This is a genomic window from Desulfovibrio sp. 3_1_syn3 (assembly GCF_000145315.2).
In the GTDB taxonomy this organism is placed as follows: Bacteria; Desulfobacterota; Desulfovibrionia; order Desulfovibrionales; family Desulfovibrionaceae; genus Desulfovibrio; species Desulfovibrio fairfieldensis.
In genome coordinates this window covers 77,501-134,334 of sequence record NZ_ADDR02000003.1, presented here as the reverse complement: position 1 = coordinate 134,334, position 56,834 = coordinate 77,501, and the positions used below count along the sequence as shown (strand labels likewise).

At 61.9% G+C, this 56,834-nt stretch carries 48 protein-coding genes and 2 rRNA genes (2 of these 50 running past the window's edge); 14 read left to right on the top strand and 36 right to left on the bottom strand.

Going from position 1 to position 56,834, the window contains the following annotated elements; translation table 11 throughout:
* Window positions 1-410 carry the 3' portion of an HpcH/HpaI aldolase/citrate lyase family protein gene (locus HMPREF0326_RS15010; protein WP_008686158.1) on the top strand. 283 nt of this gene lie to the left of the window's left edge, so the window shows 410 of its 693 coding nt (coding positions 284-693); its start codon lies off the left edge, out of view; the stop codon is at window positions 408-410.
* Between the two features lie 97 nt (window positions 411-507).
* Window positions 508-2,067 carry a citrate lyase subunit alpha gene (gene citF, locus HMPREF0326_RS15005; protein ID WP_008686159.1) on the top strand — a complete coding sequence of 520 codons (1,560 nt, stop codon included), beginning with the start codon at window positions 508-510 and terminating at the stop codon, window positions 2,065-2,067.
* Between the two features lie 164 nt (window positions 2,068-2,231).
* Here citF and HMPREF0326_RS15000 read toward each other — a convergent pair whose 3' ends face one another.
* From HMPREF0326_RS15000 to HMPREF0326_RS14925, 15 genes are all read right to left on the bottom strand, one after another.
* Window positions 2,232-2,657, bottom strand: a complete 426-nt coding sequence (locus HMPREF0326_RS15000; protein ID WP_008686160.1) for a cytochrome c3 family protein — start codon at window positions 2,655-2,657, stop codon at window positions 2,232-2,234.
* A gap of 12 nt (window positions 2,658-2,669) precedes the next feature.
* A complete protein-coding gene (locus HMPREF0326_RS14995) occupies window positions 2,670-3,641 on the bottom strand; it encodes a formate dehydrogenase accessory protein FdhE (RefSeq protein ID WP_020990720.1) in 972 nt (323 codons plus the stop codon).
* 89 nt (window positions 3,642-3,730) lie between these two features.
* Entirely contained in the window at window positions 3,731-4,390 is a 660-nt protein-coding gene (locus HMPREF0326_RS14990; protein WP_008686162.1) for a 4Fe-4S dicluster domain-containing protein, read from the bottom strand.
* A 50-nt stretch (window positions 4,391-4,440) separates the two neighbouring features.
* Entirely contained in the window at window positions 4,441-7,482 is a 3,042-nt protein-coding gene (gene fdnG / locus HMPREF0326_RS14985) for a formate dehydrogenase-N subunit alpha (protein ID WP_147568313.1), read from the bottom strand.
* A 221-nt stretch (window positions 7,483-7,703) separates the two neighbouring features.
* Window positions 7,704-9,032 (bottom strand): sensor domain-containing diguanylate cyclase, encoded by a 1,329-nt coding sequence (locus HMPREF0326_RS14975; RefSeq protein WP_009303907.1) that lies wholly within the window; start codon window positions 9,030-9,032, stop codon window positions 7,704-7,706.
* Between the two features lie 118 nt (window positions 9,033-9,150).
* On the bottom strand, window positions 9,151-10,530 hold the full coding sequence (locus tag HMPREF0326_RS14970; protein WP_008686166.1) for a sigma-54-dependent transcriptional regulator: 1,380 nt from the start codon (window positions 10,528-10,530) through the stop codon (window positions 9,151-9,153).
* Window positions 10,523-12,040: a two-component system sensor histidine kinase NtrB gene (locus tag HMPREF0326_RS14965; protein WP_008686167.1), complete on the bottom strand. Its 1,518-nt coding sequence runs from the start codon at window positions 12,038-12,040 to the stop codon at window positions 10,523-10,525. The genes HMPREF0326_RS14970 and HMPREF0326_RS14965 overlap by 8 nt, the downstream gene beginning before the upstream one ends.
* A 147-nt stretch (window positions 12,041-12,187) precedes the next feature.
* Entirely contained in the window at window positions 12,188-13,528 is a 1,341-nt protein-coding gene (locus HMPREF0326_RS14960) for a hypothetical protein (protein WP_008686168.1), read from the bottom strand.
* 64 nt (window positions 13,529-13,592) lie between these two features.
* Window positions 13,593-13,955 (bottom strand): hypothetical protein, encoded by a 363-nt coding sequence (locus HMPREF0326_RS14955; RefSeq protein ID WP_008686169.1) that lies wholly within the window; start codon window positions 13,953-13,955, stop codon window positions 13,593-13,595.
* Window positions 13,956-13,957: 2 nt separating this feature from the next.
* The gene (locus HMPREF0326_RS14950; protein ID WP_008686170.1) at window positions 13,958-14,470 is read right to left on the bottom strand and encodes a YchJ family protein; all 513 of its coding nucleotides are present in this window, start codon (window positions 14,468-14,470) and stop codon (window positions 13,958-13,960) included.
* Between the two features lie 106 nt (window positions 14,471-14,576).
* Entirely contained in the window at window positions 14,577-15,452 is an 876-nt protein-coding gene (locus HMPREF0326_RS14945) for a hypothetical protein (RefSeq protein WP_008686171.1), read from the bottom strand.
* A 268-nt stretch (window positions 15,453-15,720) separates the two neighbouring features.
* The gene (locus HMPREF0326_RS14940; protein ID WP_008686172.1) at window positions 15,721-16,035 is read right to left on the bottom strand and encodes a hypothetical protein; all 315 of its coding nucleotides are present in this window, start codon (window positions 16,033-16,035) and stop codon (window positions 15,721-15,723) included.
* Window positions 16,036-16,103: 68 nt separating this feature from the next.
* Window positions 16,104-16,697: a DUF4881 domain-containing protein gene (locus HMPREF0326_RS14935; RefSeq protein ID WP_008686173.1), complete on the bottom strand. Its 594-nt coding sequence runs from the start codon at window positions 16,695-16,697 to the stop codon at window positions 16,104-16,106.
* Window positions 16,698-16,710: 13 nt separating this feature from the next.
* Window positions 16,711-17,775, bottom strand: a complete 1,065-nt coding sequence (locus HMPREF0326_RS14930) for a sulfite exporter TauE/SafE family protein (protein ID WP_008686174.1) — start codon at window positions 17,773-17,775, stop codon at window positions 16,711-16,713.
* Between the two features lie 18 nt (window positions 17,776-17,793).
* Entirely contained in the window at window positions 17,794-18,096 is a 303-nt protein-coding gene (locus HMPREF0326_RS14925; protein WP_008686175.1) for a DVU0150 family protein, read from the bottom strand.
* A gap of 260 nt (window positions 18,097-18,356) precedes the next feature.
* Here HMPREF0326_RS14925 and HMPREF0326_RS14920 point away from each other — a divergent pair, with 260 nt between their 5' ends.
* The 4 genes from HMPREF0326_RS14920 (at window position 18,357) to HMPREF0326_RS14905 (ending at window position 26,287) form a co-directional block, all read left to right on the top strand.
* The gene (locus HMPREF0326_RS14920; protein ID WP_008686176.1) at window positions 18,357-20,915 is read left to right on the top strand and encodes a sigma 54-interacting transcriptional regulator; all 2,559 of its coding nucleotides are present in this window, start codon (window positions 18,357-18,359) and stop codon (window positions 20,913-20,915) included.
* Window positions 20,915-23,482, top strand: a complete 2,568-nt coding sequence (locus HMPREF0326_RS14915) for a PEP/pyruvate-binding domain-containing protein (protein ID WP_008686177.1) — start codon at window positions 20,915-20,917, stop codon at window positions 23,480-23,482. The genes HMPREF0326_RS14920 and HMPREF0326_RS14915 overlap by 1 nt, the downstream gene beginning before the upstream one ends.
* A gap of 430 nt (window positions 23,483-23,912) precedes the next feature.
* Window positions 23,913-25,175 (top strand): MFS transporter, encoded by a 1,263-nt coding sequence (locus tag HMPREF0326_RS14910; RefSeq protein ID WP_008686178.1) that lies wholly within the window; start codon window positions 23,913-23,915, stop codon window positions 25,173-25,175.
* Between the two features lie 200 nt (window positions 25,176-25,375).
* Window positions 25,376-26,287 (top strand): VIT1/CCC1 transporter family protein, encoded by a 912-nt coding sequence (locus HMPREF0326_RS14905; RefSeq protein ID WP_232221626.1) that lies wholly within the window; start codon window positions 25,376-25,378, stop codon window positions 26,285-26,287.
* 208 nt (window positions 26,288-26,495) lie between these two features.
* Here the strand turns inward: HMPREF0326_RS14905 and HMPREF0326_RS14900 are convergent, their stop codons facing one another.
* From HMPREF0326_RS14900 to HMPREF0326_RS14890, 3 genes are read right to left on the bottom strand one after another with little or no spacing between them, the layout of a single operon-like run.
* A complete protein-coding gene (locus HMPREF0326_RS14900; RefSeq protein WP_009303914.1) occupies window positions 26,496-27,179 on the bottom strand; it encodes a hypothetical protein in 684 nt (227 codons plus the stop codon).
* On the bottom strand, window positions 27,173-27,742 hold the full coding sequence (locus HMPREF0326_RS14895) for a bifunctional adenosylcobinamide kinase/adenosylcobinamide-phosphate guanylyltransferase (RefSeq protein WP_020990717.1): 570 nt from the start codon (window positions 27,740-27,742) through the stop codon (window positions 27,173-27,175). The genes HMPREF0326_RS14900 and HMPREF0326_RS14895 overlap by 7 nt, the downstream gene beginning before the upstream one ends.
* Window positions 27,739-29,136 (bottom strand): hypothetical protein, encoded by a 1,398-nt coding sequence (locus HMPREF0326_RS14890; RefSeq protein WP_009303916.1) that lies wholly within the window; start codon window positions 29,134-29,136, stop codon window positions 27,739-27,741. Before HMPREF0326_RS14890 ends, HMPREF0326_RS14895 begins: the two co-directional genes overlap by 4 nt.
* 522 nt (window positions 29,137-29,658) lie before the next feature.
* On the opposite strand from HMPREF0326_RS14890, the gene HMPREF0326_RS14885 reads away from it, so the two are divergent.
* The 5 genes from HMPREF0326_RS14885 (at window position 29,659) to truA (ending at window position 34,954) form a co-directional block, all read left to right on the top strand.
* Window positions 29,659-31,095: a carbon starvation CstA family protein gene (locus HMPREF0326_RS14885; RefSeq protein WP_008686184.1), complete on the top strand. Its 1,437-nt coding sequence runs from the start codon at window positions 29,659-29,661 to the stop codon at window positions 31,093-31,095.
* 496 nt (window positions 31,096-31,591) lie between these two features.
* Window positions 31,592-32,392 (top strand): bifunctional hydroxymethylpyrimidine kinase/phosphomethylpyrimidine kinase, encoded by an 801-nt coding sequence (gene thiD, locus HMPREF0326_RS14880; RefSeq protein WP_009303917.1) that lies wholly within the window; start codon window positions 31,592-31,594, stop codon window positions 32,390-32,392.
* A 99-nt stretch (window positions 32,393-32,491) separates the two neighbouring features.
* A complete protein-coding gene (fliJ, locus tag HMPREF0326_RS14875) occupies window positions 32,492-32,929 on the top strand; it encodes a flagellar export protein FliJ (protein ID WP_008686187.1) in 438 nt (145 codons plus the stop codon).
* Window positions 32,886-34,181: a hypothetical protein gene (locus tag HMPREF0326_RS14870; protein ID WP_009303918.1), complete on the top strand. Its 1,296-nt coding sequence runs from the start codon at window positions 32,886-32,888 to the stop codon at window positions 34,179-34,181. Before fliJ ends, HMPREF0326_RS14870 begins: the two co-directional genes overlap by 44 nt.
* Window positions 34,181-34,954: a tRNA pseudouridine(38-40) synthase TruA gene (truA, locus tag HMPREF0326_RS14865; RefSeq protein WP_009303919.1), complete on the top strand. Its 774-nt coding sequence runs from the start codon at window positions 34,181-34,183 to the stop codon at window positions 34,952-34,954. Before HMPREF0326_RS14870 ends, truA begins: the two co-directional genes overlap by 1 nt.
* 101 nt (window positions 34,955-35,055) lie before the next feature.
* Here truA and HMPREF0326_RS14860 read toward each other — a convergent pair whose 3' ends face one another.
* The 9 genes from HMPREF0326_RS14860 to HMPREF0326_RS16460 all read right to left on the bottom strand — a co-directional run bounded on the left by HMPREF0326_RS14860 (window position 35,056) and on the right by HMPREF0326_RS16460 (window position 43,235).
* Window positions 35,056-35,475 (bottom strand): hypothetical protein, encoded by a 420-nt coding sequence (locus HMPREF0326_RS14860; protein WP_008686197.1) that lies wholly within the window; start codon window positions 35,473-35,475, stop codon window positions 35,056-35,058.
* A gap of 242 nt (window positions 35,476-35,717) precedes the next feature.
* Window positions 35,718-36,722 (bottom strand): hypothetical protein, encoded by a 1,005-nt coding sequence (locus HMPREF0326_RS14855; protein ID WP_008686198.1) that lies wholly within the window; start codon window positions 36,720-36,722, stop codon window positions 35,718-35,720.
* Between the two features lie 523 nt (window positions 36,723-37,245).
* Window positions 37,246-37,881, bottom strand: coding sequence for an HAD family hydrolase (locus tag HMPREF0326_RS14850; protein WP_008686199.1), 636 nt, complete (start codon window positions 37,879-37,881; stop codon window positions 37,246-37,248).
* Between the two features lie 229 nt (window positions 37,882-38,110).
* Entirely contained in the window at window positions 38,111-38,818 is a 708-nt protein-coding gene (locus HMPREF0326_RS14845; RefSeq protein ID WP_008686200.1) for an acyltransferase, read from the bottom strand.
* The gene (locus tag HMPREF0326_RS14840) at window positions 38,819-39,589 is read right to left on the bottom strand and encodes a 3-deoxy-manno-octulosonate cytidylyltransferase (RefSeq protein WP_008686201.1); all 771 of its coding nucleotides are present in this window, start codon (window positions 39,587-39,589) and stop codon (window positions 38,819-38,821) included.
* Between the two features lie 43 nt (window positions 39,590-39,632).
* Window positions 39,633-40,685, bottom strand: coding sequence for a glycosyltransferase family 8 protein (locus HMPREF0326_RS14835; RefSeq protein WP_009303920.1), 1,053 nt, complete (start codon window positions 40,683-40,685; stop codon window positions 39,633-39,635).
* A complete protein-coding gene (locus tag HMPREF0326_RS14830; protein WP_008686203.1) occupies window positions 40,678-41,592 on the bottom strand; it encodes an NAD-dependent epimerase/dehydratase family protein in 915 nt (304 codons plus the stop codon). The genes HMPREF0326_RS14835 and HMPREF0326_RS14830 overlap by 8 nt, the downstream gene beginning before the upstream one ends.
* 2 nt (window positions 41,593-41,594) lie before the next feature.
* Window positions 41,595-42,386 (bottom strand): HpcH/HpaI aldolase family protein, encoded by a 792-nt coding sequence (locus HMPREF0326_RS14825; RefSeq protein WP_008686204.1) that lies wholly within the window; start codon window positions 42,384-42,386, stop codon window positions 41,595-41,597.
* A 480-nt stretch (window positions 42,387-42,866) separates the two neighbouring features.
* Window positions 42,867-43,235 carry a helix-turn-helix domain-containing protein gene (locus tag HMPREF0326_RS16460; protein ID WP_008686205.1) on the bottom strand — a complete coding sequence of 123 codons (369 nt, stop codon included), beginning with the start codon at window positions 43,233-43,235 and terminating at the stop codon, window positions 42,867-42,869.
* 895 nt (window positions 43,236-44,130) lie between these two features.
* On the opposite strand from HMPREF0326_RS16460, the gene HMPREF0326_RS14820 reads away from it, so the two are divergent.
* Both HMPREF0326_RS14820 and HMPREF0326_RS14815 read left to right on the top strand, forming a co-directional pair.
* The gene (locus HMPREF0326_RS14820; protein ID WP_008686206.1) at window positions 44,131-46,098 is read left to right on the top strand and encodes a molybdopterin biosynthesis protein; all 1,968 of its coding nucleotides are present in this window, start codon (window positions 44,131-44,133) and stop codon (window positions 46,096-46,098) included.
* A 164-nt stretch (window positions 46,099-46,262) separates the two neighbouring features.
* On the top strand, window positions 46,263-46,592 hold the full coding sequence (locus HMPREF0326_RS14815) for a CGGC domain-containing protein (RefSeq protein ID WP_008686207.1): 330 nt from the start codon (window positions 46,263-46,265) through the stop codon (window positions 46,590-46,592).
* A gap of 158 nt (window positions 46,593-46,750) precedes the next feature.
* Here the strand turns inward: HMPREF0326_RS14815 and HMPREF0326_RS14810 are convergent, their stop codons facing one another.
* The 6 genes from HMPREF0326_RS14810 to HMPREF0326_RS14785 form a co-directional block, all read right to left on the bottom strand.
* Window positions 46,751-47,317 carry a nitroreductase family protein gene (locus HMPREF0326_RS14810; protein WP_008686208.1) on the bottom strand — a complete coding sequence of 189 codons (567 nt, stop codon included), beginning with the start codon at window positions 47,315-47,317 and terminating at the stop codon, window positions 46,751-46,753.
* 120 nt (window positions 47,318-47,437) lie between these two features.
* On the bottom strand, window positions 47,438-47,866 hold the full coding sequence (locus HMPREF0326_RS14805; RefSeq protein WP_008686209.1) for a TOBE domain-containing protein: 429 nt from the start codon (window positions 47,864-47,866) through the stop codon (window positions 47,438-47,440).
* A gap of 425 nt (window positions 47,867-48,291) precedes the next feature.
* Window positions 48,292-49,011: a flagellar basal body L-ring protein FlgH gene (locus HMPREF0326_RS14800; RefSeq protein WP_008686210.1), complete on the bottom strand. Its 720-nt coding sequence runs from the start codon at window positions 49,009-49,011 to the stop codon at window positions 48,292-48,294.
* Between the two features lie 33 nt (window positions 49,012-49,044).
* Window positions 49,045-50,280 (bottom strand): flagellar basal body P-ring formation chaperone FlgA, encoded by a 1,236-nt coding sequence (flgA, locus tag HMPREF0326_RS14795; RefSeq protein ID WP_232224964.1) that lies wholly within the window; start codon window positions 50,278-50,280, stop codon window positions 49,045-49,047.
* Between the two features lie 44 nt (window positions 50,281-50,324).
* Window positions 50,325-51,110 (bottom strand): flagellar basal-body rod protein FlgG, encoded by a 786-nt coding sequence (gene flgG / locus HMPREF0326_RS14790; protein WP_008686212.1) that lies wholly within the window; start codon window positions 51,108-51,110, stop codon window positions 50,325-50,327.
* 45 nt (window positions 51,111-51,155) lie between these two features.
* Window positions 51,156-51,950, bottom strand: a complete 795-nt coding sequence (locus HMPREF0326_RS14785; protein ID WP_008686214.1) for a flagellar hook-basal body protein — start codon at window positions 51,948-51,950, stop codon at window positions 51,156-51,158.
* A gap of 383 nt (window positions 51,951-52,333) precedes the next feature.
* On the opposite strand from HMPREF0326_RS14785, the gene HMPREF0326_RS14780 reads away from it, so the two are divergent.
* Window positions 52,334-53,485 carry a KamA family radical SAM protein gene (locus HMPREF0326_RS14780; protein ID WP_009303924.1) on the top strand — a complete coding sequence of 384 codons (1,152 nt, stop codon included), beginning with the start codon at window positions 52,334-52,336 and terminating at the stop codon, window positions 53,483-53,485.
* 193 nt (window positions 53,486-53,678) lie between these two features.
* Here HMPREF0326_RS14780 and HMPREF0326_RS14775 read toward each other — a convergent pair whose 3' ends face one another.
* From HMPREF0326_RS14775 to HMPREF0326_RS14765, 3 genes are all read right to left on the bottom strand, one after another.
* The gene (locus HMPREF0326_RS14775; RefSeq protein WP_008686216.1) at window positions 53,679-54,755 is read right to left on the bottom strand and encodes an NAD(P)H-dependent amine dehydrogenase family protein; all 1,077 of its coding nucleotides are present in this window, start codon (window positions 54,753-54,755) and stop codon (window positions 53,679-53,681) included.
* A 373-nt stretch (window positions 54,756-55,128) separates the two neighbouring features.
* Window positions 55,129-55,243, bottom strand: a 5S ribosomal RNA gene (gene rrf, locus HMPREF0326_RS14770).
* Window positions 55,244-55,288: 45 nt separating this feature from the next.
* A 23S ribosomal RNA gene (locus HMPREF0326_RS14765) occupies window positions 55,289-56,834 on the bottom strand; it runs 1,386 nt beyond the window's last position.

Below are 56,834 nucleotides of genomic sequence, written 5' to 3'. Positions count from 1 at the left end.
GCCTGCTCAAGGCGGATGCCGCCGTTGCCGCGCTGGAAGCTGAAAACGGCTTCGCGCCCGGCTCCGTCAAACTGGTTCCCACTGTGGAATCCGTGGCCGCCGTGGAGAACATCAACGCCCTGCTGGCTTCCTGCCCCAGGATCGCCGCCGTGGTGTTCAATGCCGCGAATTTCCTGAAAGATCTGGGCGTGGCCGACACCGGCGACGCCATGCAGATTCTCCACGCCCGCAGCAAGGTGGCCCTGGCCTGCCGGGCGGCCGAAGTTCCGGCCATTGACCGGCCCTGGTACGACGCCAAGGATCGCGCCGGTTTTGAAGCCGACGCCCGCAATGCCCGAGCCCTGGGCTTTACCGGCAAGCTGGCGGTCAACGGCGGGCAGGTGCCGCTGATCAACGAAATTTTCGCCTGACGTCCCGACCTCTCCGGCGGCCCGTCCGCCCGCAGCGCGAAGCCATACTGACGCGCCCGGGCAGCAAGCATCCAGATAACGGAAAAGGGAAAAGAGCATGAAAAATATCCTCGGCCGTGAAATCCCCGAATTCATCGAGGGCTATGGTCAGGTAAAGCCGTTCAAAGGCGCCTACGCCAGCATCGATTCCAGAACCAGGACCACCATCACCCGCCGTTCGGTCAAGCCCGGCGACAAACTGGAATCCGGCGACGCCAAGCTGCTGGCCTCCATCGAGGAGGCCGTGGAAAAAACCGGCCTCAAGGACGGCATGACCGTGTCCTTTCACCACCATCTGCGCAATGGCGACTATGTGACCAACATGGTCATGAAGGTCATTGCCGACAAGGGCATCAAGGACATCCACGTGGCGGCCACCGGCATTTTCGCCTGCCACGAGCCGCTGGTGGAGTATATCAAATCCGGCGTCATCACCGCCATTTCGGTCAACTACATTTCGCCCGGCCCGGTAGCCAAGGCCATCACCAAGGGCCTGCTGCCCAAACCGGCGGTCTTCCGCAGCCACGGCGGCCGCCCGCGCGCCGTGGAAGCGGGCGACCTGCATGTGGACGTGGCCTTCATCGCCGCGCCCTGCTGCGACGATTACGGCAACATCAACGGCACCCAGGGCAAATCCGCCTGCGGCGTGCTGTCCTACATCTATCCCGACGCCCAGTACGCCGACCAAGTGGTGGCCGTGACCGACAACCTGGTGCCCTACCCGGCCTGCCCCATTGAAATCTCCCAGGATTTCGTGGACTACGTGGTCGTGGTGGATTCCATCGGCGACCCCAACGGCATCGTCTCCGGCACCACCAAGGTCACGTCCGATCCCATTGGCCTGAAGATCGCCGCTGCCGCCGCCGAACTTATTGACGCGACCGGCTACATCAAGGAAGGCATGTCCTGCCAGACCGGCGCGGGCGGCACGTCCCTGGCCGTGGCCGCGGAAATCAAGAAACGCATGCAGGCCAAGGGCGTGGTGGGTTCTTTCGGCGCGGGCGGCATCACCGCCTACTTTGTGGAAATGCTCAATGAGGGCCTGTTCCGCGCGCTCTTCGACGTGCAGGACTTCGATCTGGTTTCCGTGGCCTCGGCGGGCAGCAATCCCAAACATATGGCCATGAGCGGCTCGCTGTACGGCAACCCGCACAACTGCGGTCCGGTGGTCAACAATCTGGACATCATGATCCTGGGCGCCACGGAAATCGACACGGACTTCAACGTCAACGTGGTCACCGGCTCGGACGGCACCATCATGGGCGCTTCCGGCGGGCACAACGACACGGCGGCGGGCAGCAAGATCTCCATTGTGGTCACCAATCTGCTCAAGGGCCGCCTCTGCGTGCTGCGCGATCACGTCACCACCGTGACCAGCCCCGGCGAAACCATCGACGCCCTGGTCACGGACCGGGGCATCGCCATCAACCCCCGTCGGACCGATTTGCTGGAAAAGCTGAAAGATTCCAAGCTGCCGATCATGGACATCCAGAAACTCAAGGAAATCGGCGACAAACTGGCAGGCAAGCCCGATCCCATCGAGTTTACCGACAGGATCGTGGGCGTGGTGGAATACCGCGACGGCACGGTCATCGACGTGGTCAGGCAGCCCAAGTAAGGACAAGCCTCCCGGCATGCCGCCGGGAGCAATACCATTGCATTCCCTCCGGCCGGGCGCTGACACCCCGCCCGGTTTTCGGCACACAGAAGGCGCGCGGAATTTCCGCGCGCCTTCTGTGTTAACGCAGGTCAACTTTGAAAGTTACCTACTCCCTGAAGAACTTACTTTTTCGCGGCAGCCGCCTCGCGGGCCTGCGGGCTCATATGGCAGGGGCGGCAGCCTTTGAAATTGGGGTATTTTCCCGCCAGCTTACGGTGGCAGCCATAGCAGGAGCGGTCCGTATCCGGGGAATGATAAGCCATGAACAGACTCATGGTGTCGCGCTCGTGCGCTCCCTTGATGGAATGGCACTCCTCGTTGGTACAGGAGGCGTAACGGTCTTTCGGCAGCCCTTCATGATGGCAGGTGCGGCATTTGACGCCCTTGTGCGAGGAATGGTTAAACGTCACGAACATGCGCTTGGAGGTGCCGCCGTTGAGCTCGATGGGCTTCTTGATGTTGCTCAGATTCCCGCGGCTTTCCCCTGCCTGAGCCGGACCGGCACACAGCAGGGAAAACGCAAACAGGGCGATAAACAGATACTGCATGGGATGCTCCTGTTAAAAAAGATTCCAAAAGGAAGCCTTAAGCGGGCTCAGGCCTTTGCGCGCCGCCACCATGTCCAGATGCATCATGCCCAGGGCCATGGCGTCCATGTCCGGAACCCCGCCGCATTCGCGCAGATCCACTGTGGGACAATAGCTTTTGCACTTAGTGCACCAGTCAAGCCGCTCGCCCCTGGACTTGCCGCTTTCGCGCAGAATTTCCATAACCCCGTTGCCCTCCTCGCCGCAGGCCGGGCAGGCCCCACGCCGGAACGTCCAGCTTGTGCCGCACAGGGAGCAATACAGATGTTTTTTCCCGCCGCCGCCGGAAAGAAAGGCGTTTTTCTCGTCAAAAGCGGGCTTGTCCAGCCAACCCATAACCGGAAAGGAAGAACAGACCGGGCAATAGCCCTGCCGCCACGCCCCGGCCTCATCCCAGGGAGCGTTTTGTCCGGCCCGCCCGGCTTGGTCGGCCAAAGCCCGCAAGGGCGGAGACAGGACGAATTCCGCCACGAATTCCAACACCTCGGGAGGCAGGCCCGCTTCGGCCGCCAGACGCTGGAAAGTCGAGGCGTCCCCGGCCAGCACGGCTTCGGCCAGGACGTCGCGCCTGTCTCTCCGGGACTGCGCCGGGGCCAGGAAAAAGGCCTCCAGAGCCGCCTTGTGGGCGGCCACATCCCCCTTGGCGCAGAGCAGGGGAAGCAGGGTCTCCGCTGTCCTGCGCACGGCAGCGCGCAGCCCGGTCAGAGGCACGCCCGCCAGAAGGCTCCGACCCTGCTCGGCCCGCTCTCCGCTCCAGTCCGGCAGGCGCGGCCCGCCGTCTTCCGCCATGCCCGCCGCGTCCGCCCGCTCCGCGCTCAATTCCGCGGCCAGGGCCGCGCGGGCGGTCAGCACGTCCTCAAAAGCCCGCAGCACAGGCTCCAGTGCGGGACGGCGCGCGGCCACGGCCGCCAGGGTCTGGGCCACGTTCTGACAGGATGCTGCCATGTCTGCTCCTCAAAACGCGAAGGATCCGGCCTTCGCCGAAGGTAAAGGCGGCGCGCGGATATGTCCGGCGCGCCGCCGTGTACGCCGCCCTACATAAAGGAGGCGTGCTCGTAATAGTGTTCTTTTTCTTCCGCCAGCAGGTAAATGACGCTTACGTCCTCCACATCGACCAGATGCGCCTTGGGGAAGCGTTCCCTGGCTGCGGCCAGCCGCTGTTGCGCCAGGGTCAGCAGGGCGTCGCGCTCGTCAAAGACCATGGCCCCGGTGGGACAGGTTTTGACGCACATGGGCGGCAGCCCCGCCTCCACCCGGTCGATGCACATGTCGCACTTGGTGATGCGCTTGGCCGCGGCGTCATAACGGGGAATGTTGTACGGGCAGGCCTCGGTGATGGCCCGCGCGTCCTCGGCGTTGAGGCCGGCGGATTTGTCCGTGGCCAGAACCGCGCCGGTCTTGGCGTCCTTGACCATTGCGCCGGGCACGGCCATATCCGCCACGTCCACGCACACGGGCGTCAAGCAGTGACGGCACTGATCGGGAAAGAAATTCCAGACCACGTCGCCCGCCGCGTTCAGATGCTCGTGAAAACGCACGATTTTGTAGTTGTAGGGATTGAGATCCGGGGGATTCTGATGCGTGCCGCGCTGTTTTGTGGCATTGGCCGGCAGATCGTGCCATTCCTTGCAGGCCACCTGGCAGCCGCGACATGCCGTGCACCGCGTGGTGTCGACTAAAAAGGCTTTCGGCATTGCAATGCTCCTTGGCGGGCGCGCCCCTGCGGACGCGCCCGACATTCGGGTCAGGCGATTTCCGTCAACGTATCGGCCTTGCGGATGTTCACGCAACAGGCTTTGGTTTCGGGAATGGTCGTGTTCGGATCATAGGCCGTCACGGTCAGACGGTTGGTGGAGTCGCCGCATTTGGGCGTGGTCCAGCCGAAGGCAAAGGGCATGCCCACCAGGTGGACCGTTTTGCCCATGACCGTGAAGGGCCGGATACGGATGGTGACCATGGCGATGGCCTCCACGCGCCCGCGCGCGCTTTCAATGATGACGCCGTCGCCGTTCTTGATGCCTTTCTCCTTGGCCAGATCGTGGCTCATTTCAATATAGAGCTGGGGTTCGGTTTCCAGCAGGTTGGGCACATTGCGCGTTTCGCCGCCGCCGCACCAGTGTTCCGTCAGGCTGTAGGTGGTCAGCACAATGGGATAGCGCGGGTCGGCCGCTTCGGCGAACTTGTCCAGTTCGGACGAATGGAACTTGTAGACCGGGCTGCGCAGCTGGCCGGAGAACGGATGCCGGGCCAGAGGCGTTTCCGCGGGCTCGTAATGTTCGGGGAAGGGGCCGTCCAGGCGGCCCGTGCCGTAGAGCTGGGCATAGCCGTCCGTGGTCATGATAAAGGCCAGTTTGCCCTTTTCGGCGTCGGCCTGCGGCGGCCACGGGCCGTCGGGCACGTCGCCCACCCATTTCTTGCCGTCCCACTTGATCACGGGTTTTGCGGGATTGAGCGGCTGGCCGTTCAGATCCACCGAAGCGCGGTTGTAGAGGATGCGCCGGTTCACCGGCCAGCACCACGACCAGTTGGGGAACAGGCCGATGGCCGCCTGCATGGGCGTCTGGCTGGGGTCGCGGCGTTTGGACTTGTTGCCCTCCTCTTCCGTATAGCTGCCGCAGTACAGCCAGTTCAGGGAGGAGGTGGAGCCGTCCTCTTTCAACTGGCCGAACGCGGGCACCAGCTGGCCGCGCTTGTAGATCTTGTTGCCGACCTTGGCGTCGGCCCAGTACAGGCCGTTGATGCGGCGGGTCCATTCCTCGGCGTCAAATGTTTCAGGCCAGTTCAGCTTGAGCAGCGGTTCGGGTAGCGTGCCGCCCTCGGCCGTGTACAGCGCGCGGATCCGGTTGACCAGCGGCACGAAGATGTCCGCGAAGTTGCGGGCCTCGCCGCCGGGTTCCACGGCCTTGTCGAACCAGAGCAGCCAGCGGCCGCTGTTGCTGATGGTGCCTTCCTTTTCCACGCGGTGAGCCGAAGGCAGCAAAAAGACTTCGGTCTTTTTCTCCTTGGGATCCGCGCCGGGACGCCGCCAGTTGTCCGTGGTTTCCGAATGGTGCAGTTCCGAACAGACCAGCCAGTCCAGGTTGTCCAGGGCCACGCGCATCTTGTTGGTATTGGGGAAGCTGTTCATGGGGTTGACGCCGAAAATGAAGCCGCCCTTGATCTCGCCGTGGAGCATCCTGTCCATGACGTACATGTAGGAATAATCGACGCCCGCTTCCCCCTTGGGCAGCAGCCCGTAGCAGAAGTCGTTTTCCGGCGTGGCTTCGTCGCCGAACCAGCCCTTGAGCAGGCTGGCAAAGTACTTGGGCCGGTTGCCCCACCAGTTGGCGCTGTTTTTCAGCGCCGTGACCGGGGTATTGGCCTTGTTGAACTCCTCCAGGGTCTGCCACTGGGCCAGGGGCAGGGCGATATAGCCCGGCAGGATGTTGTACAGCAGGGCGTGATCCGTGGAGCCCTGCACATTGGGCTCGCCGCGCAGGGCATTGATGCCGCCGCCCGCCACGCCGATGTTGCCCAGCAGCAACTGCACCAGGGTGGAGGTGCGGATATTCTGCACGCCCACCGTGTGCTGGGTCCAGCCTAGGGCGTAGAGGATGGTTCCGGCCTTGTCCGGCTTGCCCGTGGCGCAGAAGGCCTCGTACACCCGCATGAGGTTCTTTTCGGAAACGCCGGTCACGTCCGAGACGTTCTTCAGGGTATAGCGGGCGTAGTGCTTCTTCATCAGATTGAAGACGCAACGCTCGTTCCGCAGGGCGGCGTCGCGCACGGGCGCGCCGTCCGGGCCTTTCTCAAAGGCCCATTTGCTCCGGTCGTAGCTGCGGGTTTTCGGGTCATACCCGCTGAACAGCCCGTCCTCAAAGGCGTAGTCCTTGCCCACCACAAAGGAGGCGTTGGTGTAGTTGAGAACGTAATCCTTGAGATAGCTCTCCGACTGAATGATGTAATTGACCATGCCGCCGAGGAAGGCGATGTCCGTGCCCGAGCGCAGGGGCACATGAAAATCGCAACGGGCCGAAGTACGCGAGAACTTGGGGTCCACGTGCATGAGCACCGCGCCCTTGTCTTTGGCCCGCATGATCCACTTGAAGGCGACAGGATGATGTTCAGCGGCATTGCTGCCGATAATAAGCACCGCATCGGCATTCTTGATGTCGATCCAGTGGTTGGTCATAGCACCGCGTCCGAACGACTCTGCCAGAGCCGCAACTGTGGGGCTGTGTCAGACCCGGGCCTGGTGGTCCATATGGACAACACCCAGGCCGCGCATGGCTTGATGGATCACCGCGCATTCCTCGTTGGAGGCGTGCGAGGTACCCATCATGAAAATGCTTTCCAGACGGTTGACCGTCTGCCCCTGCGCGTTTTTCAGAATCATGTCCTTGTCGCGGGCATCCTTCACGCGCCGGGCGATCTGGTCCAAGGTCCAGTCCCAGTCCTTCTCTTCCCAGGTGTCGCCGTGCGCGGCACGGTACAGAGGCTTTTTCAGCCGATGGTCGTTGGTGTACATGCTGTACAGGGCCGCGCCCTTGGCGCAGAGCGCGCCCTCGTTGACCGGAAAATCCGGATCCCCCTCCGTGGACACGAGCTTGCCGTCCCGCACATAGGCGATGACCTGACAGCAAACGGCGCAGAAGGGACAGATCGTCACCACTTCCTTGGCGCCCTCAATCTTGAGCGACCTGGAGTAGGCCAGCGCCTCATCCAGGTTGACCCCCAGTTGTCCGAGAGTCAGGCACAAGGTGCCCACGCCCGCGAGTTTCAAAAAATTTCGCCGAGAACAGCGCATAAGGCATCTCCTTGTTGGAGCATGAACGGTTCCCTTGAAAGTCATATGCGCCGGAAGCGCCCGGTCTGTTCCGGGCGGTCCGAAGCGCATATTCCTCGCAATATGCCTGAAAAAACATATAGGGGTACGTTATGCCAAAATAAACAACGACGCAAGGAGGGAAGCGGATTTTACGCTCCGCCACGGTCCGCGCGGAGCCCGGCGGGGACGACGCGGCGGCGTCAATAGACGTCAAGGGAATAGGTTTTCTTGCCTTTGTGCTTGGCCTCATACAAGGCGGCATCCGCGCTGCGATACACGTCCAGGAACGACAAACCCGGCCTGGTGACGAGGATCGCGCCGATGCTTACGGACACGCCGGCCTCAATGGAAAGAGTGCCGACTCCTTCCCTGATCCGCTCGATAATGGCTACCAAACGGCGGGCCGCCTCGTCCCTGGTAAAATCGGCGCGAAAGAGCATGACAAACTCATCGCCGCCAAGCCTGCCCGTAATGTCGTCGGAGCGGCACGCATTGCGGAGGATGTCGGCCACATACTTCAGAACTTCGTCTCCGAACACATGGCCGTGCTTGTCATTGATGGATTTAAAATCATCAATGTCTATGATCGAGAACATGTACGCGGTTTGCGAATTGATCTGATCCTCTATGGCCTGCTGCATGGCGGAACGGTTGAGCAGTTGTGTCATGGGGTCGCAACGGGATTGCAGCAGCAACTGGCGCTCTTTGCTTTCGCGCCGCGCCTCAGCGTCTTTCAGGGCCTGAATATTTTTTATCGTGCCGATGATGCGCAGAGAACGTTCATTCGACTTTTCAATGCTGCCGGCTCGTATGGCATGCCATGTCAGAGCGCCGTCAGTGGCGTGCAACTGAAGCTCCATGTCCTCAAAATTTCGCCGTTGCGCGAACTCGGCCAGAAAAATATCCACATTCCGCTGGGTCGGCGGGGCGATTTCCGCCGGATCCTCCCGCTTTCCGCCAAACAAGACCATCTGACCCGTATCAATATCATATTCAAAAAACGACTCGCTCACGAGTTCCGCAAAAGCTTTATACCGGTTGGCCTCGAGCTCAAGCTGCGTATTGGCCCAGGCAAGTTCCTCGTTAAGCGTGACCAGCTCGGTGATATCCGTATAAATCAGGTAAATGACAGGGTAAACGCCCTGATAAAATTCCTTTGCGAAAACGCCTGTCACCTTTACCCAGACATCCCTGCCGGACAAATGTCTGAGTCGGTAACGCATGTTGAAGGTCTGGCCTGAGGCGACGCTCTTGGCCATGTTTTCCCGCACATACGCCAAGTCATCCGGATGCACATAGAGGCTGCTGTTGAAGCCTTCCTTCTCAATTTTGCCGCGCGTGGTGCCGACGAGCGTCGCGAGCCCCTCATTGTAGTACAGAATGGTGAGGGTGGGATCACAGGCGAATTTGCCGATCCCGTCCGCCGCATAGCTGAGAACGGTCTCCAGCTCCTTGTCCTTCTGTTTGGACATTTCTATGAGCCATCTCAGATCCTGTTCGTCATGCATGCTTTTTTTATCGTTATCCACGGAGTCGCTCGCTCTCGTCAGTAACAATGGCCGGACGGATGAACCCAGTGCGCGCACCACGCGACACGCTTAATGAGGAAAAAGCATTCCCTCGCAAGGCGGCAATGGCGAAAAATGCCTAATGCCCGGTAATGCCGTATTTTTTCAGTTTGTACTGGAGAAGGCTTTTGGAAATGCCCAGATACTCCGCCGCTTTGACCTGCACCAGATCGGCACGCACCAGGGCCCGGCGTATCAGCGCGGCCTCGATTTTTTCCAGGGTGTCGGCCAAATCCAGCTGTACGGGCAGCAGGTCCACGGCGCTCTTGAACTGGGATTCCTCGTCGCGGATTTCCGCAGGCAGGTTGTCCACCTCAATGATCGCGCCCGGCACCAGCACCAGGCAGCTCTCCACCACGTTTTCCAGCTGGCGGATGTTGCCCGGCCATTCGTAGCCGGTCAGGTAATTGAGGGCCTCGGTGCTGAAGGTCTTGGAGGGCATGTTGTTGTCCGCCACGACCTTTTCCACGAAATGGGCCACCAGCAGGGGGATGTCCTCCCGCCGCTCGCGCAGGGGCGGCAGGGGAACCTGGACCACGTTCAGCCGGTAATAGAGATCGTCGCGGAAGGTGCCCTTCTCCACCATGGCCGCCAGATCCTTGTTGGTGGCCGCCACCACGCGGATGTCCACCTCGATCTCCTCGCCGCCGCCCACACGCTCGAACTTCCGTTCCTGCAGAACGCGCAGCAACTTGACCTGCAGGTCAGGCGTCAGCTCGGCGATTTCGTCCAGAAAAAGCGTGCCGCCGTCGGCCTGCTCAAAACGGCCCCGGCGCATGGCCACCGCGCCGGTGAAAGACCCCTTTTCATGGCCGAAAAGCTCGCTCTCGAGCACGCCGGGGTTCAGGGCCATGCAGTTCACGGACACAAAGGGCTTGTCCTTGCGCGGGCTGGTATAATGGATGGCCCGGGCCACCAGTTCCTTGCCCGTGCCTGATTCGCCGGTGATCAGCACCGTGGAGCGGCTGGGCGCTGCGCGGTCCACCATGACCAGCACATCGCGGATGGCCCGGCTGCGGCCCACGATCTTATGCACGCCGTAGCGCTCTTCCATGACTTCCTGCAGAAGGCGATACCGGCGGTGGGCGCGCGCGAGCTCCGCGGCATTGTGGATGGAGAGCAGCAGCTCGTCATTGGAAAAAGGCTTGGTTATGTAGTCAAAGGCCCCGTATTTCATGACCTCCACCGCGCTTTCGATGGAGCCGAAGGCCGTCATGATCAGCACCGGAATATACGGCCAGGACTTCTTGACCCGTTGCAGCACCTCCCTGCCGGTGACCTTGGGCATTTTCATGTCCGTCACCACCACGTCCACCTCGCTTTCGCTCAGAAACGCCAGCGCGGTTTCCGGGTCGCTGATGGCCGTGACCGTGTATCCCTCGTCCTCCAGCAGGGTCTGAAGAACCAGAAGGTAATTTTTTTCGTCGTCCAGGACCAGAATATGCGATTTTTCACTCATCTTGAACCTCAGGCGCTTCAATATCGGCGGCGGGCAGCAGCACCCGTACCAGCGCCCCGCCCTCGGGGCCGTTCTCAAGCTCGATCTGGCCGCCGTGACTGGTTATGATCGACTGGACGATGGGCAGGCCGAGGCCCGTGCCGCCGTCCTTGGTGGTAAAGAAAGGATCCAGCAGACTGGACAGAACAGCGGGATCAAAACCCGGCCCGGAATCCAAAAATTCCAGGCGCACGCGGCCAGGCCCGCTTTCCTGCGCCGGATGTTCCAACGCGCCGCGAATGCGCACGATGCCCGGCCCGTCCATGGCCTGCTGGCCGTTGATCAGGATATTGTAAAAGGCCCGGTACAGCAAATCCTTGTCCCCGTGCACAAACAGACCGGCTTCGGTTTCACGCTCCACGGCCACGCCGTGGCGGCCCAATTCCCCTTCCAGAAAAGCCATCACCTGGTCCAGCACCAGATTCACATCCACCAGATCCTGGCGGGGCTGGCGCGGCCGGGCGTAGTCCAGAAAATCATTGACCGTCTGGGAAAGGCGTACGGATTCGTCATAAATGGCTCCCAGAATGCGCGCCGTGCCCGAATCGGCCTTGTCCGTGCGGCGCTGAAGCAGTTCGGCGCTGGAACGGATGATGCCCAGGGGATTGCGGATCTCGTGCGCGATGCTGGCGATGACCCGCCCCATGCCCGCGAGCTTTTCATTGCTGTGCAGCTCGTTTTCCAGCAGACGGTTCCTGTGCATGCGCTCGGCCAGCACCCGCTCGGCGCGGTGGATGAGCATGAGCAGCAGCCCGAACAGGACCACCGAGGACAAAAGGCACATCACCACAATGATGCCCTGAAAGGCCAGCACCTGCTCATAGTCGCCGGTGATGTCCTGGGTCAGCTCCAACGCGCCCATGACCGGCGCATCCTCGCCCGGCCGCAACGGCTCGCCGCGCAGGGGATAGAGCACGCGCAACACAAAAGTGCCCTCGCGCAGCGGCACCCGGAAAGGAGCCTGCCAAGCCGGGATGCTGGAAATAATCTCCGACTTGGGAGCCGCGCCGTGCAGCACGTCGTCCAGGTTGGGCGGGGACAGACCCGCCCGGCCCACATCCTCCTTCTTGGTGGAATAGGCCACCAGGCGCGAAAAATCATAGATGCGCAGCCGCTCCACCGGCAGGCCCTGGATCACGGACTGTACCACCCGGTCCAGATGCTCATACTGGGTGGGCTGGCGCAGGGCGATACGCCCGCTGGCCAGAATGGTGGGCAGGGCGAAACGCCGGAAAATCTGGCTGTTGAGGTTTTCCACCAGCAGGCGCGCGAAATCCTCCTGACGGGTCAGCAGGGTTTCGCGCGCCGAATTGGAAATGAAGAACGAAAGTCCCAAGCTGGTCAGCAGAATGACCACCAGCGACAGCCAGGACAGGGTGCGGGCATAACTCAGCGGCAGCGCGCTTTCAGCAGGCGCGGCCTGTTTCCGGCATTCACAGGTTTCCGGCGAGACATGGTTTGATTCGCTCATGCGCGCCCGTCCTTACAGCGTGTTGCGCCGGGGACTTCCGCGTGACGCCGGGCAAAGTCCGGCTGCGGAAATCTCGTGGGCGTTGTTACGCTTTGCTTTATGCCGCCGGAACATTTCACCGCAATGGATATTTTCATGGACGCGGTTCTAAAAGCTCTCTTTGCGCTGCGGTGCGGCCAGATAGGCGGCCAGATCCGCCTCTTCCTGCGGATAGCCCCCCGCGCCCAGACGGGCGTTGGCCAGGCGCTTGCCCAGTTCCACGGCTGGTTGGTCCAGAGGATTGATGCCCATGAACCAGCCGGTGAACAGGGTGGCCGCCTCCAACAGCATCATCAGCGCCCCGGCGGCACGCGGCCCGGTGTCGCTCATTTCGATATGCACCAGGGGCACGCCGCTCTTGCACAGGGCCATGCGCGTGCCCAGAGCCTCGGCCTCCAGCAGGCTGCCGAAGGGCTTGGCGCGCAGCCAGGCCCACTGCTCGGGCACGTCCATGCCGAAATTGCGGCCTTGGGCCTGGTTGCGGCTGGTCAGGAAAATGCAGCCCTTGTCGCGCGGGCCATCCAAGAACATCTGATTGATCGAGTGCTGGTCCGTCACGCCGGTGGCGGGCACGGGCATAACGCCCTTGCCGTCCTTGCCCAGGCTTTCGGCCCAGAGCTGGCCGAACCAGGGACCGTAGGCGGCCCACTGCGGGATGTAGCAAAAGAAAATCAACTGGCTGTAGCCGTGGTCTTCCAGAGCCTTGGCCCAGCAGGCCAGGGCAAAGGAAGGGTGCCGCGCGATGCTTTCGGGCTGCTCCACCAAAGGACAGGCAACTTCGGCCGCCCCGTCCAGCAGGGCTTGCCAGTCGATGCCCAGAAAAGCGGCGGGCAGCAGGCCCACGGCGGACAGGGCGGAATAGCGCCCGCCCAGATAATCCGGTACTTCCAGAGCCGTGAGGCCGTAACGCGCGGCTTCCTCACGCAGGTAGCCCTTGCGCTCGTCGGTGACCACGATCATCTGCTCCTGCCAGCATTCCCCAAGGGCGGCCTTGAGCCAGTCGCGCACCAGAAAATACTGGGCCAGGGTCTCAATGGTGCCCCCGGATTTGCTGATGCAGACCACCACGGTTTCCGAGGGACTGAGTTTGGCGAGCAGGGCTTCGAACTGTTCCGCGCAGACATTATCCGCGATCCAAAGCCAGGGGCCCTTGTGACCGGGGCCGTCCTGGCCCGGCGCGAAAGCCCGCTGCATGGCGCGCGCGCCCAGCGCCGAACCGCCGATGCCCAGCACCAGCATATGCTTGTAGGCCTTGAGGCGCGGGATCAGCGGCGCCATTTCCACTTCCAGCTTGGCGCGGTAGGGCATGGTCAGAAAAGGCAGCTCACCCGCTGCCGTTTCACGGGCCAAACGTTGCGCAAGCTCCGCGCTCCGGGCCTCGCAGCCCGCCGCATCGCTTTCGGACAGACGGGCCGTATACGCTCTGGACCACTCAAGACTATGAGGCATGACGCACCTCCCGCGTTTTGAATTTGGGCTGGATATCCTGCAACAGAAGCATGTCCGCCTGCTGTTAAAAAAGCCGTAAAGCCTTCGGCGCGAAAAAACGGCGGCGCACGGCCTTATAGGTTTGCGGCCGCACACCGAAACGGCAGTGCCAGAGCGGGCAGCTTCCGCGCGCCGGGCAGGCCCGCACCTCGCGCCGATTGCCCGCGCAGTTCATGCACTGCCGCCGCACGGCGCGCAAGGCAGCCCGCGCAACATCGCCCGCCTCGACAGCCTCCGGCGCCACAGGCGATTCGCCGGGCAGGGCCGCCATGCGCCAGGCCCACAAAGGGCACTGGTCATCAGGACAGGAACGCACCGATCTGGACGATGCCCCCTGGCATTCCAGGCAGAACTGCCGAATGGCCGCTATGGCGCCGCTTCTGGCCATGCTTACTCAGCCGCCGCCCCGCAGCATTTCTTGTACTTTTTGCCGCTGCCGCAGGGACAGGGGTCATTGCGGCCCACCTTTGGATCGGGCCGCCGGTAGGCTGTGGGACGCAGGGCCACGCCGTCCACATAATAAATTTTATCGTCCTTGCGCCGGAAAAAACTTTTCTCGCCCAATTGCCGGGGAATGCCGTCCAGCTCATAAAAGGCGCGGAACTCCACGATATCGTAAAGCTCGCCGTTTTCGCCCACAGGCGCGTCATCCTCGCACCGGCCCATTTCCAGACGCAGCCAGCGCACGTCCTTGCCCTGCTCCGCCAGTTTTTCCGCGGAGAGTCCTTCCCGGAAATCAGGATGCGTGCTCTCCACCAGCCAGTCATAACGCCCCAAGGCATAGGCCGAATAGCGGGAACGCATCAGGGCTTCGGCGCTGGACGGCCAGGCCGCGCCGTCAAGACAGGGGCCGCAGCATTCCGCGAGAGACAGTCCGCTGCCGCAGGGACAGAGTTGGGACATGAAAAAAGCCGCCTTTCTTTATCCACGGCCCGGAATGGGCCGCACCGATCTTGTACAGCATAGCCTATGGCCTGACGGGCGGCAAGAGCGGGCCGGGGGGATGGCCTCAGGCGCGCGCGTCCTTTTCAGGCACCGGGACGGCGGGAGGAACGGGATCAGCGGCGGGCCGCAGGCAGACCAGGCCGCCGAGGAGCACGGGTGCCTCCTCCAGCAGGATCAGTTCCAGAACGCCCTTGTGCAGTTTTTCCGCACGGGCTTCGCCCAGGGGCCGCCCGTCAGCGTCCAGAACCATACGCAGGTCGCCTGGGCGGGGCGCTTTTGGCCCTGAGGCCAGGCACCAGATACGGCAGGGGGGTCTGTTCCGGCTGACGCGAAAAATCTCGCTGCAGCCCAGTTCCGTCAAAAGGCGCAGATAGCGGCGGCCCAGCAGATAGGTGCCCACGCCGCAGACAATCCCGAGGGCGCCGGACCAGGCAGCCAGAATAAAGGGATTCCAATCGGCGATCCGGCGGATGTAGGAAGGCGAACCCGCCCGCTGGGCAGCTTCGTCGGCCCAGACCACCAGAACAAAAGGTTGCTCGGCCTGGCCCGCGGCCCCTTTGAAGGACACGCGCAGCTCATAACTGCCCGGCTCGGCCTGGGGTTCGGCCTGTACCCCGCCGCGCCACATGCCGTTGCCGAACCAGTAACCGGTGAAAAAGCCTTCCAGATTGAAATGCAGGGGGGCGTTTTCGGGCTTGAAACGTATCAGCACATCACTGTCGAGCGGATTTTTGAGCGCCGACGGACCGGAAAGCGAGATGGCCTCGCCGGGCAGGAGGTCCACCTGATTGGAACCGGTGCGCATTTCCGCCAGCAGGCCGTCCATAAGCCCCAGCAGGGCCACGGCCAGCAGAAAGGCGCTGATCTTGCCCACAAGACGCTGGCGGCGGCGGGCCTGGCGGCAAGCCTGCCAGAGAGGTGTGTTGAGCTGTGAAAGCATATCTCTCCTTATAAGGGCAAGCGGCGGCGGGGACAAGCAAAAAGCGCGCGGAAGCCGCGCGCTTTCAGACTGATGGCAAACTCCGCTTCGCGTGGTTTGCGCCACCAACGGCGGCTTCGCCGCCGGGTGGAAAGACACGAAAATCAGTCGCTTAACGGCGCGGCAAAGCCGCGACCTGCTCCTGATTTTCGGGGCTGCCGACTTTGTCGGCAGCCTCAACGCGCGTGGAAGCCGCGCGCTTTCAATCCATCCCGGACTGCCGTGTCGTTCAGCGGGCCAGCAGGCATGTGCCCCCAGCCTCCTCCAGCACACGCCAGCGCACCAGTTGGCGGCCTTTGCGGGGAAGTTCGATCAGGCTCTCATGCTCCGCCGGAAAACGCCGCCGGATCAGGCGCGTCAGATAAAAGGCCCCGGTCCAGACCGGCACGGTAATGCCGAAAAACCAGCAGCAGAACACCGCTTCCGACGGCCACGACGACCACTGGGAGGCCCGGTACATGGACAGGAACACCGCCCCCAGCATGAGCAGGTTGGCCATAACGCGAATCAGCCCGACATACAGGGATTGTTTGTAACTGTTCATGGCATTTCTCCGGCCCGCGCCGCCCCGTGGAGCGGGGCTTGCGCCCCGCTCCCGGTTCTACGGCGGATTTACTTCTTGAAGATATTGGTCTTGCTCACGTTCATGATGCGGATGGCCTGGCCCTTGTCGGCATTGCGGTAGGCAATGCGCATTTCGTCACCGGCCGTCCAGACATAGGGGGGCAGATCCAGCGCGGGCGCGGGCACCTTGAAGGTGACCAGAGCCTGCAGGCGCTTGGAGTACACGGTGACGGTCTGCTTTTCCTTGTCCACGACGGGGAAGGTCTTGCCCGCCACCTTGGGATGCTTGGCGCTGATGTTCTTCTCCACGTCCGTGAACTGCACGGGCAGTTCCTTGATGCTCTTGGAATCCGGGTCATAGAGCAGCAGAGCGGACTTCTCCAGTTCGATCATCAGGCGGCCGCCCACAGTGGGGGCCGGGCCCATGTCGCGGGCTTCGGCGGGCAGCTTGAAGGTATGCACATCGCCGCTGTAATGGGGCGCGGACTGATCGTGAGTCACGTCCACCACGATGGTCAGGGTTTTCGCGGCCGGGTCGAAGGCCACACAACGGCCCTGTTCCACGCCGCCGTCAAAGTCGCAGGCCGCGAGAGCAAAGGAGAGGGCCAGGACCAGCGTAAGCAGCAAACTACGTATTTTCATGGCTTGTCTCCTTCTAGTTGCCGGCGGCTTGTTGCTTCTTGGCCGCCAGTTCCGCCTTGGCGCCCTGGACCATCCGGATGGTGATGTAAATGGAGATGGCGCTCACGAAGCCCAGTACTTCCACAGTAGCCAAGGGTCCGAGGATCCAGCCGTACACGGGGAACTGAGCCTGGAGCAGCTTGAGCACGACGGACATCAGGCAGCCGAGCACGGCCAGACCGAACACGATGCGGATGCCGTAGCCCTTGACGTACTTGGTGGCGACAGTGCCGATCTGGGCGCCGATGGCCGCGCCGCAGAGCATGATGATGGCGGCCAGCAGTTCGACGCGGCCCTTATACGCATAGGATGCCGTGCCGTACAGGCCGGAGATGGCCACTTCGAAAAGGTCCGTGCCCACGGCCAGATGGGTCGGGCAGCCGATCAGATACACCAGAGCGGGCATGCGGATCAGACCGCCGCCGATGCCCAGGATACCGGCCAGCCAGCCGGTGAACAGGCTGACGATGATAGGCAGCCACGCCGAGCAGGTGATGTTGGCATGCTTGAAGTGCACGACAGGAGGAACCTTGAAGGCCTGGAGCTTGGTGGCCCAGTCCAGACCCACGGCGGTCTTGTCCAGTTCCTGCTTGTGAGCCTTGGCTTCGCGCTCCTTCCTGCGGCGCAGGGCCACGTCATGGAAGACCAGCCAGGCCAGCAGAACAAGCAGCACCACGTACAGCCAGCGGACGACCTTGTCCACCGAGCCGATACGTTCAAGCCACATGACCATCTGGGCACCGATTTCAACGCCCACGACGGTACCGACCAGCATGGTCAGGCCCAGCGCGTAGTCCACGTTGCCGAACTTGCCGTGCCGCATGGTGGAAATCAGAGATTTACCGGCCATCTGCGCCACGTCGGTGCCGATGGCGAAGGCCATGGGGAAGCCGAGAATATTCAGACCGGGGGTCACCATCCAGGCGCCGCCCAGACCGAAGAAGCCGCCGATGACGCCGACGCCCAAACCAAGAATGACCAGACCGGGCCAGAAAATACTCACGCCGGAAATGGGCATCAAAATATACAGCCAATCCATATCTGCCTCCTTTCCGGGCTACTTTTCAGCCAGTTCGCGGTGTTTGAGGTCGATGCCGATGCGCGACATGACGACGTCGGCGAGAAGGCCGAGGATACAACCGAGAATCGGAATGATGATCATGGTCAGAATAGCGAAGAAGAAGTGGCTTTCATTATACATCTCCGCCCACCAGTACAGAAGGCCGTCCAGTTTGCGGGTGTCGGCCACGATGACCACGTCGGCCTTTTTCTTGGCCGCCAGAGCCAATGATGGCATAAGTACGGGCAGCATCAGCGCGCAGCCCATAATCCAGGTCCAAAGCCTGCGCATTTTCTTCATGACATCCTCCACATTGTTTGGTTCCCATCAGGCGGCACGGCCGCCGCATCAAACTACCTGTCAGCGCAATTGTGAAAATATTAGCAATGCCCGTGCCATTGCGTGATTTATGGTGTTTTTTTTCGCGCTATACGGGCAAAATCCATTGAGGCCCTTGTCAAAAGAGCTGTTTTTTTCTATGCTCCGTCCAGGGATTGCGCTTTTTTGCGCAAATAGGGAGGAGTATGCGCGTTTTTGGCTCCGTCACCGGTGGAAGCTCCGTGGAAACCGCCCTTTTTTTTGCGAATCGCAGCCTCGCCGGCCGCATGCTGATGCTGGGGCTGCCCTTGCTGGCCCTGGTCCTGGCGCTTATCTTTTTCGCCACCGGGCGCAGTATCGAAAACATCGTCAATCGTGCAATAACGCGCAACGCGCGACTTCAGGCCCAGGCAATGAGCCTTGCGCTGGAGCAGACCCTGGTGGAAACGCGTAACCAGTTGCTGATCCTGGCCGCCGGCTCCATGGACCGGCAGGAGATGGTGCGCCGCCTCAAATTCCGCTCCCGGGCCGACGGCCTGCGCTATCGCGAAGTGGCCTTCATGGGCCTGACGCCGGAAAACCGCTATCTTCTCCTCAATTACGGCGGCGAAATCATTGCCGTGCCCCCTCACGTGGCTCTGGACGCCCCGGCGGGCCCCTTCCACAACATCAGTCCCGGCCAGAAACCCGGCAACGTCAACGTGGGCCAGCCGCTGGAAGTAACCTATTCCATGGTGCCCATCGACAAGTCGCTGCAAAGCCTGGCGTTTTATGTGCTGCGTTTTTCCACGCCCATTTACGACGCGGCGGGCAATTTTCAGGGCATTCTGATTCTTTCGCTGGATCTCAAGGCCCTGCGCGACACCATGTCGCTGTTTTCCTCGCCCGACGCACCCATCAACGGCGGCGAGGAAACCCGCGTGCGCAGCCTCTTTTTCGACCGGGACGGCTGGATGCTCTTCCAGTCCGAAAGCCTGGACGCGGATTCCGGCGAAAGCCTCTTGAGCTCCGACGCGGTAAGGGCCGGTTTTCGCGGAGATTTCGGCCGCCCCGGCTTCAGCCCGGCCTTCCGGCCCGGCCCCGAGCATATCAACTACTGGACCATGGTAGCCGAGGTGCAGGCCGGCCGGTCCGGCCAGCTTTCCCTCTCGGGCACCGGACCGGTCTGGAATACCGGCCAGAATCGAGTGGAGGGCGTAAGCTACGCGCCGGTGACCTTCATGTCCGGACCGGAAGGGCCGCGTGTGGTGGTCGGCGGCCTCGGCATGCTGGACAGCAGCTTTACCTCCACGCGCACGGGCATGCAGTTATTGAGCATTTATTCCCTGTGTTTTCTGGGCGGCACGCTGCTGTTGGGCCTGAGCCTCTGGTGGCTGGCCCACAGCACCGGCAAGAGCCTGAACAGGCTTTCCGGCGAACTGCGCAGCCGCAACGAGCACGACAGCGCCGACGCGCTCAATCTTCCCCCCATGCCGCTGGAACTGGAAAGAATCAAACGGAATGTGAACATTCTGCTCGCCAGGCTGCGCCGGGCCAAGGCCGACCAGATCTCCCAGGCGGCGGAACAGAACGCCCAACAGCAGCGGGAACCGGTGGAGGACCTACCCGATCCGGCGGATTTGCCGATCCGCGGCCTGGTGGGCACCTCCCTGCCCATGCAGACCCTCTACGGCCAGATCCAGAAGGCCTCCCAAGTTCTGGCCGACGTGCTGATCGTGGGCGAGACGGGCACCGGCAAGGAACTGGTTTCCGAATCCATTCACCGCTTGAGCGACCGCGCCGACGGGCCTTTCATCACCATCAACTGCGGCGCGCTGGACGAGGCCCTGCTCATGGACACCCTGTTCGGGCACGTCAAGGGCGCGTTCACCGAAGCCAAGCAGGCGCGCAAGGGGGCTTTTCTGGCCGCCGAGGGCGGCACCCTGATGCTGGACGAGGTGGGCAACGCCGCGCCCAAAGTGCAGCAGGCCCTGCTCCGCGCCCTCTCCACCCGGCGCATCCGCCCCCTGGGCGCGGACCACGACGTGCCCTTCGACACCCGGATCATCGCCGCCACCAACGCCGAACTGCGCGGGGACGGGCAGGACGGCTCCTTCCGCGACGACCTTTACTACCGCCTGGCCGTCATCACCATCCAGACCCCGCCTCTGCGCCAGCGCAAGGAGGACATCCCGGCCCTGATGGTCCACTTCATGGCTGAAGCCGTCGCCACCCGCGAACAGGGCATGCCCCGGACCATTCCCAAAATCAGCCGGGGCGCGCTGGAAAAGATCATGCGCCATCACTGGCCCGGCAATGTGCGCGAACTGAAAAACACCCTGACCCGGGCCTTGACCTTTTGCGACGAGGACCTGATTCTGGCGGAAAACATCCAGCTTGATCCCGGCGTCCAGTACGAGGCCCGGCATGGAGCCGATCCGGCCGCCTCCGCCGGGGAACAGCCCGGCGACACCGCGCCGGAGAGAACACGGGACGGAGAACGGGACAAAACCCGGGACGCGACAGCCCGCCCCGCTCCGAATCAGGACAAGGTCACGGCCGGGCCGCCTGTCGCGCCGGACCCGGAACAGCTCAACCACCGCCAGCGGGAACTGCTGCCGCGCCTGGCGGCTCTGGGCAGCGTGAGCCGCCAGGAATACCAGAACCTGGCCGGGGAAGGCATTTCCATGCGCACGGCGCAGTATGATTTGCAACAGATGGTGCGGCTCGGCCTGATGCGCAAGGAAGGGCGCGGCCCGGCCCAGCGTTATGTGATCGTGCAGCCCGGCGGATACGTTCCGGCTGACAAAGGACGCTCCTGATGAACGCCGTACAGAGCCTGAAAAAACTCCTGGGCCTCAAGCCGCGCATCAGCCGCGAGCAGGCCATGGCCGCCTTTACCCGCCGTTACGCCTCCTTCAAGGAATTGCTGCAGGCCAATGCCGATCTGGCGGGCATCATGGCCTCCCTGAACGCGGCCCAGCGCGGCGAGCGCAGCCTGGAAACCAGCCAGGTGCGCAAGGAGGCCCGGCGGGCCATAGTCCAGAGCGAGCGCATGGCGACCTGCCTCAACGACATTTCCAATCAGCGCCACCAGGATCTCAATACGGCCGTGGAGGCCCTGGGCGCCCGCATTGAGCACGAGCTGGAACAGCATACGCGCGGCGACGTGACCTCCCTGACCCTGCCGCTCAGCGAGGTGGACGCCAGCATGGCCTACAGCGTGGGCGGCAAAAACGCCAACCTGGGCGAATTGCGCAACATGCTGGACATGCCCGTGCCGCGCGGCTTCGCCATCACCATCCAGGCGGGCATTTTGCTGCTGCTGCAAAGCAGCGGGCTGTTCAAAAACATTCATCTCACGCTCCGCGCCGTGGACCCTGACGACCCGGCCAGCATCCGCGAAGCCTCGGCCAGGGTGGAACAGCTCATTGTGGACGCGCCCGTTCCCGACGAGGTGGGCGGAGCCCTGCTCCGCGCCTGGGATGAATCTTTCGGCGAGGGCGACGCGGTGGCGGCCCTGCGTTCCAGCGCCATTGCCGAGGACGGCGTGCAGTCCTTCGCCGGGCAGTACCGCAGCATCCTGGGCGTCACCCGCCAAACCCTGTTGCCTTCCTTCAAAAAAGTGGTGGCAAGCCTCTTTTCGCCGCGCGCCATGACCTACCGGGCCAGCCACGGCTATACCCTGGAAGCCTCGGGCATGGGCTTGTGCTGCCTGGAAATGGTCCGGGCCAAGGCCGCCGGTGTGGCCTTTTCCCGCCATCCCGTGGACCTGCGCTCCAACTGCGTGCTGATCAACGGCCTCTGGGGCCTGGGCGAGATGGTAGTGGACGGTTCGGGCACGCCCGACCAGTGGCTGGTTTCGCGGGCTACCCGCAAGATCACGCGTGAAACCATCGCCCACAAGGAGGCGCGGCTGGTTCTGGTGCGCCGGGGCGAGACCGTGGAAAGCGAGGTGGTGGACGTGCCCGAGGCACTGCGCGACGTGCCCTGTCTCAGCCGCGAGCAGGTGGAGCGGCTGGCCGCCATGGCCCTGGAACTGGAGCGCCACTACCAGTATCCCCAGGATCTGGAATGGGCCGTGGACGAGGACGACCAGATCATTCTGCTCCAGACCCGGCCCATGGGCTTGGACAGCACGGCGGCGGAAAGCGCGGCCCCGGCCCTGAAGCACATGCGGCCGCTGCTCTCCGGCGCGGACGTGGCGGCCAAGGGCGTGGGCTGCGGTCCGGTGGTGCCGGTACAGCCGGACGAGGATCTGACCCATTTTCCCGAAGGCGCGGTCATGCTTATGCAGCACTCCTCGCCCAACGCCATGACCGCCATGCAGCGGGCCGCGGCCATCATTGCCGAAACCGGCAGCCTCACCGGGCACATGGCCTCCATCTGCCGCGAGTTCGGGGTGCCCACATTGATGAATCTGGCCGGAGCCACCAACCAGCTCACGCCGGGGCAGGTGGTGACCGTGGACGCTCTTTCGGGCCGGGTTTTCGACGGCGAAGTTCCGGAATTGCTGGCCCTGCGCCTGAGTCGCCGCCAGCCCAGGGCCGATACGCCCGCCCTGGTGCTGTTGCGGCGGGTGGCTCCCTACATTCTGCCCCTGCATCTGGTGGACCCGCAGTCGGCATTGTTCAGCCCGGCCAACTGCACCTCCCTGCACGACGTCATGCGCTACGCGCACGAACTGAGCTATTCGGAAATGTTTCTGCTGTCCGACTGCCTGTCCGAAAACTGCGCGGGCGGCGCGGCCAGCCGTCTGGTATGTTCCGTGCCGCTGGATCTCTACATCATCGACCTGGGCGGCGGCCTGAAAAATCCCGAAGCGGCCACGGCCACCCCCGAGGAGGTCACCAGCGTGCCCTTCCGGCACGTTCTGGGCGGCATGCTCAATCCGGCCGTGCAGGCCAAGGGTCCCCGCCCGGTGAACATGAGCGGCTTTCTCTCGGTCATGGGCCAGGCCATGATCGGCGGCAACCAGCACGGCGGCGAGCGTTTCGGCGACCGCAGCTACGCCATTGTTTCCGACCGCTACCTCAACTTTTCCTCGCGCGTGGGCTATCACTACGCCATTCTGGACACCTGGTGCGGCGACACCCTGAGCAAAAACTACATCCGCTTTGAATTCGCGGGCGGCGCGGCGGGCAATGAGCAGCGCGCCCGGCGGGTGCGCTGCATCGGGCTGATCCTCACGGAACTCGGCTTTACCGTCGTGGTCACGGGTGATAGGATACGCGCGCGCTACCAGAAATATCCCAAACTTGAACTGTGCTCGCGCCTGGATCAGTTGGGGCGTCTTCTGATCATGACTCGCCAGATGGACATGCTCATGGTCAATGACGAAGCTGTCCAGGCATATGCCGCCAAGTTTCTCAACGGCGAGTATCATTAGCGTATTTCAACTTTGAAATGCTCTAACGCCGAACACGGTGAGGCGCGCCGCGAAGACCGACCCGACGGGCGGCCCGTAGGGCCATGCCTGTAGCCCAAAGGGCGTACAGGCATCGAGAGCAACGCGGCGTGGATTCCGGAAAAGCGACCGAAGGCAGCCCGAAGGGCTTTCCCCGTTTGGCGACAACGGGTCCATACGGGGATCGACAGCAGCGATAACCGCGCTTTTTGGCGGAATGAACCCTTTGAAACGCAAAGCGTTTCAAAGGTAATCCGCTCTGAGAGCGGATTTTGCCGGAGCAGATTCCTTTGAAAATTGACATTCTCAAAGGTTGCGCGGCAGTTGCCTGCGCGCGACGTTCCATGGGTGCGCGGGCTTCCGCGACGGCGCGCGTCCGTTGTGGGCAACGCCCAAGATAAACGAGGCCCTCATGCCCCCCTTCAGTGGACCGCAAGAACAGCCCAAGCGTTGGGACAAACCTTCCGAACCGCCGCAAAAACTCTTAAGCCGCGACTTTATCCTGCTCTTCTGCATGGCTATGTGCAGCAACAGCTACATCGCCGTGTTCTACTGCTTCGAGCAATGGCTGGAAGGTCTCAGCATCACCCCCAACTGGCGCGGCGTGCTGCTTTCCTCCCTCTTCGCCATGGTCCTGCTCTGCCGTCCCCTGGCAAGCGTGCTGCTGCTCAAGCGCGGCAAGCTGCTGCCCATGCTGCTGTCCATCATCGTTTCCAGCTGCGTCCTGCTGGCCTATCCCTACGTTCAGGGAGAGCATGTCATCGGCGTCATCTGGCTGCTGCGCACCATCCAGGGCATTGCCCTGGCCGTATATTCCAGCTGCACGGTGGCCGTGCTGGTCAGCTGCATCCCCACGGGCCAGAGCGCCAGGGGCTTTGCCCTGTTCTCCCTGACCATGCTGCTGCCCTATTCGATCATTCCGGCCCTGTCCGAGCGTATCCTGCCCCTTCTGGGCGGCGAACCGCATCTCTTCGCCTTCACCGCCGTGCTGGGCCTGCCCGCCCTGGCCATGCTGATTCCCCTGGCCCCGCGCCTGCGGACGCCGGAAATGCCCGCCCAGGGCGCGGGCAGCCTTTCAGGCCGGGCTCTCTGGCAGGCCGTGAGCCATTCAGGCCTGTTTTTCATCTACATGGCCTGTCTGACCTTCAGCATCATGACCGTGCTGGCCATCTTCTTCATGAAGGGACTCTGCTCGGTCACCGGCGCGCAACCGGCCTGGTTTTTCTCCATTTACACGGTGACCATCATTCTGGTCCGGCTGTTCGGCAGCCACCGCCTGGATACCTTGCCCCGCTACCGCGTGACCACGCTCTGCTGCGCGGTGCTGGCCTGCTGCATGCTGGGCCTGGCCTGGGGGCCGCTTTGGGCCTTCATTCCCCTCACCTGCGTCTACGGCTTGGGCCTGGGCCTGCTCTACCCCCTGCTGGCCGCCGCCGTGTACGACCGCTCCACACCCACCACCCGCTCCATCAATTCCAATGTAATGATGGCGACCTTTGACGCCAGCGGCATGCTGGGCCCGTTGCTGGGCGGCATGGTCATCCACGCGGGCTACGGGTATCGCGGCGTGTTCACCGCCACCGCCGTCACCATCTCGCTCTGCGGCTGCTGCATGCTGATAGACAGAATGCGCATGATCTGGCGGGACAACGCAAATCAGCGCCCCCCTCTCTAGAACAGCTCGCCAAGCGAGGTATTCCCATGGTATATTAGAAAAAAACGGTCCGCTTTGCAGGCTCGCGCTCCTGGAGCGGATTGCCATTGAAATGCCTCGCTTTTCAATGGATTCAGCCGTGCAATCAGATCAGCCACAGCGTAAGACGAAAAGGCGTTCATCCCTCCGCCGGAGCATGAAACCGGCGGTTCCTGTTTTACATGGACGCATTGCCCCTGTACCGCACTTTTATTGTGGAGTTGCCCATGACCCCGGAAATGCAACGTTGTGTCCGTAAATTTTATCTCAATGAAGCCCTGGATGCCGAGGTTTATACGATTCTGGCGGCAAGAACCAAATCAGAGCACAATCGCAAGATTCTGGAAACCATTGCGCATGACGAAAGAAACCACAAAGCCCTGTGGGCTTCCTTTCTGGACAGCCGCCCCAAGCTCAGCGCGTTCCGGATCTGGTTTTTTACGCTTCTGGCAAAAATTTTCGGCCTGACCTTTGTCCTCAACCTGATGGAATCAGGCGAGACCGAGGCCGTTGAAGGATACAAGGCGATTTCCGAGCAATTCCCCATTGCCCGGAAAATACTTGAGGACGAAAGCCGACATGAAGAGGAACTGGCCGCCATGATTGAAGAGGACGGCCTCAGTTATATCAGTTCCATGGTTCTGGGGCTCAATGACGCCCTGGTGGAACTGACAGGCGCTCTGGCCGGTTTCACTCTGGCGCTGAACGACAACAAAATGATCGGCCTGGCCGGTTTTATCACCGGCGTCGCCGCCACCTTGTCCATGGCGGCCTCTGAATATCTTTCCAAGAAAACGGATTCCGGCGAGAAACATCCGCTGAAAGCGGCCGTGTATACCGGCCTGGCCTACCTGTTTACCGTGGCCCTGCTGCTCGCCCCGTATATCATCTTTTCCGCGCCGCTTGTGTCCCTGGCCTTCTGCCTGCTGATCGCCGCCCTGATTATTCTGGGCTTCACCTATTTTGTTTCCGTGGTGCGCAAGTCCTCTTTTCTGCACGGATTCCGGGAAATGCTGACCATCAGCTTCAGCGTGGCCCTTATTTCCTTCCTCATCGGCTGGGGGGCCCGCGCCTGGTTGCAGATTGAGATCTGATGCCGCCCGCTTTCGCGCGATTCCCGCAAGGCAATGGCGCGGGTCCGGCGCCGCGCCCTGCAAATCCGGCGGACGCGCCTGTTAGACCATTTTGCGCTTGAAATTATCGCTTAACGGCGAAGTAAATTCGCCTTGCGATAATTTCGCGGTGCGGATTCTCACAGAAAATCCGCACCGAGCGTTGAGATATTTTCAATATCAAAACGCTCTATTGGCTCAGATTCAGGCTTTCGGCGCGCACGCGGCCCAGCAGCTCTTCCAGGTTCTCCACGGAAGTCAGGCGGAAGCCGTTTTCCACCGGACTAAGCCGCCCGAGCACCGGATAGCTTTCAGCGTTGCCCGCGTCATGCACCACAAAAGGTACCAGCCAGCCGTGGCCGTCGGGCCTGGCCTGGCCGATCCGCCGGATTTCCTTGCGGCCCGTGGAGGCGTCGGCAAAAAGCGGGGCCAGCATCCCTTGGGCGCTCCCGCCGCTGGGCGCACGTCCGGCAAAAGCCCCGGAGGACACGCCGTTGATCACAAAGGCACGGGCCTCGCTGAACAGCAGATCGCGCAGTTTGTTTCCCCCGGCGTCCCCGGAGGCGGCCTGGGAAAACATCACGGCCAGCAGGGGCGGCAGTTGATCAGCCACCTCCGGCTTTTGCACATCGCGCAGAAAAAGGGTCAGGGCCGCGCCCAGAATGGCGTCCACATCCACCAGGCGTTCAAAGGCGGCGGCATCCGCCGCGTCAATGGCTTGTCCCACCTCCACCAGGCATTGGCGCGGGTCAGCCGTATTCGCGGCCCGCGCCGGTGAGGGCGACAGCATCGAAAAGAGGCCCAGGCCCAAGAACAGGCAACAGAATATATAAGGGAGCAGGCCCAGCCTGCGGCACGAAGCAGGAATCAGCATATGCCCTCCGGCAACGGGCCTTTGAGCGCCAGGGGCAGCCCGCAACTGACAAAAATCACATGGGTGCAGGCCCTTGCCAGCGTCTGATTGGCAAGACCCAGCACATCCCGGTACAAGCGCCCCAAGGGCGTAGGCGGCACAATGCCCAGGCCGGTTTCCGCACTGACCAGGGCCACGGGCCGGGCGCGGCATCCATTTTCAGCTAGGCCGGCGGCCAGGGCCGCCACCCGCGCCTGAACCGCCTCAGGCGTCAGACCGGCGGCCAGCAGATTGGCAATCCAGAGGCTCACGCAATCCAGCAGAACCACTCCGGCCCCGCCAAAAGCGCTTCCGGCCGAGCTGCCGCCCAACACGGCCAAAGGGTCCAGAGGCTCCTCCACGCAGTGCCAGCCATCGCTGCGCGCGGCCTGATGCCGAGCCACGCGGGCCGCCATTTCGGCATCCTCCACCCGGCAGGTCGCCAGAAAAAGACGCCGGGGAGACTGCGCCTCGGCCCAGCGCTGGGCCAGTCCGCTTTTGCCGCTGCGCGTGCCGCCCACAAAAAGAAGCAACGGCGCGTTCACCGGCCCTGGCCGCCCACCTGGACGGGCGCGGGCACGGTCAAGGACTGTGCGGGCGCGGGAGCCGGGGCCGCCGGAAGCCTTGTACCGGCCTGCGGCTGTGCATTCCGGGGCAGCGCATTTTGAGGCGCGGTATTCCGGGCCGGGGCCGCCGGGGCGGACAGAGCCGGTTGCGCGGCCGGATTGTCCCGGTTGGCAGGCGCGGCGGCACCGGCCTGAGCGCAACGCCGGGCCAGATCCCGCAGCACGGCGGCGGCGCTCTGCACCGAAGCCGGAGCCTGCGGCCCTTCCCGCAAACGCCGGTCCACCCAATAGGCCACAAACAGCAGGGAGTCGTCGTCCAGAGCCTGTCCGCCGCCCTTGCGAATGGCCGCCACCAGAGCGCGCTGCGCCGCCGCCCGCTCTTCAAGAGCGCGCCGGTAGCGGGCGCTCAAACCATCCACCCGCAGTTGCGTCGTGGCGATCTCGGGCTGGGAGGCCTTGTTTTCGCGCAACTGGTCCAGATCAAAGACCGCGGCCGTCATCTGGGAATTGATGTCCACCACGTTCTGGGAAATCTGCTCCAGGCCCTTGATCCGCTTACCCAGATCCGGCACCGAGGCCACGCCCTCCAGCGCGCCGGCCAGCATCACGAAGCGACCCGCCAGAGCCATGTGCATCTCCCGGTTCTGCTCCGGCGACAGGGATTTGGCCGCCGCCTCGCGGTCCAGAGCCGCCATGAAGCGGTCCACATAGAGCGCGTACAGGCTCTGGAGCATGGTGGGATGGAAGGCGTAGCGCAGAAGGCCCGCCCGGCCCCCTTCGACCTGCCCGGCCAGCTTGACGCCATAGCGCTGGTTGACGCTCTGCACGCTGACCGCCAGCGAACCGCCGCGCGGGCCGGGTTTGTAGCGGGAAACCAGATAGGCGGCCAGATCCTCCACAAAGTCCGGACGAACCTTGCTGTCCGCCGTGACCTTGGGAGCCACGGGCTGCACAGCCTCCTGTCCTGCCATGCCCGGCGCTCCGCCGCTTCCGGCGAGCCCGCTCTGTCCCGGCGGCAGGCTGGTGTCCACCGGCGCGGGCACCGTGCCCTGCACGTTCTGCCCGGCCAGAGTGCCCGGAGCGGTGCTCGGATTGGTCACCGCGCTCGGCGGAGGCGGCGGAGCGTCGCGCAGCAGATCGCCCACCCCGGCCAGGGGCGTGCCGCTGGTGGCATTGTCAATGACGCCGGCGGCCTGTTCCCGCCACTGATCGCGGGTGGAGGGGTCGCGGGTCAGCCAGAAAGCCGCGCCGCCCACGGCCAGCACCGCCACCAGGGCCAGCAGCCCGGCTTTGCGCCCCGCGCCCTTGCCGGGACGGGGTTTGGGGAGGTTCATGATGTCGGGAACCTCGGGCGTTTTCTTTTCCAATTTCATGCAGATCTCCTCATGACCATTTCCAGGTAAAAACTGCGCCCATGCCGTTTTTACCTGTCGGCTGGAGCGCGAACGCAGTCGCGCCTTCCAATGGCAGATAAAACGTACTTGAATTTTTATCTGAAATTGGAAGCACGGGGCGCGGCCCGCCGCTTCCGGCAGCGCTTTTTCCCTGTTTTCATGGTATCATTGCTTTTTTCGGGTGTGAATACTTTTTCTAGACATTGTCTTGAAGCTCCGGCCGCATGAAATATCTAATTTCAGATATTGCGGAAAATGCATTCTCCCGCCCGGCCTCTGTCCGGCCCGGCAACCGAGGTTTTCGGCAAAAACCGGCGACGCCCCTCAGGGAGGGCCCGTCCGGCCGCGCCGGACAAGACTTTTCTTTTTACTCCCGGTCCCGCTTTGTATTGACGCACGGACGCCATATGGTTACTTGAGAGGCAATACCATCACGCATCCGCGCGATGGCCGGGTGTTTTTTTTCGGGTGTCTCATTCATTTTTGCATACAGAGGGAGTTATGCCAAACTACGTCTATTTTCTTCTGGCTGTGGCCGCGCTGATTGTCGGCTACATCATCTACGGGGGCATTGTCACCAGAGTCTTCGGCGTGCAGCCGAGCCGCGCCACCCCGGCCCAGACCCATGCCGACGGCGTGGACTACGTGGAAATGCCGGTCTGGAAAGTCTGGCTGGTCCAGTTGCTGAACATCGCGGGCGTGGGCCCGGTGTTCGGCCCCATTCTGGGCGCGCTGTGGGGCCCTTCGGCCCTGCTCTGGATCGTGATCGGCACCATCTTCGCCGGCGCGGTGCATGACTATATGTCGGGCATGCTTTCCATCCGTTACGGCGGGGCCAACGTGCCCACCTTCGTGGGCTACAACCTGGGCAGCGCCGCCAAACAGATCATGCGCGTCTTCGCCGTGGTGCTGCTCATCCTGGTGGGCGTGGTCTTCGTGGCCGCCCCGGCCGCCCTGCTGGCCAAGCTGACGCCCTCCGCCCTGAACCTCACCTTCTGGGTCTGTGTGATCTTCGCCTATTACTTCCTGGCGACCATTATGCCCATCGACAAGATCATCGGCCGCTTCTACCCCATTTTCGGGGCCATCCTGATCTTCATGGCCGTGGGCATCACCGTGATGATGTTCGTCAGCGGCACGGAATTCTACAATTCCGCCCAGTGGGCCAACCAGAATCCCAAGGGCCTGCCCATCTTCCCGCTGGTGTTCATCACCATTGCCTGCGGCGCGCTGTCCGGCTTCCATGCCACCCAGTCTCCGCTCATGGCCCGCTGCATGGCCAATGAAAAGCTGGGCAAGCCCGTGTTTTACGGCAGCATGGTGGCCGAAGGCTTTATCGGCCTGGTCTGGGCTACCGTGGGCATGAGCTTCTACCACGGCCCCGAAGCCCTGGCCGCTGCCTTGGCCGCCGGTGGTCCCGGCAACGTGGTGACGGAATCCTCCTTCGCCCTGATGGGCACCGTGGGCGGCATCCTGGCCATTCTGGGCGTGGTGGTGCTGCCCATCACCTCGGGCGACACGGCCTTCCGCGCCGCGCGTCTGACCATCGCCGAAACCTTTAACTATTCCCAGAAGGCCATTTCCCCGCGCCTGCTCATCGCCGTGCCCATGTTCGTGATCGGCATTATCCTGTCGCAGGTGGACTTCAACATCATCTGGCGCTACTTCGGCTGGGCCAACCAGTCCCTGGCGACAATCGTGCTCTGGGCCGGGGCGGCCTACCTTGTCCGTCGTGACCGCTGCCACTGGATCTGCACCATACCCGCCGTGTTCATGACCGCGGTCTGCGTCTCGTATATCTGCTTTGAGCCTTCCATGGGCTTCGGCATGGGCATCGACATCTCCAACATCATCGGCGTGGCCGCCGCCATCGTGGCTTTTGTGGCCTTTATGGTGCTGGGTCGCCGCACGGTGGACGGCGCGCCTGAAAACGTCTAGAGCAGATCAACGTTGAAATGCCCCGGGGGCTGTTTCCACATCAAGGATTTTCGTTCTCTGCCGCGAAGGGACTTATTCAAACCCGACCTTCGCACGGGGCAAACCGGACGCAGACAGAGGGCGAAAGGGCAATTTAGAAACAGCTCCCGGCGGTCCAGCCGCGTATTGCGCGCCCGTCCGGCGCGGGCTATAAAGGTTCCTCCGGACAGGACGCGTTGATCAACTGATGACAAACTCCGCTTACGCGGTGTTTGCTCCGCCATCGGCTCGTTTTCAAAAAAACTTGCCGGGCGGTAAGGCGCAAAAATCAAGGGAAATGCCCGGCACGGCCGGGCACCCTTCGGGCAACTAACCGCACGGCAAAGCCGTGGCCTGCTCCTGATTTTTGGTCGCGTTGACGCTGTCAACGCTCTCCGGGCAGGGCGTCACAGCCCTGCCCTTTTTTTCAGCGCCGGAAACGGCGCAATCACATCTGCAACCCGAAACGGGAGTGCGTATGCCGACCCCCCCTAATATTCTGACCATTGCCGGTTCCGACTCCGGCGGCGGCGCGGGTATCCAGGCCGACCTGAAAACCATCATGGCCCTGGGCGGCTACGGCATGAGCGTCATCACCGCCCTGACGGCCCAGAACGGCCTGGGCGTCACGGGCATCCAGGCGCCGGAGCCCGAATTCGTGGCTCTGGAACTCGAAACCGTGCTGGCAGGCTTTCCCGTGGCCGCGGCCAAAACCGGCATGCTGTTTTCCGCGGGCATCATCCGCGCCATCAGCCCCATTCTGCGCCGCCGCGCCTTTCCCCTGGTGGTGGACCCCGTGTCCGTAAGCCAGAGCGGCAGCCGCCTGTTGCAGGAGGACGCGGTGACGGCTCTGAAAGAAGAAATCCTGCCCGGCTGCGATCTGCTCACGCCCAACCGGCCCGAGGCCGAAATGTTGACCGGCCTCAGCATCGCCGACGTGGAGGACGCCTTCGCGGCGGGCGAAAAGCTGCTCCACATGGGGGCCAGGGCCGTGCTGATCAAGGGCGGCCACATGGACAGCTCCATTGTGGTCACGGATTGCCTCTGTCTGCCCGGCGAAGCGCCCAAGGCTCTGCCCCAGGCCAAGGTGGAGACCGCCAACAACCACGGCACGGGTTGCACGCTTTCAGCGGCCATCGCCACGGGCCTGGGCAAGGGCCTGCCCCTGCGGGTGGCCGTGACCAAGGCCCAGGAATTTCTCAATCTCGCTCTGCGCAAAAGCTACAGCCCCGGCAAAGGCTGCGGCCCGGTCAATCACGCGGCGGCCCTGAACGTCTGACCGGAAGCTGCCGCAAGACGGCAGCTCCGCCTTTTGGCCCGCAGTTTGCAATTCCCTTTGGCGGTTCAGGACAGGCGTCAAAAACAAGGCGGAGTTTGCATGCCGTTTCGCTTCAAAATGCAGAAGGTGCTTGACTACCGGGAGCAGTTGGAAGAAGAGGCCAAAGTGCGCCTGGCCACGGCGCAGCGCCGCTTCCAAGAGGCCCGGGAACGCCTGGACGCGCTCCAGGCCGAACTCCGGGGCGCCCAGGACCGCCTCTGCAACGAAGCTCTTATGGAAGCCGGTGAGCGCTGGCTGCTGGAGCAATACGTCAAGGGCCTGCGCGGCGACGTGGCCGCAGCCTCCCTCCAGGCGCGCATGCTGGCCCAGATGGTGGAGGAAGCCAGAAATCTGCTGGCGGCCCGCGCCATAGACAAAAAACTGCTGGAAAAACTCAAGGAACGGCAGAAACACTACCATGCCCGCGAAGAACAGTTGAAGGAGCAACGCTTCAATGACGAAATCGCGACCCTCCGCTACAAGGCTCCGTCTTTCTAGGCTCTTTCGCTGGCTGGCGGTGCTTTGCTTTATCAAACTTGCCATTCTGGGCATGCTCATGCTGGACGTGCCCCTGCCCGCCTGGCTCGGCGGCGTGCCGAATGACACGGCGCGGCTGGATACTCAAAAAACCACGCGGGAAACCGTGCCTGAGGCTGGCCCCGTCGCCTCGGTCAGCCCGGCGGCCACGGCATCGCGCGACCCGGATTCCCGGGAAAATCTGCGAAAAAGCGCCCCGGCGGCCGCATCCTCCGGACAAGACCTTCAAACAGACCCGCTGCCCGGCGGCGACATGCCTCAGGGTTCCGCCGCCGCGCAACTGGCCGCCGCCGCGAAGCCGCGTCGGCACGCGCAGCAGGCGGGCACGGAATCCGCGCTTCCCGCACCGCTGGTGACGGCCAAAGTCCGCAGCGTCCCTGACGCGGACAGTGCCGCCTTCACGCCGCCCAGCCTGCCCGCTCCCGCGCCTCTCGGCGCTCCCGTGGCCGAGGCCGGCACTCCGGCTCCGGCCGAAAATCCCGTATCCCTGCTGGCCGCAGCACCGGCCAGACAACCCGGCCACGACGACGGCCTTCTGGACATACTGGACCTGAAAAGCCTGCCCATTCCGGGACTCGGCAGCGTTCAGGCCGCGCACGCCGCCGCGCTGGACATGCCCGTGCCCCAGGCCCCGGCCGCGTCGTCCCCCTTTGCCCCGGCGGAACAGACCGCGCCCATGGCCATGCCCGGCGCGCCCGACATTCCGGCCGATATTCCGCGAGGCCAGGGAACCGACGGAGCCCCCCTGCCTCCGCGCGGCGCCGGAGCGTCCTCGGCCCTGCCCTCGCTGCCGCAAAACGGACAGCCCGCCACCCTGCCGCCGCCCGCGCCCCGCGTGACGCCCACCGCTCCCCCCGGCGATCCCAACGATAAAGCCCAGGACCTGGCCCGCCAGCAGCAGGATATCCTCATGCTCCGGCAGCAGATGGACCAGCGCCTGAAAGATTTGCAGGACGCCGAACAGAAGATGAAGGACATGATCCGCGAGGCCAAAGGCCTGGAAGACAAAAAAATCCGCAATCTGATCCAGATGTATGCCAACATGAAGCCCCGGACGGCGGCCAAGGCGCTGGAAAGCATGGACGAGCGCGTGGCCATTCGTATTCTCTCGGGCATGGCTCCCAAGCAGTCCGGTGAAATCCTGACCTATACCAATCCGGTCAAGACCGCCAAGTTCACGGAACTGATCACCCGCATGAGGCTGCCGGACTGATGCGCCTGAAACTGCTGCTGGCCTATCTGGGCACCGGCTACAGCGGCTGGCAGATCCAGGAAAAGCCGTCGCCGCCGCCCACTATTCAGGGCGAGCTGGAAGCCGCCCTGCGCGTGCTGGCCGGCGCGCCGGTGCGGGTGCACGGTTCAGGCCGCACCGACGCGGGCGTGCACGCCCACGGCCAGGTAGCCCATTGCGATGTCCCCGACGCCAAGGCCGGGTTGCGCTGGCAGCGCAGCCTCAATGCCCTGCTGCCGCCGGAAATCCGCATACTGGCGGCCGAGCCCGCGGCGGCGGATTTTCACGCCCGCAAGGATGCCCTGCGCAAAACTTACGTGTACCAGTTCTGGCAGGAACGCGCCTTTGTGCCGCCGCAACTGGCCCCCTTTTTCTGGAACTGCGGCCCGCTGGATGTGGAAGCCATGCGCGCGGCCCTGCCCCATCTGCTGGGCGAGCACGATTTCGCCGGGCTGCAAAACGCGGGCACGGACATGGAAAGCACCACGCGCACCGTTTTCCGGGCGGAACTGGACATCCCGCCGCCCTGCGAATTCTATCCTCCGCACGCGCCCGGGCTGCGCCTGACCGTCACGGCCAACGGCTTTCTCAAGCAGATGGTACGCAATATGGCCGGGTTGCTGGCGGCCTGCGGGCAGGGAAAAATCCGGCCTGAAAACGTGCCGGACCTGCTGGCGGCCCGCGACCGCCGGGCCGTGCCCTCGGCCACGGCCCCGGCCGGGGGGCTGGCGCTGGCCAGCGTGGAATATGCCTGAAACATAAAAAGCCGTCGGTAATCGACGGCTTTTTAACATTGGCGCCTTGCTGCGCACTGAGGATTTTTCTCCTCTGCCCGCGCCGGACTGAGGAGAAGTTGTTAAATCATATCGCTGTTGGGCTGCTGCTCCCGCTCCCTGAATTTCTGCTGGAGCATGAGCGGCAGGGAATCCGGGTCCGCCGGGTCGTATTCAAACATGACGGCCGTACCGAAGCAGGAGAAATATTTGCTGCCGTCAGGATGAAAGGCCACATTTTCATTATAGCCCACAATGGCCTGGGCCCCTTTGTTCATGGCCCGGCACGCCATGCCGAAAAAGGCCTCTTCCGAGTCATAGCCCCGGCAGCAGACCAGGCCCAGCACCTTGGCGATGCGGCGGCCCTCCACCTGATGGGTGGTCACCACGGGAAAACGTCCGGCCAGAAAGACGTCACGCACGCGCGCGGTGGCGTCGGACGCCCGCGTCTGTTTCTCAGCCTTGCGGGCTTTTTTGTCATTGCCTCCCAGCAAAAAAAACATGCTGACCTCCGAACTTGGCGAAATCGGCGCACTTGGCGCTCTTGAATTGCCGGACCTGGCCGGACACGCAAAACTTTTCCGTTCTCCTTTTTGCAAACAGCTTGCCAAGCATGTTTTTATCTTAATTATTCATAGGTTGGATATAAAAAATCCCGACAACTGTCAGCGTCTTGACGGTTGCCGGGATGAGCTACTCCGCTTTCCGGAGAAGGGAAGCCGGAGCTTTGCAAAAATATTTTGCGCTACGACTGATTGGCCGCCCGCGCAAAGGCGTTATACGCCTCGCGGCTGCGACCGACGATACTATTCAGATCGCGCCGCAACGGGCTGTAAAAGCCTTCGGAGAGACCGCGCGCGAGTCCCTGGGGAAAGAGCGCGGCTTCCTTGAGAAAGGCCCGGTAAACCCATTCCAGTTCCGGCGAAGCCGGGAAAGGCGGCCGCCCGGCAAGGGCAATGGCGGATTCCAGCTCCTGACGCAATTGCTCCAGGGCTTCCTTATCCGGCTTTTCCGGGCCGAGCAATCCGGCAGCCTTGCGGAAAAGGGAAAAAATCTTTTCAGCCGCCACAATCTGCCGTTGAAGCGGATGGTCGCGCAGCAGCACGTCCTCGGCCTGCGCGGCCCGGGCCTCCACAACTTCCAGATAACTGTCGCGGGCGGCCATAAAGGTCGCATGGGCCGCGCCCAGGCTTGCCGCCAGCTTTTTCCCCTGGGCTCCGTCGTCCCGGATGCTGTCGTCGCGCACGTATTTTTCCAGGGCCTTGTAATCCGCCAACATGGCGTCCAGGGACTTGTCCATGTCCGTGACCCATTGAGCCAGATGCGCTTCCACCTCAGCCGAAAAAAGCCCCTTGGCGGGCGCGAGGCCTTTGGCCGCTTCGCCGCGCGCGCCGCGTACGGCGGGCCGGGGCGCGAGCCGCCAGTTTTCCAGATAGGCGCGCACATTGGTCAGCAACGCGTCGGGCTGGCCGTACCAGCCGCTGGCCAGCACTCCGGCGGCGGTATTGTAAAAGGCCACCATCCTGTCGGCCTGCTTCTTTTCCTCAGGCGTGGCCGGAGGCCGGGATACGGGCGCGGGGACAACGGAGGGAGCGGAAGCGGCAGCCCCCGGCGAAGACGGCACGGCGTCAGGTGAGGCGGGCGCGCTTTGTCCGGCGGCCCTGCCGCTTTTCTGGTCGTCGTCGGAACCGCAAGCCGCCAGAGCAAAGACCAGGCACAGGCAGCAGAACAAAAATAGTGCTTTTTTCATGGGAATAAACCGGGTTGTGCCTCTGTGCCGGGGCTCCAGCGGAGAGGCGGGAATGCGTACAACAAAGCAAGGAAAAATGGCTCTAATCAGTGCTTCCGCAGCCCAGAGCATTTCAACTTTGAAATGCTCTAACGCCGAACGCGCTGAGGTGCGCCGCGAAGACCGACCCGACGGGCGGCCCGTAGGGCCGTGCCTGTAGCCCAAAGGGCGTACAGGCATCGAGAGCAACGCGGCGTGGATTCCGGAAAAGCGACCGAAGGCAGCCCGAAGGGCTGTCCCCGTTGGCGACAACGGAGCCATACGGGGATCGACAGCAGCGATAACCGCGCTTTTTCCGGAATGCCCCCTTTGAAGCGCAAAGCGTTTCAAAGGTAATCTATTCTAGGGGCTGATTGCAAAAATTTCGAGCATAGCCATGCTCTCAATTTTCGCAGGATCATCAGCGAAAAACCGCGTTTTTCACTGACCCACGGCGGCTACGCCCCGCAAAACCCTACAGGTTTTGGATGTCTAATTTTTCAAATCAGACTCTGGCCCTGATCCAGTCATTGAGCCCGGTGAGATCCTCGCCCCAGGGGAAGGGGCCGCCCTTGAGCTCCTGCCCTACCCCGTAGAACAAGGTGCCCACCTGTTCCGCCGCGTCGCGGTCCGTCACGGCGTCGCCCACCATCAGGGCGTTTTCGGACTCCACCCCGGCGCTGCGCACGATTTCGGCCAGCAATTGGGCCTTGGCGGGCGGCGAACCGTGAATATCGGTAAAATAGCCTTCCAGCCGCCGTTCGTGCAGCACCAGGCGCAGTTCCTCTTCCGGCGCGCCGGAGCAGACATAGAGCGGCAATCTGCCGTGCCAGCTTTCCAGCACGTCCCGCACGCCGGGAATCAGCGGGCAGCGACGCACTTCGTCCAGGGCATACTCCGCGAAGCGGCGGCCCCATTGGGTGGATTCCTCTTGGCTGATCTCGCGGCCCAGCACTTCGCGAAAGAACCACTCGAACTTCTTGTAGCGGCTGACCCCGCCGTGCACCGTATGGTACATGACGAAGCGGTCCCGCGCTTCCGGGCCGAAAGGCTCGGCCAGCCGGGCGAAGGCCCGCGTCTTGACCGGCACGCTGTCCAGAATCACTCCGTCGCAGTCAAAAACCAGACATTGCAAAGGCATAAGTTTTCCTCAAAAAATAATGTCACGTATTGTCCCGGTTGCAACGGCGCATGCGAGAGCATTTCAAGTGTCAAACGCTCCGGGGCTGTTTCTAAATTGAGGAGTTTTTCCTTTCCAGCGAGGAAAACAAGCTTTTTGCGAAAGGAGTATACTCTCAATGGTACGCGACTGGAGCAAAAAGCGCAGGTTGACGAAGCTGGAAGGCAAAAGAACCAATTTAGGACAGCCCCTAGCCCCGGCGGCCGATAACCTTGGCCGGCACCCCGGCCACAATGGAAAAAGGAGCCACATTGCGCGTCACCACCGCGCCCGCGCCGACCACGGCCCCGCGCCCGATGCGCACATCGGGCGTGATCACGCAGTTGGCCCCGATCCAGACATCGTCTTCAATAATCACTTGGCCCGGCTGATGGCCCTGGTGCATAATGGGCAGATCCTGCCGCGCGAAGCGGTGATTGGCCGCGCGGATCACCGTGCCCGGCCCGATGGCCGTCTGCGCGCCGATCTCGATGCGGCCGTTGTCGGCCCCCAGATGGGCGCAGGGCGACACGGCCACATTCTCGCCCAGCGTCAGGCTGCCGCCCCCGGCGGTCACGAAACAGCCCCGCCCCAGGCGCACGCCCCGGCCCAGACGCATATTGCGGCACCCGGCCAAGGTCAGGCCCGTGCCGAAACGCACCGAGCCGCAGGCCGCGAACAGCCAGCGCCAGGCCAGCAGGCGCAGGGCCAGGCCCAGAGGCGTGGGCACCCAGGCAAAAAGCGCGATCCAGAACTCTTCCAGGGCGGCCCCCAGGCGGGATTGGGCCGACGGCTTGTCTACATGGCCCGGGCCGCCTGGGCCGCACGCCCCACAGGAGCCGCAAGAACCGGAAGCCCCGGAGGAATCGGAAGAGCCCGGCGCGCCCGGAGGCGTGGCGGGCGAAGCGGGCCGCGCCATTTACTTGCTATACTCCCGCATCAGGTCGTCGCCCTCCATGAGCCGGGCCACGCGCGCCAGGTCCTCGGGCGTGTCCACGCTCCAGGTGCGGCAGTCCGTGGGCACCATGCGCACTTTTTCCCCGTATTCCAAAATACGCATCATATCCACGGATTCGTAGATTTCCAGCGGGCTTTCCTCCATTTCATTGAAGCGGAGCAGATAATCGCGCCGGAAGGGAATAATGCAGACCTGTTTGCGCATGGGCACCTTATCCGAGCCTTTTTTACGGGACGGAATGGGCTCGCGCGAGAAATACAGGGCGTTATTGAAGCGGTCCACCACCACCTTGACCTCGTTGGGGTCCTCGAATTCTTCCAGGGTGTCCATCTCGGCCATGAGATTGACCACATTGATGGACGGATCGTCCAGCATGGGCTGCACGGCGGCGTCGATCATCTCCGGCCGGACCATGGGCTCGTCGCCCTGGACCATGACCACGATGTCGGCCTTCTTGCCCGTGGCCTCTTCGATCTTGAGCAGGGCCTCGGCGGTGCGCGTGGAGCAGCGCACATGGTGGTCGCCGGTCATCACGCATTTGAGGCCCGCATTCTTGCAGTAATCCTCTATGATGCTGTCGCAGGTGGCCACATAGGTATCGGACAGCACCTTGCTCATGGCCGTGCGGAAGGTCACATGGCCCACCATAGGCACATTGTGGATCAGGGCCAGCGGCTTGCCGGGATAGCGGCTGGAACCCATGCGCGCCGGGATGATGGCGATGATGTTCATTGATTCCTTCTCCTTGGAAAAGATGGCGATGTTATGTACGCGGCTACAGACGCCGCAGCAGATCTTCCAGTTTTTTCCGCGCCGCGCTTTCGGCGGCCAGCCGCTCCCGCAGGGAGTTCAGGGCCTGTTCACTTTTGCCGATGGTATCAAAGAGCCCCCGCAAAAGATAGAAGGCCCCACCCTCGCCGTAGGCCGCGTTGTCCACCGGCCCGGCATAGGGGCTGCCGCCCAGGCGCAGCCAGCGGGCGTAATCCCTCTGCCATTCGGGGAAGCAGGCGGCCGTGAGCCCGTCGTTCCAGAGCTTGTACGCGCCGAAAGCATGCACCACAGGCGCATACACGGCCGCCGGATTGCGCGGATGGCAGTTGAAGCGCCGGGGCAGTTCGGCCAGTTCGCCGGGCCGCTCGATGCGCATCCACTGGGCCAAGGCATTGAGAGCCGCCTGATCCGGATAGCGCAGCTTGGGACCATGGGCTTGCAGAAAATCCAGACAGCGTCGCTCCAGCGCCTCCGGATCGCGCAGGCCGCGCCGCCAGACCATGACGCCGGTATTCAGATTGGGCGCGTCGCCGTCCACACCGGGCACGGGCTCATAAAAATTGACAGCCGCCCCGCAGGTGCGGCCCTCGCCGGTGAATTCAGGATCTTCCACGGCCAGAGCCAGCGGGCCGTGGCTGAAGACATCCCCCACGTCGTCCTGCACCACCAGATCGGTATCCAGCCAGAGCACGCTTTCATAGTCGGCCAGCAGGCGGAAACAGGCGAATTTGGCCAGGGAGAGCGGGGAAAGAAGGCGCACGGCCTCGGGTCGAAGACCATCACAGGCCACGGCAAACGGCTCGCAACGCGCGCCCAGGCCTTCCAGCAGGGCCCGGTCCGACGGGCGCAGGCCGTCGTCGTGAAAGACGAGAATGTCCGCGCCCAGATCCGGATTGTGCCGCCGCAGGGCCAGCAGCAATGTCCCTGCCGCAAAGGCCCAGTCGCCGGTGACGCCCAACGTCACCAGACGGGAGGACTTGCGGGCAGGCGCGCGACCAGGCTCGCAAAAAGGCCGGGCGTCGCCGCCCGCCAAGGCGTCAGGCGCCGTCTCAGTCATCCGTGGGGACCAGATATCCCCCTTCGGCCTGCAATTCCGTGTGCAGTTCCCTGTGCTCATCTTCCATGACCCGCAAAATGCCCTGCCCCAGGTCCACTGTCAGCGGCGGCACCAGCTTGCGGCCCACCTTGGGCATGAAAGCATAGGGCGTGACCTGGTAATGGCCGCTGTTGGGATCGTTCTGATAGTTGATGGTCAGCTCCTTGCCGAGCATTTCGCCGATCATCTTGAACAGATCCCCGACCCGCATGGGCTGGTTGCCGGAAATGATGATGTTCTGATTCTCGAATTCCGGGGCCAGCACCGCCAGGGTGGCCGTGGAGGCGTCGTCCACGTGCACGTATTCGCGCAGGGCCGTGGGCGCGCCGTAATAGGTGATCGCGCCCGTGGTCAGGGCTTCGTAGACAAAGCGGTGGATGGCGTTGCGCCTGTCCGCGCGCGGGCCGTAGAGCGAGCCGTAGCGCAGTATGGTATACGGCAACTTGTGCATGGCCTGGTAGTTCTCGATATAAATCTCGCAGGCCTGCTTGCTGCAACGGTAAAAGCCGCCGGATTTGCCGTAGACATAGAGGGAAGAGGCGAAGACGTAACGCCTGACCCGCTCCCTGCGGCAGGCCTCAAGGATCATGACGTTGCCCAGGACGTTGATCCGCGCCGTGTCCACCGGGCGGTTGTTGGCCTCGCCGATGTCCGCGATGCCCGCGTAGTTGAAGACCATGTCCGCGCCTTCCACGCCCCGGCGCACAGTTTCTTCGTCCAGGATATTGCCGGTCAGCATGGTCTGGTCCGGACGCAGCCAAGGCGAGGGATGCAAATCCACAATGGTCACCGCGTGCCCGGCCTCGGAGAGCTTGTCGCAGATATGCGAGCCCAGAAAGCCGGAACCGCCGAAAACAGTTATTTTCACAGCTAGTTCTCCACGCCGGGGCGTTCGGCCCCTTGCCATAAAAATACCGAATCAATGCCGTAGGCGATGAAACGACTGCCCGCCGCCACCTGCCGGGCCAGTTCCGCCGGGTCCGGCTGCACGATATGCAGGCCCATGCGCGCCTTGTGCTTGCGGCAGGCCGCCTGAATGCGCGCCATGGCCGCCTGGAAGTCCGGATGGTCGAATTGCGCGGTCAGGCCCATGCTGCCCGAAAGGTCGTAGGGCCCCACCATGATGGCGTCCAGGCGGGGATGGGTCAGAATGGCGTCCAGATTGTCCACGGCCCGGATGTGCTCGATCTGGGCCACCAAGAACAGCCCCGGCGCGCGTTCTTGCCGGTAGTTCTCAAAATCCTTGCCGAAGACGTTGGCCCGGCAATAGCCCACGCCGCGATATTCCGCGGCGGTTTCGCCCGCCTTGCGCCAACTGTCCTGACCGGGATACACGGACCAGTCAATGGCCCGGTCGAGCTGTTCCCGGCTTTCGATCATGGGAAAGATCAGGCCCTGGGCCCCGGCTTCCAGCGCGGACTTGATCTGGCTTTTTGCAGCCTCGGGCAGGCGGGCGAAGGGCGCGGCCCCGCCGCACTCAATGGCCCGGAAGATATCCGGCAGGCCGGTGCGGCCGAAGGAGCCGTGTTCCATGTCCACGGCCACCCAGTCGTATCCGGCGCGCGCCATGAGCTCGGCCACGTCCGTGGAGGGCAGTTGCAGCCAGGTGCCCACGGTGGGCTTGTCGCGGGCCAGCAGGGCGCGGATGTCATGTACTGTCATATGAAAACGGCTTGCCGCCGGGGGTTGGGGTTGCGGGACGATGCAGCATAGCGCTTGGCCGTCCGGGGCGCAATATCTCCGCCGGGGGCATGCAGGGCAATCAAATGAATAGGATGAGCATTTTTTGTGTCCGGAGTGAAAAAGAAAAACACTCTTGCCCCAGCCTTCCTGTACCTTTGCAATTATTTTACAAAATCCGCCTCTTCCGCGCGGGCGGCGATATCGGCGCGTTTTTGCTGCTCACGTACTTGAGTAGCGCACCTCACGGTGGAAAAGATCGCGCGGCACAGACGGAAAGGCCGTAACCAGATCGTGAAGGCCCAGAGGCCCAGCCCGCAGAAATGACACCCCCGAAGCGGCTGCCGCAGTTCGCCCTAAAGCCAGGACCAAGGGCTCCCTTCTCCCGGTAACGAGAGCGCCCCCACTTGCGAAAAGTGGGGGCGCTCTCTAACTATGGGGGCATATTTATTATCAGGCCCCCTACTCTTTCCATTTTGAAAGACGCTGTAAAATAAAATCCATCTGCTGGAATTTTAGTCTTTCCTCATCCGAAGCCTTCTTCAAAAATCTAATCAGTTCTTTAGTCGATTCTTGTCTTATTTCACGCGGAGAACCATCATCAATTTGTACTACCAGAGAAATAGGCAATCCTACCCCTTTATATATATCGAAAATTCGATAATAAGAAGGATTTTCGCGTCCATGTTCAATGTTAGATATTGTATTTGCCGGCACGCCGGATAATCGCGATAGTTCAGCAAGCGTCAAATCGGCCTGCTCCCGAAAACGTTTTATACGCTCTCCAATACGTAACAACTCCTCTGATTCTTTATAACTATTTTTAGCCATCGAACTTACACTAAAATGTTAGGGTTACTCTTTCTCTTTCCATGAATTGATTCTTTTGGAAGATAAAAACAAGTTGATTCAGTTTCTGGCGTTCTGCATCTGTCAATTCATTGATCAAGACTAATCGCTCTTTCGTGGATTCAATATATCCCGCATCATCATGTCCTCGTGTTGAACGAAAGCTGTGATAGGCAGACCTAATCCAGCGGAAAAACCACATAACGTATCGTATCGAGGGTTTCCATTTCCCCGCTCAATCTCAGCAAGTGTAGTGCACATCAGCCATCCCGGCGAGTTGGGCGATAGTAAGCCCTGCACGCTATCTGTATATCCGTAGTTGCTTTCTAATCAGAATACACCGGCTTATATGCTTTTATAATTGATTTATATTATGTTTATAGCACAAAAAATCGTCAATGCAATCAGTTTATTACATAAAAATAAACATGATATAATTGTATATACTGCTATATTATAGATAGCAAAATTCAATAAATTTAAATAAACATTTATACAAGTAGAAAACATAGCTAAAAAAAATTCAACAAACAATATAAAAAATATATGCATAAATTGACTATAAAACCTTCGGGCATAACTAGTTGCATTATTTAAAAAGACTCCTTTCCCATCCCCAATGACAACACAACTAATTGAAATAAAAAATATTCAAAAAATGCAGATAGAATTGGGGAGGGGTCATCGGTTAACCTGCCCCTATCCGTGGACCTCGGTGGACCTCGGCGTCAGGGCTATCCGGCCGGCGTTTTTTCATGATCGCCGCCGCGCGGCCCCGCCAAAGCCCGTCCTTCTTTCCCTTTGCCCGCAAAGCGGCTATGCTGGCCGGGAACACGTTTATCCGCGCAATTGGCGCCATCGGCCCCAGGAGAAGCCCATGTCTTTCAAACGCAATGTCTATCTGAAAACCCTGCCCCTGCCCGAGGCAGTGGCCAAAGTGCTGAACGCCCTGGCCCGATCCACAGCGCGGGGTGACGCCCGCGCGCCCGCGCCGGGCAAAACGCTCTGCCCGGCCCAGGAGGCCGTGGGCCGAATGCTGTACGAGGCCGTGCACGCCCGCTACTCATCACCCAACTGCCATGCGGCGGCCATGGACGGCTACGCCGTGCGCGCGGCCGACACCTTTGCGGCGCGCGAGGGCGAGCCCGTGTTGCTGCGCGAGGGCGAAAGCTGTTTCGCGGTCAATACCGGCCATCCCCTGCCCGCGGACTGCGACGCCGTGATCATGATCGAGCACGTGGCCGTGGACGGCAAGGGCGGAGTGAGCATCGAGGCCCCGGCCTTTCCCTGGCAGCATGTGCGGCGCATCGGCGAGGACATTGTGGCCACGGAACTGCTCTTCCCGCGCAACCACCAGATCCGGCCCTGCGACGTAGGGGCCCTGCTCTCCGGCGGCATCTGGGAGGTGCCGGTATGGGAGCGGGTGCTGGTGCGCATCATCCCCACCGGCGACGAGGTGCTGGATTTCGAACAACGGCCCGATCCGGGCCGGGGGCAGGTGGTGGAATCCAACTCCCAGGTTCTGGCGGCCCTGGCCCGCGAGCTGGGCTGCCGGGTGGAGCGCGTCAAACCCGTGCCGGACCAGCCTGAGCAATTGCGCGCGGCCCTGCGGGACAGCCTGGACGCGGGCGCGCATGTAGTCATCTTCTGCGCCGGTTCCTCGGCGGGCAGCAAGGACTACACCCGCTCGATCCTGGAAAACGAAGGGGAAATTCTGGTCCACGGCATCGCGGCCATGCCCGGCAAGCCCTCGCTGGCGGCCATCTGCCGGGGGCGGCCCGTGTTCGGCGCGCCGGGCTATCCGGTGAGCAGCCTGATCTGCTTTGAGGAACTGATCACCCCGGCCATCTGCCTGCTGGCCCACCGGTCCCTGCCCGCGCGGCCCGAAATCGAAGTGGAGCTGACCCGCAGCCTGCCTTCGCGCCTGGGCCTGGAGGAATTCGTGCATCTGGCCGTGGGCCGGGTGGGGGAAAAGGCTGTGGGCATCCCGCTCAACCGGGGCGCGGGCAACATCAGCACCGTGACGCGCGCCCAGGCGGTCATGCGCATCCCGGCTGAGGCCGAGGGCGCGGCCGAAGGCAGCTTGGTGCGGGCGCGGCTTTCCGTGCCGCCCGCCCGGCTCTATGACAATCTGATCTGCGTGGGCAGCCACGACAACGTGCTGGACCTCCTGGCCGATGAACTCATGGGCCTGCCGCACGCCTTCCGCCTGATTTCCGCGCACGTGGGCAGCATGGGCGGCATCACGGCCCTGAAAAAGAATGTCTGCCATATGGCGGGCATGCATCTGCTGGAAGAAGACACCGGCGACTTCAATTTCGCCTTTCTGCACAAATATTATCCCGAAGGCAGAATCATCCTGCTCAATCTGGCCATCCGCCAGCAGGGCCTGATCGTCCCGGCGGGCAACCCCAAAGGCATTCAGGGCGTGGAGGATCTCAAGGGCCGGGGCCTGCGCTACATCAACCGCCAGCGCGGCGCGGGCACGCGCATTCTCTTTGACTGGCATCTGCGGCGCGCGGGCCTCAAGCCGGCCGACGTGGACGGCTACGCCAAGGAGGAAAGCACCCATATGGCCGTGGCCGTCAACGTGCTGACCGGCGCGGCGGACTGCGGCATGGGCATTTTCGCGGCGGCGCGGGCTTTGGGCCTGGATTTCGTGCCCCTGGCGCGCGAGCGCTATGATCTGGCTGTTCCCGAACGCTTCTGGGAAGACCCGCGCATTCTGGCCGTGCGCGACATGCTGCTGGCCGATGCCTTCAAAACCCGCCTGGAAAATCTGGGCGGCTATGAAACCCGGCTCACCGGCTGGATCATGCGGCCCGGCGTCCGATTGGGGGAATAGAACGTTATGCGCCTGGGCGGCGAGCAATGTTCAGGCGGCCCACATCGCCCGCCGCCCCATGTTCCCATTATTCCACTGTTCCGCTGTAAAACCGCAGCGGTTTGCCGCGACGGCATAAAGGGCCACGGGCTCGAAGTTACACGCATATATCAGGAGGACATACCATGAAAGTCGGCATTATTCGTTGCCAGCAGACAGAGGATTACTGCCCCGGAACCACGGACTTCGTCACGGCCGCCAAAGGCAAGGGCTCGTTTGAAGCTCTGGGGGCCTGCGAGGTGGTGGGCTTCATTTCCTGCGGGGGCTGTCCCGGCAAGCGCGCCGTGTTGCGCGCCCAGATGCTCCGCGACCGGGGCGCCGAGGCCGTGGCCCTGGCCTCCTGTATCACCAAGGGCAACCCCATCGGCTTTCCCTGTCCCAACCGGGACATGATGCTGGCGGCCATCCGCCGCAAACTGGGAGACGATTTCCCGGTGCTGGAATACACCCATTAGAGCAAAATAACTTTGAAAAGGCGGCTGCGAAAACTGGCACCTTCTCAAAGGTAATCCGCTCCAAGGCGGATCGCCTTGCTTCAGATGAAAGCGGGAGCGGCGGCCGTATCGCATGTCCGGACGCCGCTCCCTCTTTTTTATCCGTCTGGGAAACCCGCTCAGGCCTTTTGCCAGGAAAATACCAGGGGCTCTCTCCGCTCCGACGGCGGCAGCTTTCCTTTGCTGTAGCCCAGGCTCATGGGGCAGACCAGGGAGTAGGACCCCGGCACGTTGTGAGCCCGCTTGAATTCGGGCGTATCCAGAACATGCTCGCCGAAGCCCAGCCAGCAGGAGCCGATGCCCATGCTGTGCGCGGCAAGCATAATATTGGCCGCGCACAGAGTGCAGTCGTAGACATACCAGTGGGACGCCGTATCGCCGTAAATAAGCAACAAGGTGTCGGCATGGTTGAACACGCTGTAGGAAGGTTTGTCCAGCCACTCCCTGTATTGCTCAAAATAGGGGTAGGCGTCGAGATTTTCCAGAAGCCAGGCCCTGGCCGTTTCGGAAAGGAAGCGGATTTCCTCCCTGTCCTGAATGACCGCGAAACCCCACGGCTGCTCGTTGGAGCCCGTGGCCGCCTTGACGCCCAGCGTCAGAAGTTCGCGCAGGGTCTCCTCCTCAATATGCCTGTCCGTATATGTGCGTATGCTGCGTCGTGTTCTGATGCATTCCAGAATGTTCATATTGTTTCTCCTTACGAATAAAATGACACGCTCCAAGCATACCTCCACTCCGCACCAAAGACAAAGGGGCGCGCCGCCGTGCGACGCGCCCCCTCAGGCGAAAAAACGCTGCCCCGCGCCTTACTTGGACACGGCCAGGATGACGTGCATGGCCTTGACGATGGCCGTGACTTTTTTGCCCGGAGCCAGCTGGAGCTTGTCCACGCTGCCCATGGTCACGATGGAGGTGATGCCCGCGCCGCCGGGCAGGTCCACCAGCACTTCGGCATTGACCGCGCCGGGAGTGACCTTGGCCACCGTGCCGTTGAACTGGTTGCGGGTGGAGAGCAGATAGTCCTCGGCGTCGTTCATCAGCAGGACAAAGCTGGCCTTGATCAGGGCCATGGCTTCCACGCCGGGCTTGAGGCCCAGCTTTTCGGTGCTGGCCTGGGTGATGGAAGCCACAATGGTTTGGCCGCCCTCGACGCTCAGTTCCACTTCATCATTGACCGCGCCGGAACGGACCGCAACAACTTTGCCGTGAAAAACATTTCTTGCGCTGGTTTTCATACTCTTTCTCCTTGCTGCGGCGCGAAGTCCGCATCTATGGCGACGGTTTTCCGCCGCCGCAATGTCATTATTGAATACCTGATTATATAAACGCTTTCAGATCAAAGGTCCAGCCTGTCACGCTTTCCGGTGCCCATCCCGCCTTGTCGCGGGGTAATTCCACTCCCCGCGCGCCGTCAACTCTCTGAACCCCTTTAAAATCACGTTTTCAACAAAAAGCGTGATCATTCTCACGCTTTTGCCTCCGCCGATCCTTAATCGACGGCCCTCAGATATTTTTTTAGAAAAAATATCCCGGGCATGCAAAAAGGCGGAGGGGGAGTCCGCCTTTTGCCATCCGGATGGAGGCCGGATGTTGTATCCCGGCGTGATTGGGGCACGCCCGGCATTTGGAAATTCTGTTTCTATTTTTCAGCGGACACGCCTCAGAAGGGCCAAATATTATCCATCAGCCGTGTAAACCAGCCCGGCTTCTGCTTGTCGGCCAGCACGCCGCGTCCGTAGTATTCAATGCTCGCATCCGCGATCTGGGTGGAATAGACGCTGTTTTCCGCATCCACGTCCTTGGCGCGGATCATGCCGCGCACCACCATGTACTCGGTTTCCTCGTTGACACGGATCTCGCGCGCGCCCTCGATCTGCAGCAGGCCGCCGGGCAGTACGCGCAGGACACGGGCCGCCATGGAGGTGGTCACGTAATTTTCACGCTTGGTCTTGCCCGTGGCCGAGAGATCGCTGACCGACGAGGTGTTCAGCACCGGCGTGCCCACGCGGGCCTGCGGGCCGATGCCCACCAGGGGCACAAAGCCGGTCTTGCTTTTGCCGAACATGGCGGCGACCTGGTAGTCGTTGGAGCCGTCCTTGTTGGCCGTGGTTTCGGCCTTGTTCTGGGCCTTGGTGTTTTCCACCAGTTTGACCACCACGATGTCGCCCACGCGCCGGGCGCGGCTGTCGGCAAAGAGGGTGTCCTCCTCGCTGGCGGCGAAGAGCGAGCCGGGATTGTTCGGGCCGCTGGTTTCCTGGCGGTATTCCTGCGGCGGCGTGACCGGATGCTGCAGGGCCGGGCGCTTGTGGGCGCCGCCTCCGCAGGCCGCGCAGAGCAGAAAAGCCAGCCCCAGGACCGGGACGATCAGTTGTGTCTTCATACGCTCCACTCCTCTCAGCCGCGATGAGACGGCCTAATGTATCTCCACTGTGCTGCCGTCTTTGACGGTGGCGTAGATCTGCTTTTTGGTCTGCAAATTCCGCACCGGAATCGTGGCGCCGGGCTCGCCGTCCGCCAGGGCTTCCGCCTGGGTGGTCATGCGCAGATTGCCGCGCGTGTAAATCAAGCTCAGTATCGTGCCACGCCGGACCATAAGCTGGCTGGCAAGATCGCTCTGCAGGATGGGCTCGCCCGTGATCAGGGAACGCGTCACCTGCCAGGGGCCGCCGTGGCCGTCCCAGGGCAGATCGCGCAGCTGGCTGGCGTTGATGCGCATGAAGGTCACGGCTTCGGGCGTCAGCGCGTCGCCTTTGCCCAAAGGCCGGGAAGCCGCGGGCACGGTGATCCAAAGGGTCAGGTTGACCGTGCCGGACACCCGCCGCAGCACCGTGCCGTCCGCCTCCTGCACGGCGAAGCGCAGGGGCACGCGGCCCGGCGTGAGCTTGCCGGGTTCCAGCTGGACGCGCTGCTGGCTGTGCGCCAGGAAAATGTATTCCGGCAGACGAAACTCGTTCAGTTCCGCCTCTCCGGGCATGGCGGACAGTTGCGGCGTCAGGCTTTTGACGACATAGGAACGCAGGTCGTCTTCCCTGAACACCAGGCCGCCGCGCTGGATCACCAGCGAGGTGGGCAGAATGCAGCGCGCGGCCAGCTCATTGCCCAGGCTCTGGCGCAGGGCCTGGGAGAGGCGGGAGCGGTTGATCTGAAGGGGTTTACCCTCTTCCGGCGGCGCGGGCCAGAGCCGGCGGCTTTTAAGGTCGCCCCAGAGCGCGGGGTCCATATGCCCCAGAGGCGCGGCAATGTCGCCCAGCAGCACGCTGTCGGTATTGGTCACGGCCGCCGGGGCCACCTTGAGCCGCCACTCGCCCTGTTCCAGCATGGGCAACTGGTCTCCGGACGCCGGGGGCGCCGCCAGGGGCGCGGCATTGGCCGCGATGAGACCGCGGGTCTTGGCCGCGCGCTGGTCTTGGGCATCGTCGGCCAAGGGCAACTGGGCGGCGCGCACCTGCGGCGGACGCAACTGGCGCTTGATCTGCGAGGGCGAGCGGCGGTTGTTGCGCTCGCTGTCCTGCCAGACGGCCTGCGGCACGCCTCCCTGGGGCCAGGCCCGCGACGGCGCGGGCCACAGGGCGCAGAGCAAGGCCAGGACCACGGCCAGAACCGGCGCAACAGCCGATTTTCGCGCCGAAATCCCTTGCATGGCAAGCATATGCCGTCCGCCCCGCATCTCCCTTCGCTCCTAATTGAAATGCCCTAACTGCGCTTGAGCTGCACAGCCATGCCCAGCATGGAGTCCGAAGTCTGAATGGCCTTGGAGTTGACCTCGTAAGCGCGCTGGCCCACGATCATATTGACCATCTCGTCCACCACTTCCACATTGGACATTTCCAGAAAGCCCTGGGCCAGAGTGCCCACGTTGTCCGTGCCGGGCACGCCTTCGGTTTCCGCGCCCGAGGCTTCGGTGGGCGTGTAGAGGTTGCGGCCGCGCGCGTCCAGGCCCGCCGGGTTGATGAAGGTGTAGAGAGGAATTTCCGCGCCCGCGATTTCCTGGCCCTCGCTGTCCAGGGCCGCGATGTGCCCGGTGGAGGAAATGGAAATGTTCTTGGTTTCCGCCGGGACGGCGAATTCCGGCTGCAGAATGTAGCCGTTGGCCGTGACCACGGTGCCGTCCTGATTGAGCTTGAAGGAACCGGCGCGGGTGTACATCAGTTCGCCGTTCACATCCACCTGGAAAAAGCCGTCGCCTTCAACGGCCACGTCCAGGGCGTTGCCCGTATTCTGGAAGTCGCCCTGGGTGAAGAACTTGTGCACGGCCGTGGGCCGCACGCCCATGCCCACCTGGATGCCCACGGGCAGCCGGTTATCGCCTTCGGTAATGGACCCGGCGATCTTCATGGTCTGGTACATCAGATCCTCAAACTCGGCCCGGCTTTTTTTGAAGCCCGTGGTGTTGACGTTGGCCAGGTTGTTGGAAATGACGTCGATGTTGAGCTGCTGGGCCACCATGCCCGTGGCGCCGGTATACAGGGAACGCATCATGGGGATTTCTCCTTCTCTCAGTCACGCGGGAGGGCCGCGCGCGGGCTAGCCCTGACGGCGCCCTATTTTTTCATTGGCCGCACGGTCCAGGCTGTCCGAGGACTGCATCACCTTTTGATAAGCCTCAAACTGACGCTGCACCTCGATCATATTGACCATTTCCGTCACCACCTGCACGTTGGCCGCTTCGGCGAAGCCCTGCTCCAACCGCGCACCGGCCAGGTAGGCGTCGCCCTCGGCCACAGCCACTTTTTCGCGCGGGCGGAAAAGGTTATGGCCCAGTTTTTCCAGGTTCTGCGGATCGTCCACGTTGATCAGCGCGATCTGGTTGACCACCGCTCCGTCGGCAATGACCTGGCCGTCGCCGCCGATGAGCACATTGCGCGTGCCCGCCGGGATGACGACATTGCCGCCCGTTCCCTGGAGCGGATAGCCCTGGGGGGTCATCACCGTGCCGTCGCCGGACAACAGAAAATGCCCGTTGCGCGTCAAATAATCCCCGTTGGGCGTGGTTACCCGGAAAAAGGCGTTTTCGCCGTTGATGGCCACATCCAGCGGATCGCCGGTGAACTGCATGGAGCCCTGGGAAAAGTCGATTTTGGACACGGCGACGCGCGGGCGCGCCATGTTCTTGGGCTCGGGAAACAGGGGGGCGGAACGCAGGTTCATCAGCGGCTCACGGATTTCGTCATGCGCGTAGGAGGCCATGGTATCCTTGAATGCCAGGGTGTCGCGCTTGTAGCCGTGGGTATTCACGTTCGCCAAATTATTGGCGATGAAGTTCATGCGGTGTTCTGTGGTCAGCGCGCCGAACAGCCCGCTAAACAACGCGTCTTGCATAAAAAACTCCTTTGTCCGCAGCTTGTTGCCCAAAACGGGACGAAGCCGTTGCCCAAGGCCGGAGAGGCCTTTGCCGGAAAATATGCAAGGAGCGGGCCAATCAGCGGCGGCACGGCCGGCCGTTTTGCGCGCGGCGGCCGGGACGTGAACGGAGCCCTATGGATTTGCAGACACTCCGGACCGACTCTGAGTAAATATTTTTATATTCTATATCAGTTAATTAATTATTTATTACATAGAAGTACAACAAGTAAAGAAAACTTTTCTCATTTTGAAATACGGAACATCGTCGGACCGGCAAAAACAGTAACGCAAAAATAACTTGCCTTGTATCCACACAACATGTTATGTATTTGATACAATCCGAAAAAGGAGGTGCGCCCATGCCTTGGCAGAATATGCTCAATGAAAATATGACGACAGCTGAGCAACTGCAAAAGCACATCTTCTTCCGGGAAGAGCATTTGGAGCAATTGCAACGGATTAGCAAGCGGTTTCCCTTCTCGATTCCGCCCTATTATCTGTCTCTGATCGACCCATCAGATCCTCATGATCCCATACGGAAGATGTGCGTTCCCGCCCTGGACGAGCTTGACCCGGGCGGACGCCTCGACACCAGCGGCGAAGCATCAAATACGGTGCTGACAGGCTTGCAGCACAAGTACAGACAGACGGCGCTGGTTCTCTCCACCAATGCCTGCGCCATGTACTGTCGCCATTGCTTCCGCAAGCGCCTGGTGGGTCTGGAAGGCCGGGAAACGCGGCCGCGGCGCGACAAGGTCCTGGCATATATCCGCAAGCATCACGAGATCAGCAATGTTCTGCTCTCCGGCGGCGACGCCCTGCTCAACCCCACGCCCGTGCTCCATGAATACCTGGAGGAGCTGAGCGGCATGGAGCATCTGGATGTCGTCAGGATTTGCAGCCGCACGCCGGTGGTTCTGCCCATGCGGATTTACATGGATCAGAAGCTGCTGGACCTGTTCAAAGAATACGGCGCGCAAAAACATCTCTGTCTGGTCACCCAGTTCAACCACCCGCGCGAACTGAGCCCTCAGGCCCAGCGGGCCCTGGACGCCCTGCAGGAATGCGGCGTCATGGTGCGCAACCAGACAGTGCTGCTGCACGGCGTCAACGATCACGGCCCGACCCTGGGAAAGCTGCTGAAGGAGTTGGTGCGCCGGGGCGTCGTGCCCTACTACGTTTTTCAATGCCGCCCTGTAACCGGAGTAAAAAACAACTTCCAGGTGCCCATTGCGCAAGCCTACGCCATCGTGGAAGAGGCCAAGCAAATGCAGAACGGCCTGGGCAAGGCATTCCGCTATGTGCTTTCGCACGAGACAGGCAAGATAGAAATACTCGGTCCTGTGGGAAACGGGCGCTGGCTCTTCAAGTATCACCAAGCCAAGACGCAGGAAGACCAGGGCCGTCTGTTCAGCGTGACGCTGCGCCCTGGCCAGCGCTGGCTGGGCGGGAAGGATGTGCGTGAGATTCCGTGGGAAGACGCGGAGGATTCCGTGGGCGCGTCCGCCTGAGCATGTCAACACGAGAAAATTGCGGAATGCTCCGGTGATGCAACGTCAAAGCCCGGCTGTTGGAATGGCCGGGCTTTGACGTTTCGAGTTCTTCACGGCGGCCTCCATAAAAAACCGTGCCCCATTGCGGAGGCACGGTAATAAAGTGCAGATGCAATACCCACGCTCGGCTTGCGGGGCGCGTGACAGGCCATCACTTGGCGAGATAAGCCTCCAGCGGCTTGACCCTGTAGCTGTTGACGGGCATCAGATCCGTGGTCACATAGCCCGGAGCGGCATTGATCAGATCCGGGATACGGTTCACAATGGTGGCGCAGGTCAATTCCACCGTGGCCGGGCGGTTGATGACCACTTGCGTGTCCGGTTCCCCGTAAAGGGTCCAGTCGTTGCGGTCAAATTCCTCGGGCGCGTAGACCTTGCCCACGCACTCGGTTTCCAGGGTCACGCCCTCCTCGGTCTCGGTGGTGACCACAGCGGACATGCCCGTGGCATGGCCTGCGGGAATGGTCATGCCCAGGGTTTCCGAATGTAATTCCTTGTCACAAGTCTGAGGAACACATTTCTGCACCTGGCTTTTGACGGTCAGGCCCAGACGTTCGGCCAGCCAGCCGTTGACGTTCCACATATAGGAGGGCAGAAATTCGCCTTGGTCGATAAGTTTCTGCCGTTCCTCCGGAGAAATATTGTCCGCGCCCGCGATCTCTTTCTCAAAGTCGGCCAGGTTCAGGCCCGCGCCGTGGGCTTTGGCCAGGGCGATGCCGTAGTCTTCCACATTGTAGCTGGAGCTGCCCCGGATCTTGTTGATTTTGTGCATGGCCCCGGCCAATGTGGCGATAAGATTGCCCCAGAAAACATCCTGATAGCCCGAGCCGCTGATAGTGCAGCCGGTCTTTTTCGCCAGGGCGTCCACCTCGCGGGTCAGGGAGGGCGAGGAGTTCATGGGGAAAATGGCTTCCTCATTGGTGGTAATGGCATTGACGCCGTTTTTGGCGCAGACCAACAGAGCGTCGCGGATGTCGCGCATCAGGCTCATGGTGGTGATAATGCAGGCGTCGGGCTTGAGAGAGGCCAATACGGCATCCGCCTCGGCGGCGTCACGCACCTTCACGCCCCTGGCCGGGCCACCCATGATCTCGCCGATATCCTTGCCTATAATTTCTGGATTGACGTCAAAGGCAGCCACAATTTCTCCGCCCTTTTCATATACGTAGCGCATGGTATATTTAGCCATTTTACCGCAGCCGTACTGCGCGATGCGTAACTTAGCCATGGCCGTTCTCCTTGAAGTTGAAGGTAGGAGAGACAAACAGTCTCTATCCTAGAGAGTTAGTGCCGGAAGCGGCAAAGCACAAGTGGGCAGGATACGCCGAGATACCGTCAAGGAAGCGGCGTGCAGGCGCGAAGAAGCCCGAGAGGATATCCCCCAGCGGCAAAAAAGCTCCCTGGGCAGTTTTAGAAGCGGCTCCGAGGGTTTTCCAGTCTGACCGGTTCAAGGCAAGGTGATGAAGGGAGGGATGGATGAAGGAAGCGGTGGGATGGTTCGGGAATTCGCGGAGTTGGGGGAGGTCGCAGGCGCGGCAGCATAGAGCGGACAAGAGAAGCCCCCCACGCGCTGAGAGCGGCGAGGGGGGCTTCCGAGCAATTTTTGGCAGCGACCTACTTTCCCACATGACGTTATGCAGTATCATCGGCGAGGAAGAGCTTAACTACCGAGTTCGGAATGGGATCGGGTGTACCCTCTTCTCTATGGCTGCCAAAAAATTTGTCAAAATATAATTGACAGGGAAGGAAGGAGTTTTTCAAGAGAACAAGCCTCACGGGCTATTAGTACTGGTCAGCTCCACGCCTCGCGGCGCTTCCACCCCCAGCCTATCAACGAGGTAGTCTACCTCGGCCCTTCAGGACTTGCGTCAGGGAGAACTTATCTTAAGGCAGGCTTCCCGCTTAGATGCTTTCAGCGGTTATCCCTTCCGCACATAGCTACCCTGCTATGCCGTTGGCACGACAACAGGTCCACCAGGGGTGCGTCCATCCCGGTCCTCTCGTACTAGGGACAGGCCCTTTCAATTCTCCAACGCCCACAGAAGATAGGGACCAAACTGTCTCACGACGTTTTAAACCCAGCTCGCGTACCACTTTAAACGGCGAACAGCCGTACCCTTGGGACCTGCTTCAGCCCCAGGATGTGATGAGCCGACATCGAGGTGCCAAACCGCATCGTCGATGTGAACTCTTGGATGCGATCAGCCTGTTATCCCCGGCGTACCTTTTATCCAATGAGCGATGGCCCTTCCATTCGGGACCACCGGATCACTAACACCTACTTTCGTACCTGCTCGAGATGTCTCTCTCGCAGTCAAGCTCCCTTATGCGTTTGCACTCGACGGCTGGTTTCCAATCAGCCTGAGGGAACCTTTGCATGCCTCCGTTACATTTTAGGAGGCGACCGCCCCAGTCAAACTACCCACCAGACACTGTTCCCTCGCCGGCTTACGGCTGAGGGTTAGGGACCTGAAAAAACAAGGGTGGTATTTCAACAATGGCTCCCTCCATACTAGCGTACAGAGTTCACAGCCTCCCACCTATCCTACACATGCAGGTTCAAATCCCAATGTCAAGCTATAGTAAAGGTGCACAGGGTCTTTCCGTCTTTCTGCGGGTACACGGCATTTTCACCGCGACTTCAATTTCACCGAGTCTCTGGCCGAGACAGTGTGGAGATCGTTACGCCATTCGTGCAGGTCGGAACTTACCCGACAAGGAATTTCGCTACCTTAGGACCGTTATAGTTACGGCCGCCGTTTACCGGGGCTTCAATTCGGAGCTTCGCTTGCGCTGACCCCTCCTTTTAACCTTCCGGCACCGGGCAGGCGTCAGTCCGTATACGTCGTCTTTACGACTTCGCACAGACCTATGTTTTTAGTAAACAGTCGCCACCACCATTTCTCTGCGGCTCCCTCAGGCTCAACAAGTGAATCGCTTCACCTAAAGGAGCACCCCTTCTTCCGAAGGTACGGGGTTATTTTGCCGAGTTCCTTGGCCAGAGTTCTCTCGAGCGCCTTGGATTATTCATCCCACCCACCTGAGTTGGTTTCCGGTACGGTTTGCGTGTTCTAAACTTAGAAGCTTTTCTTGGCAGCATAGACTCAGCGACTTCAGGGCTTACGCCCACGGACTCGCGTCTCAGCATAAAGGGAAACGGATTTGCCTGCTTCCCATGCCTACTCGCTTGCACCGGGTAATCCAACACCCGGATCGCCTATCTTCCTGCGTCCCTCCTTCGCGCGAACACACAAGTACGTGAATATTAACACGTTTCCCATCAGCTACGCCTTTCAGCCTTGCCTTA

What these genes read in the sequence shown, in the direction of transcription:
- HMPREF0326_RS14910 (WP_008686178.1), top strand. Translation starts at nt 23,913, where the DNA reads ATGCCCCCCTTCAGTGGACCGCAAGAACAGCCCAAGCGTTGGGACAAA.
- HMPREF0326_RS14845 (WP_008686200.1), bottom strand. Translation starts at nt 38,818, where the DNA reads ATGGCGCGGCCCGCTTCGCCCGCCACGCCTCCGGGCGCGCCGGGCTCT.
- HMPREF0326_RS14810 (WP_008686208.1), bottom strand. Translation starts at nt 47,317, where the DNA reads ATGAACATTCTGGAATGCATCAGAACACGACGCAGCATACGCACATAT.
- citF (WP_008686159.1), top strand. Translation starts at nt 508, where the DNA reads ATGAAAAATATCCTCGGCCGTGAAATCCCCGAATTCATCGAGGGCTAT.
- HMPREF0326_RS14885 (WP_008686184.1), top strand. Translation starts at nt 29,659, where the DNA reads ATGCCAAACTACGTCTATTTTCTTCTGGCTGTGGCCGCGCTGATTGTC.
- HMPREF0326_RS14775 (WP_008686216.1), bottom strand. Translation starts at nt 54,755, where the DNA reads ATGGCTAAGTTACGCATCGCGCAGTACGGCTGCGGTAAAATGGCTAAA.
- HMPREF0326_RS14960 (WP_008686168.1), bottom strand. Translation starts at nt 13,528, where the DNA reads ATGCCTCATAGTCTTGAGTGGTCCAGAGCGTATACGGCCCGTCTGTCC.
- thiD (WP_009303917.1), top strand. Translation starts at nt 31,592, where the DNA reads ATGCCGACCCCCCCTAATATTCTGACCATTGCCGGTTCCGACTCCGGC.
- HMPREF0326_RS14965 (WP_008686167.1), bottom strand. Translation starts at nt 12,040, where the DNA reads ATGAGCGAATCAAACCATGTCTCGCCGGAAACCTGTGAATGCCGGAAA.
- HMPREF0326_RS16460 (WP_008686205.1), bottom strand. Translation starts at nt 43,235, where the DNA reads ATGGCTAAAAATAGTTATAAAGAATCAGAGGAGTTGTTACGTATTGGA.
- HMPREF0326_RS14805 (WP_008686209.1), bottom strand. Translation starts at nt 47,866, where the DNA reads ATGAAAACCAGCGCAAGAAATGTTTTTCACGGCAAAGTTGTTGCGGTC.
- HMPREF0326_RS14970 (WP_008686166.1), bottom strand. Translation starts at nt 10,530, where the DNA reads ATGAGTGAAAAATCGCATATTCTGGTCCTGGACGACGAAAAAAATTAC.
- HMPREF0326_RS14860 (WP_008686197.1), bottom strand. Translation starts at nt 35,475, where the DNA reads ATGTTTTTTTTGCTGGGAGGCAATGACAAAAAAGCCCGCAAGGCTGAG.
- HMPREF0326_RS14955 (WP_008686169.1), bottom strand. Translation starts at nt 13,955, where the DNA reads ATGGCCAGAAGCGGCGCCATAGCGGCCATTCGGCAGTTCTGCCTGGAA.
- HMPREF0326_RS14840 (WP_008686201.1), bottom strand. Translation starts at nt 39,589, where the DNA reads ATGAACATCATCGCCATCATCCCGGCGCGCATGGGTTCCAGCCGCTAT.
- truA (WP_009303919.1), top strand. Translation starts at nt 34,181, where the DNA reads ATGCGCCTGAAACTGCTGCTGGCCTATCTGGGCACCGGCTACAGCGGC.
- HMPREF0326_RS14835 (WP_009303920.1), bottom strand. Translation starts at nt 40,685, where the DNA reads ATGACTGAGACGGCGCCTGACGCCTTGGCGGGCGGCGACGCCCGGCCT.
- HMPREF0326_RS14820 (WP_008686206.1), top strand. Translation starts at nt 44,131, where the DNA reads ATGTCTTTCAAACGCAATGTCTATCTGAAAACCCTGCCCCTGCCCGAG.
- HMPREF0326_RS14990 (WP_008686162.1), bottom strand. Translation starts at nt 4,390, where the DNA reads ATGCCGAAAGCCTTTTTAGTCGACACCACGCGGTGCACGGCATGTCGC.
- HMPREF0326_RS14855 (WP_008686198.1), bottom strand. Translation starts at nt 36,722, where the DNA reads ATGAAAAAAGCACTATTTTTGTTCTGCTGCCTGTGCCTGGTCTTTGCT.
- HMPREF0326_RS14935 (WP_008686173.1), bottom strand. Translation starts at nt 16,697, where the DNA reads ATGAAAATACGTAGTTTGCTGCTTACGCTGGTCCTGGCCCTCTCCTTT.
- HMPREF0326_RS14890 (WP_009303916.1), bottom strand. Translation starts at nt 29,136, where the DNA reads ATGAAATTGGAAAAGAAAACGCCCGAGGTTCCCGACATCATGAACCTC.
- HMPREF0326_RS14995 (WP_020990720.1), bottom strand. Translation starts at nt 3,641, where the DNA reads ATGGCAGCATCCTGTCAGAACGTGGCCCAGACCCTGGCGGCCGTGGCC.
- HMPREF0326_RS14915 (WP_008686177.1), top strand. Translation starts at nt 20,915, where the DNA reads ATGAACGCCGTACAGAGCCTGAAAAAACTCCTGGGCCTCAAGCCGCGC.
- HMPREF0326_RS14900 (WP_009303914.1), bottom strand. Translation starts at nt 27,179, where the DNA reads ATGCTGATTCCTGCTTCGTGCCGCAGGCTGGGCCTGCTCCCTTATATA.
- HMPREF0326_RS14905 (WP_232221626.1), top strand. Translation starts at nt 25,376, where the DNA reads ATGGACGCATTGCCCCTGTACCGCACTTTTATTGTGGAGTTGCCCATG.
- fliJ (WP_008686187.1), top strand. Translation starts at nt 32,492, where the DNA reads ATGCCGTTTCGCTTCAAAATGCAGAAGGTGCTTGACTACCGGGAGCAG.
- flgA (WP_232224964.1), bottom strand. Translation starts at nt 50,280, where the DNA reads ATGCTTGCCATGCAAGGGATTTCGGCGCGAAAATCGGCTGTTGCGCCG.
- HMPREF0326_RS14815 (WP_008686207.1), top strand. Translation starts at nt 46,263, where the DNA reads ATGAAAGTCGGCATTATTCGTTGCCAGCAGACAGAGGATTACTGCCCC.
- HMPREF0326_RS15000 (WP_008686160.1), bottom strand. Translation starts at nt 2,657, where the DNA reads ATGCAGTATCTGTTTATCGCCCTGTTTGCGTTTTCCCTGCTGTGTGCC.
- flgG (WP_008686212.1), bottom strand. Translation starts at nt 51,110, where the DNA reads ATGATGCGTTCCCTGTATACCGGCGCCACGGGCATGGTGGCCCAGCAG.
- HMPREF0326_RS14825 (WP_008686204.1), bottom strand. Translation starts at nt 42,386, where the DNA reads ATGACAGTACATGACATCCGCGCCCTGCTGGCCCGCGACAAGCCCACC.
- HMPREF0326_RS14785 (WP_008686214.1), bottom strand. Translation starts at nt 51,950, where the DNA reads ATGCAAGACGCGTTGTTTAGCGGGCTGTTCGGCGCGCTGACCACAGAA.
- HMPREF0326_RS14950 (WP_008686170.1), bottom strand. Translation starts at nt 14,470, where the DNA reads ATGTCCCAACTCTGTCCCTGCGGCAGCGGACTGTCTCTCGCGGAATGC.
- HMPREF0326_RS14945 (WP_008686171.1), bottom strand. Translation starts at nt 15,452, where the DNA reads ATGCTTTCACAGCTCAACACACCTCTCTGGCAGGCTTGCCGCCAGGCC.
- HMPREF0326_RS14930 (WP_008686174.1), bottom strand. Translation starts at nt 17,775, where the DNA reads ATGGATTGGCTGTATATTTTGATGCCCATTTCCGGCGTGAGTATTTTC.
- HMPREF0326_RS14780 (WP_009303924.1), top strand. Translation starts at nt 52,334, where the DNA reads ATGCCTTGGCAGAATATGCTCAATGAAAATATGACGACAGCTGAGCAA.
- HMPREF0326_RS14940 (WP_008686172.1), bottom strand. Translation starts at nt 16,035, where the DNA reads ATGAACAGTTACAAACAATCCCTGTATGTCGGGCTGATTCGCGTTATG.
- HMPREF0326_RS14925 (WP_008686175.1), bottom strand. Translation starts at nt 18,096, where the DNA reads ATGAAGAAAATGCGCAGGCTTTGGACCTGGATTATGGGCTGCGCGCTG.
- HMPREF0326_RS14800 (WP_008686210.1), bottom strand. Translation starts at nt 49,011, where the DNA reads ATGAAGACACAACTGATCGTCCCGGTCCTGGGGCTGGCTTTTCTGCTC.
- HMPREF0326_RS14870 (WP_009303918.1), top strand. Translation starts at nt 32,886, where the DNA reads ATGACGAAATCGCGACCCTCCGCTACAAGGCTCCGTCTTTCTAGGCTC.
- HMPREF0326_RS14850 (WP_008686199.1), bottom strand. Translation starts at nt 37,881, where the DNA reads ATGCCTTTGCAATGTCTGGTTTTTGACTGCGACGGAGTGATTCTGGAC.